Here is a 57,671-nt window from a genome sequence, read left to right on the forward strand (position 1 = left end):
CGGAATACGAGTGAAGGCGGCGTAGCGTGGGCTCGGAGATGTGTATAAAGGACGGGCCGGCACCCTGGCAGCTTTAGGACACCAGGTATTGTTGTGCGATTTATCCGATGAGATGATTCAACGCGCCAAAGACGCCGCGACCGCTCAGGGTGTGATCCATAACATGCGTTTTGTACAAAGTGCAGCGCAGGATATTGCGCAATATATGGTTAAGCCCGCCGATCTGATATTGTTTCACGCGGTGCTGGAATGGGTGGCGCAACCACGGCAGGTGCTTAAGGTATTGTATGATTGTTTGTCGCCGGGGGGCGTTTTATCCCTGATGTTCTATAACCGGCATGGCCTGTTGATGCGTAACATGGTATTGGGTAACTTTGCCTATGTACAAACCGGTATGCCGAAGCGTAAACGGCGGTCGCTGTCTCCCGATCACCCACTGGATCCGCAGCAGGTTTATTGCTGGCTTAATGAGTTAGGGCTGTCCATCAGTGGTAAGACGGGTGTGCGGGTGTTTCATGACTATTTGCAGAATAAGCAACAACAAAGTGATAATTTTGCCGAGATTCTTGAGCTTGAACAGCGTTACTGTCGGCAGGAACCCTTTGTGAGTCTGGGTCGTTATATCCATGTCATGGCGCATAAACCCCATTTGAAGGATGCATTATGAGTGATTTTTCCCAGACTGTACCCGAACTGGTCGCCTGGGCACGAAAAAATGATTTTTCCCTTTCACTTCCTACGGAGCGTCTGGCTTTTTTGCTGGCGATAGCGACACTGAATGGTGAGCGCATGGATGGTGAAATGAGTGAAGGCGAACTGGTTGATGCTTTTCGTCATGTCAGTCAGGGATTTGATCAAACCAACGAAACCATTGCCGTGCGCGCCAATAATGCGATTAACGATCTGGTGCGCCAGCGGTTGCTTAATCGCTTTACCAGTGAAATGGCGGATGGCAATGCCATCTATCGCCTGACGCCGCTGGGTATCGGCATTACGGATTACTATATCCGCCAGCGCGAGTTCTCGACGCTGCGTCTTTCCATGCAGCTCTCAATCGTGGCCCAGGAACTTAAACGGGCGGCGGAAGCCGCCGAAGAGGGTGGCGACGAGTTTCACTGGCACCGCAATGTTTTTGCTCCGCTAAAATATTCCGTTGCGGAAATTTTCGACAGTATTGATTTATCCCAACGCGTGATGGATGAACAGCAGCAGGGGGTAAAAGACGATATTGCCGCATTGCTGAATCAGGATTGGCGTGCGGCGATCAGCAGTTGTGAACAACTGCTGACGGAAACGTCAGCCACCCTGCGTGAATTGCAGGATACGCTGGAAGCCGCCGGTGACAAGTTGCAGACCAGCCTGTTGAGTATTCAGGATGCTATTCTGAATAATCCGCATAACCTGGAGTTTGTCGACAAGCTAGTATTTGATCTGCAAAGCAAACTTGATCGTATTGTCAGTTGGGGTCAGCAAACTATCGATTTATGGATAGGTTACGATCGCCATGTGCATAAATTTATTCGTACCGCGATTGATATGGATAAAAATCGGGTGTTTTCACAACGGTTGCGTCAGTCGGTGCAAAGCTATTTTGAAAGTCCCTGGGCGCTAACCTTTGCTAACGCTGATCGTTTGCTGGATATGCGTGATGAGGAACTGGCATTGCGCAGTGACGAAGTGATGGGCGAATTGCCGCCAGAGCTGGAATATGAAGAGTTTAGCGAGATGCGTGAGCAGCTGATTGCACTGGTGGAGCAGGCTCTGCATAAATACAAACAGCAACAAATACCGCTTAATTTAAGCGATGTGATGCGCGAATATTTGACGCAGTATCCCCGCTCCAGGCATTTTGATGTTGCCCGAATCGTGGTCGACCAGGCAGTTCGCCTGGGTGTGGCCGAAGCAGATTTCACCGGATTGCCTGCGCTATGGCAGGTAATCAATGATTACGGAGCCAAGGTACAGGCCCATGTCATCGACAAATATTGAACAAATCATGCCAGCCAGACTGGCAACCGCGCTGTCGAATATGTTATTTCCCGCGTTGGATAGTCAGTTACGCGCTGGCCGTCATATCGGGATGGAAGAGCTGGAAAACCATGCTTTTCTGATGGATTTTCAGGAAGAGCTGGAAGAGTTTTATGGCCGTTATAATGTGGAGCTGATTCGGGCGCCGGAAGGCTTTTTCTACCTGCGTCCGCGTTCAACCACGCTGATTCCCCGTTCGGTTTTGTCTGAGCTGGATATGATGGTGGGGAAAATCCTCTGTTATCTGTATCTCAGCCCGGAGCGTTTGGCTCATGAAGGCATTTTCAGCCAGCAGGAACTGTACGAAGAGTTGCTCAGTCTGGCGGATGAAAACAAATTACTGAAGCTGGTTAACCAGCGTTCGACGGGTTCTGACCTGGACAGGCAGAAACTACAGGAAAAAGTGCGCACGTCTCTTAACCGGCTTCGCCGGCTGGGGATGATTTACTTCATGGGAAGTGATAGCAGCAAATTTCGTATTACCGAATCCGTGTTTCGGTTCGGCGCCGATGTCCGCAGCGGTGACGATGCCCGTGAAGCACAATTGCGGATGATTCGTGACGGCGAAGCGATGCCTGTTGAGGCCAGCCTGTCGCTGAAAGATGAAAGCGAAGACAACGATCGTACAGATGATACCCCGCCAGAGAGTGCTGAGGATGAACAGGAATGATTGAACGCGGTAAATTTCGCTCACTGACGCTGGTTAACTGGAATGGCTTTTTCGCCCGTACATTTGATCTGGATGAGCTGGTTACCACGCTATCCGGCGGCAATGGGGCGGGTAAATCGACCACTATGGCGGCGTTTATTACGGCGCTGATCCCTGACCTGACGTTATTGCATTTCCGTAACACCACCGAGGCCGGCGCAACCAGTGGTTCACGGGACAAAGGCCTGCACGGTAAGCTGCGTGCCGGGGTGTGTTATTCCACTCTTGAGGTGATCAATTCACGGCACCAGCGGGTGCTGGTGGGTGTTCGCCTGCAACAGGTGGCAGGGCGCGATCGTAAGGTGGATATCAAACCCTTCACCATACAAGGGTTGCCGACGGCAATACAGCCGACGCAACTTCTGACCCAGATAGTCGGCGATCGTCAGGCCCGGGTTCTCTCTTTACAGGAGTTGAAAGAGCGGGTTGAAGAGATGGAAGGGGTTCAGTTCAAACAGTTTAACTCCATCACTGATTACCATTCACTGATGTTTGACTTGGGCGTTGTTCCGCGCCGATTACGTTCGGCGGCCGATCGCAGCAAGTTCTATCGGCTGATTGAAGCGTCGTTGTATGGCGGTATCTCCAGTGCTATTACACGTTCGCTGCGTGATTATTTACTGCCTGAAAACAGCGGCGTGCGCAAAGCATTCCAGGATATGGAAGCGGCATTGCGAGAGAACCGCATGACGCTGGAAGCGATTCGCGTTACCCAATCCGATCGTGATTTGTTTAAGCATTTGATTTCTGAAGCGACGTCGTATGTCGCCGCAGACTATATGCGCCATGCCAATGAGCGGCGTATACATTTGGATAGCGCACTGGAGCTGCGCCGCGACCTGTTCGGCAGCCGTAAGCAACTGTCCAGCGAACAGTACCGCCATGTGGAAATGGCGCGTGAGCTGGAAGAACAAAGCGGCGCCGAAAGCGATCTGGAGACGGATTATCAGGCCGCCAGCGATCACCTGAGTCTGGTACAGACGGCCATGCGCCAGCAGGAAAAAATCGAGCGTTATAACGCGGATTTGGAAGAACTACGCTACCGGCTGGAAGAGCAGAATGAAGTTGTTGAAGAAGCGCGTGAGCAACAGGACGAAAATGAAGCGCGGGCCGATGCCGCAGAGCGGGAAGTCGATGAACTGAAAAGCCAGCTTGCCGATTATCAGCAGGCGCTCGACGTGCAGCAAACCCGCGCCATTCAATATCAACAGGCACAGCAAGCGTTGGAACGCGCCCGGACGTTATGTCAGTTGCCGGATCTTACCGCAAACAACGCGGATGAGTGGCTGGAAAGCTATCAGGCGAAAGAGCGGGAGGCGACAGAAGTGCTGTTGCTGCTGGAGCAGAAACTGAGTGTTGCCGATGCGGCACACAGCCAGTTTGAGCAAGCCTATCAGTTGGTGACCCGTATTGCTGGCGCGGTCAGCCGCAGCGACGCCTGGCAGGTGGCGCGTGATCTGTTGCGCGACGGCTCATCGCAGCGTTATCAGGCTGATCGGGTGCAGCCGCTACGGATGCGTTTATCGGAACTGGAACAACGTCGGCGTGAACAGCAGGACGCCGAGCGCTTATTGCAGGATTTCTGTAAACGAAACGGGCAGGATTACCAGCCGGAAGACCTTGAGTCGCTCCAACAGGAGCTGGAAGCGCGTATTGAAAGCCTTTCGTCGCTGGTCGCTGAGGCCGGGGAACGCCGTATGGCGCTGCGTCAGGAACTGGAGCAGGTGCAGCAGCGTATTCAGCAATTGACTTCCCGCGCCCCGGTCTGGCTGGCGGCGCAGGAAACGCTGACGCAGTTGAGCGAGCAAAGCGGTGAGACGTTTGCAGACAGCCGTCAGGTGACGGAATATATGCAGCAATTGCTGGAACGTGAGCGTGAAACAACGGTTGAACGCGATGAAATCGCCACCCGCAAACGAAATATTGAAGCGCAGATTGAGCGGCTCAGTCAGCCTGGCGGTTCGGAAGACCCTAGACTGAATGCACTGGCGGAACGTTTTGGCGGCGTACTGCTGTCGGAAATCTATGATGACGTGACGCTGGATGATGCGCCTTATTTCTCGGCGCTTTATGGCCCTTCCCGTCATGGGATTGTGGTGGCGGATCTCTCGTTGGTGCGGGAACAACTGGCGGGCCTCGAAGACTGTCCTGAAGACCTGTATCTGATTGAAGGCGACCCACAGTCATTTGATGATAGCGTTTTTGCCGTTGAGGAGCTGGAAAGGGCGGTGGTGGTTAAAGTTGCCGATCGTCAGTGGCGCTACTCCCGCTTCCCGGACGTGCCGCTATTTGGTCGGGCGGCGCGGGAAATGCGTCTTGAAAGCCTGCGTGACGAACGTGAAACCCTGGCGGAGCAATATGCCACGCTGTCATTTGATGTACAGAAAACACAGCGGTTGCATCAATCCTTTAGCCGTTTTATCGGCACGCATCTGGCGGTGGTGTTCGATGACGATCCTGAAGCGGAAATTCGGACATTACATTCACGCCGCAGCGAACTTGAGCGCGCTATTGCGAATTTTGATAGTGAAAATCAGCAGCAGCGTCAGCAATACGAACAGGCAAAAGAGGGCAGTTCCCAGCTTAACAAACTGATCCCGCGTATCAGCCTGTTATGTGATGACGGTTTGCAGGACCGGGTTGAAGAAGTTCGGGCGGAGTTGGAAGAAACCGAGGAATCCGTTCGTTTTATCCAGCAACATGGCGATACGCTGGCGAAACTGGAGCCGCTGGTATCAGTGCTGCAAAATGATCCGCAGCAGCATGAGCAGCTTCAGGAAGATTACGCGCAGGCGCAGAACGCGCAGCGCCAGGCCAAACAGCAGGCGTTTGCTTTAATGGAAGTGGTGCAACGCCGTGCGCACTTCAGCTATACCGATGCGGCTGGCATGTTGGGCGAAAATGCTGATCTTAATGACAAACTGCGTCATCGTCTGGATCAGGCTGAAGCGGAGCGGACGAAAGCGCGTGATCAACTGCGCCAGCATCAGGCGCAATTCAGCCAGTATAGTCAGGTTCAGGCGTCGTTAAAAAGTTCTTATGACGCCAAATGCGACATGCTGAAAGAGCTGACGCAAGAGCTTCAGGATATTGGCGTTCGCGCCGATATGGATGCTGAATTCCGCGCCCGCCAGCGTCGGGACGAATTACATGCGGCTTTAAGCACCAATCGTTCGCGCCGCAACCAGTTGGAAAAACAGATTACCTTCTGTGAAGCGGAAATGGATAGTTTGCAGAAAAAATTACGCAAACTTGAACGTGATTATCATCAGATGCGCGAGCAGGTAGTTATCGCCAAAGCAGGCTGGTGTGCCGTTATGCGGCTGGTTAAGGATAACGGCGTTGAGCGGCGTTTGCACCGGCGTGAACTGGCCTATATGGATGGCGATGAACTTCGCTCCATGTCGGATAAGGCGCTGGGAGCATTGCGTCTGGCGGTTGCGGATAACGAACATCTGCGGGATGTCTTGCGTCTTTCAGAAGATCCTAAACGCCCGGAGCGTAAAATTCAGTTCTATATCGCGGTGTACCAGCATCTGCGTGAGCGTATCCGGCAGGATATTATTCGTACCGACGATCCGGTCGAAGCTATCGAACAGATGGAGATCGAGTTAAATCGTCTGACGGAAGAACTGACCGCCCGTGAGCAGACGCTGGCCATCAGTTCACGCAGCGTGGCAAATATTATCCGCAAGACGATCCAGCGTGAGCAAAACCGTATCCGTATGTTGAATCAGGGGTTGCAATCCGTCGCTTTCGGCCAGGTGAAAAGTGTGCGTCTGAACGTGAATGTGCGTGAAACGCACACCACGTTGTTGAACGTGTTGTCCGAACAGCAGGAGATGCATCAGGATCTGTTTAACAGTAACCGGCTGACATTCTCTGAAGCGTTGGCAAAATTGTATCAGCGGCTGAATCCTGAAATTGATATGGGCCAGCGGACACCGCAAACTATCGGCGAAGAGTTGCTTGATTACCGCAACTACCTTGAGATGGAAGTTGAAGTCAATCGCGGGGCAGATGGCTGGTTACGGGCCGAAAGTGGCGCGTTGTCGACAGGGGAGGCGATCGGTACCGGTATGTCAATTCTGGTTATGGTTGTTCAGAGCTGGGAAGAGGAATCGAAGCGCCTGCGGGGTAAAGATATATCACCCTGCCGCTTATTGTTTCTTGATGAAGCCGCCCGCTTGGATGCTAAATCCATTGCTACGCTATTTGAACTCTGCGACCGTCTGGAAATGCAATTGATCATTGCCGCGCCGGAAAATATCAGCCCTGAAAAAGGGACGACCTATAAATTGGTTCGTAAGGTTTATCAGAACAACGAGCACGTTCATGTGGTCGGGCTGCGCGGCTTTGCGGGTGAAGTAACAGAGATTCAGGAACAGGCCTCCTAGCGTGGAATAATGGTTTTTTTATGTTTAAAGCCGCTTTTTTGAGCGGCTTTATTTTTTATCACAAGCACTATCAGTGCTAGTGATTATTTGGTAACTCGCCAGACCAGTAAAATAATTTTGTGACGAGAGAAGCAAAAATATTTTTCTCTTTATATACTGACTGTAAGACAGACGAAATATTTCAGTCTGGCAAGGCAATATTCGCCGCACATAATTACCGGCAAATATTGCTGCTTAAAAACACAATCATTTTTCTCTGCAATATTTGAGCTGGGTTGTTTTATTTTTGCCATCAACATGGTTTGTCGTGGAAGGCATTGTGATTAATGTGTACAGGGGATAAATGAATGCTGTTGTATAAGCGAAAAACGCAGAGGTTGTTGTGGAGTGCGGGTTGTATTTGGGTGTGTAGCCTGTCTCCTTCGTTTTCGGTGCTGGCAGCGTCACCCGTGGTGTTATCTGGCCTATCTCAAAATACGGATTCTATTTCGGTGGAGAATAGCCGGACAGCTTTGTTGGCTGCGTTGCCTGTCGGCATTACGCCTCACTATCTTGCCGATTTGTCGTCATTATATGCACAACATCAAATGCAACCGATGTGGGGGGACAGCCGGGCTGTTCAGTACCTTCAAAAGCAACTGGCGGAATTGGCGATTTCTGGCATACAACCACAGTTTACGACATGGGTGAGCTGGCTTACCGATCCACAGATAACCGGATTTGCGCGTGATATTGTCTTATCCGATGCAATGCTGGGTTATTTGCAGTTTGTTTCTGGTATAGAACGCAATGGCAATAATTGGTTATACAGCAATGTACCTTATCGTTTGCAGTCACCTCCTGCAAACGTGGTGAGCCAGTGGCAACTGGCGGTGAAGTCAGGCGATAGCGCCGCGTATATCATTTCATTGGCGCCACAGCATTCGCAGTATGCCAAAATGCACCAGGCATTACAGGATATGCTGGTGGATAACCTTCCCTGGCCAAAATTAAATCTGTCTGAAAGTTTACGTCCGGGGCAGGCCAGTCAGGCGCTTCCGGCGCTGCGTGAAATCCTACAGAGAGCAGGAATGTTGGCGTCTGATGCAAATATCACGCTGCTCAATGAAAATATAGCGACGAGCCAACCTATGGATAATCCGCCAGCAGACGGTATGACTGCGTCTGAAAATCTCTACAATGGCGAGTTAGTGGAAGCGGTAAAGCGCTTCCAGCGTGGGAAGGGGCTGGATGATGATGGTGTTATTGGTAAGCGAACCCGCGACTGGCTAAATGTGCCGCCGCAAATGCGCGCCACACTTTTGGCGCTGAATATCCAGCGTTTGCGTTTACTGCCGGATAACGTTAATACCGGAATTATGGTTAATATCCCTAACTACTCACTGATTTATTATCAGGACGGCTCAGAGCGGCTGTCGTCCAGGGTTATTGTCGGTCAGCCGAAGCGCAAAACGCCGCTGATGAGCAGTTCACTTTATAATGTGGTGGTCAATCCACCGTGGAATGTACCCACGACGCTAACGCGTCAGGATATTATCCCTAAGGTCATTCAGGATCCAGGTTACTTACAGCGGCATGGTTACACCGTCCTGGCTGACTGGAGTCAGGATGCGGAAGTGATCGATCCGGCAATGATTGACTGGTCGATGGTATCGCCAGGGCGTTTCCCCTATCGCCTGCGCCAGGCGCCGGGGGCAAATAACTCGCTGGGGCGTTATAAGTTCAATATGCCCAATTCTGAAGCAATCTATCTGCACGATACGCCGAATCATAATTTGTTTAAGCGGGATATCCGGGCGTTGAGCTCTGGCTGTGTTCGCGTAAATAAAGCCTCTGAACTTGCTGGTATGTTATTGCAGGATGCCGGCTGGAATAATGACCGTATTTCTTTAACGTTGAATCAAGGTAAAACAACCTATGTCCCGATGAAACATCGGATCCCGGTAAGCCTCTATTATTTAACCGCATGGGTTGAAGATGACGGTAAGCCACAGTTTCGAACAGATATTTACAATTATGACGATATTGCTAGATTAGGGATGCAAATTCTGCCTAAAGCCAGGTCGTTTTTGCAGTAAGTATCGAAAATTTCGGGGTTTAGCAAAACAAATACATAATTTGCTATGCGGGGAATCATTGCGATCCCCCGCAAACCCTCGAGCAAAGCGGGTTGACTCACTTTTCATAGGCGGTTAAGGTTCAAGACGGTGCGTTTTGTGTGCCCTCACTAACACCTTTTTAGTCAGGAAAATCCTATCTATGGAAGACATTGACAATCATCGCCGCAAATGGCTTGCGCTGGGTGGTGCAGCATTAGGTATTGCACTGCTTCCCGGTCAGGCAATGGCTACGTTATCTACACCCCGACCGCGTATTTTGTTGCTCAATAACCTTAATACGGGAGAACGCCTCAAGGCCGAGTTTTTTGACGGCAGGCGTTACATTAAAGAAGAATTATCGCGGCTAAATCATTTTTTCCGCGATTATCGGGCGAACAAGATCAAAACTATCGACCCACAACTCTTTGATCAACTTTTCCGATTACAGGTTATGTTGGGTACGAACAAACCGGTACAACTGATCTCTGGCTACCGTGCGATTGATACCAATAATCAACTGCGAGCTCACCGTAAAGGCGTAGCCAAACAAAGCTATCACACCAAAGGACAGGCTATGGACTTCCATATCGAAGGCGTCCAGCTTGCCAACCTGCGTAAAGCCGCGATAAAAATGCGGGCAGGTGGCGTCGGTTATTACCCCCGCAGTAATTTTGTTCATATTGATACAGGCCCTGTTCGCACCTGGTAAACTGATCGGCGGTATTTATTTTGTTAGTTCTGGAGCAGTATGAAATATCAAATTATCCCCGTTACGGCATTCAGCCAGAACTGCACATTATTATGGTGCGAGAAAACGAACGAAGCCGCAATAGTCGACCCTGGTGGTGATGCGGGCAAAATAAAACAGGTGGTTGCTCAGGCGGGTGTTAGCGTTAAGCAAATCCTGCTGACTCACGGGCATTTGGATCATGTCGGCGCGGCGGCGGAGCTGGCTGAATACTATCAGGTGCTAATTATCGGCCCGCAGATAGAAGATGCATTCTGGCTGGAAGGGTTGCCCGCGCAGAGTCGAATGTTTGGGCTGGGTGAATGTAAAGCGTTAACGCCTTCCCGTTGGTTAAAAGAAGGTGATGAGATTCATATCGGTGATGTTACCCTCGCGGTATTCCATTGTCCCGGCCACACGCCCGGACATATCGTCTTCTTTGACGCGGTATCGCGTCTGGCGCAAGTGGGTGATGTTATTTTTAATGGTGGCGTGGGGCGCAGTGATTTTCCCCAGGGGGATCATCAGGCACTGATATCCTCAATTCGCAATAAATTACTCCCGCTTGGGGATGATATTACCTTTATTCCGGGACATGGGCCGATATCAACGTTTGGTCAGGAACGCAAAACCAACCCGTTTATTCGCGATGAACCTGCAGTTTGGTAGTTATCTGATTACTATTCAAATGCAGCGGGAATAAAAAACCGCCGGGAGCGATTTTAAACGCTGCTTCCGGCGGTTCGCTATAAAAAAGCCGGTTTGTTACCGGCTTTACTTTTATAGATTATCTGATTAAAGCACGGCAACAATGGCTTCACATAGCGGAGCCATATTTTCTGGTGTCATACCTGCCACGTTAATACGACCGGAGTTAACGGCATAAACGCCAAATTCATTACGTAACCGCAAAACCTGATCTTTATTCAAGCCGCTGAATGAGAACATGCCGTTTTGCTCAATAATGAAAGAGAAATCCTGTTTAGCCCCTTTTTCCTGCAACGTATTAACAAACAGTTGACGCATCCGCTGAATACGTTCGCGCATCGCCGTCAGTTCCTGTTCCCAGATGGCCCGTAAAGCATCGTTAGCCAGAATGGTTGCAACAACCGTTGCGCCATGAGCTGGTGGGTTAGAATAATTGGCGCGAATAGCCGCTTTCATCTGGCTGAAGGCTTTATCCGCGGTGGCGGCATCGGCGGCAACCAGTGTGCAGGCACCTACGCGCTCGTTGTACAGACCGAAGTTTTTGGAATACGAGCTGCAAACGATCAGTTCTTTATGTTTCTCTACAAAAATACGCAGCCCTTCAGCATCCTCTTCCAGACCACGGGCAAAACCCTGATAGGCAAAATCGAACAGCGGCAACCAGCCTTTTTCTACAGAAAGCTCGGCCAGCATAGTCCACTGTTCAGTCGTAGGATCAATCCCGGTAGGATTGTGGCAGCATCCGTGGAACAGCACCACATCGCCAGCCTGAGCGGCGTTAAGGCTGCTTAACAGGCCATCAAAGTTCAATGTATGGTTGACGGCATCGTAGTAATCATATTCACGAACTTCCAGACCGACGGCGGAAAAGACGTTTTTATGGTTCGGCCAGCTTGGATTACTGATCCAGATGCGTTTGGCGCTGGTCTGATTGGCAATAAAATCAGCGGCAACGCGCAAACCACCTGTACCGCCTGGCGTTTGCGCAGTACGTGCGCGCTTATCAGTAATAATGCTGCTTTGTTTACCAAACAGCAGTGCCTGAGTGCACTGACCGAATGCAGGCAGGCCATCAATACCCAGATAGTTTTTGGTGGTTTCGTTTTCCAGCAGAAATTGTTCTGCTTTTTTGACGCTGGTTAATACCGGCGTTTTACCGGTTTCATCTTTATAAACACCGATGCCCAGATTAATTTTGTGCGCACGTTCATCAGCGCGGAAAAGATCGATCAGCCCAAGAATGGGGTCAGCGGGTGCCGCAGAGATAGTTTCAAACATTGGTAGGGTATTCCATAGCAGAAATTAAGCAAGGAACCCCAGATTACCGCCAGCAAAAGGCTTTGCCAACCACCGGGCTAAAAAAGAAAGGGAAATAATTAAGGGAGTACGAGATACAAAATAAAAGACTGTATAAGAGGATATTACGGAGGTTTAAAAGCAAAAAGTAAAAATAAAAAGACAGAGCCGAAACTCTGTCTTTTTTATGTCTTGCGAACGGTTAAACCGTCACGCGCTACGCTATCAACTTAGAACTGATAAGTCAGGCCAACTGCAACGGTATCGTCATCATTGACGCCGTATGCGTTGTCGTCTTTAATCAGGTTGATTTGGTATTCAACAAAGGTAGACATGTTTTTGTTGAACGCATATTTAGCACCCACGCCGACATATTTGGTCAGATAGTCATTAGTACCAGTTTCGGCAACTTTACCTTTGGACTGAATATAGGCCAGAGATGGAGTCAGACCAAAGTCTAACTGATACTGTGCAACAACTTCAAAGAACTTGGTTTTATCGGCGAAACCAGCGGTATCATTAATATAAGACAGATTACGATATTCACCGTAAGTAGCAGCTAAATAGAGGTTGTTCGCATCATATTTAACCGCTGTACCCCAAGCTTCAGCTGTTTTACCACGACCATCTACGGATTGCTCATTAGTGCGGTCAGACGCTGAATAAGAACCTACGATACCCAGACCAATGTCGGATTCGTAGGAGCTTGAAATACCCCATCCATCACCATTCTGTTCATCAATATTACCGCGCTTATTGAGCGTATCACCGCTGTTTTTGCCCTGATACTGAACAGCGAAGTTCCAGCCATCAACCAGACCAAAGAAGTCGGTGTTACGGTAAGTGGCCACGCCAGTGGTACGCTGAGTCATAAAGAGGTCGGTGTAAGCAGAGTCACCGCCGAATTCAAACAGTACGTCGGTCCATGCCAGCGCATCATAGAATACGCCATAGTTACGGCCATAGTCGAAAGAGCCGTAGTCACCAAATTTCAGACCGGCAAATGCCAGACGGGTCTTATCACCTTCAGCTCCACCTTCGCCTTCTGATTGGCGGGCACGGAATTCGTATTCAAACCGACCGTAACCAGTCAGTTCGTTAGTAATCTGTGTTTCACCTTTAACACCCAGACGAGCGTAGGTTTTATCACCGTTACTACCATTGTTATCAGAGAAGTAATGCATACCTTGCACTTTACCGTACAAGTCCAGCTTGTTGCCGTCTTTGTTATAAACCTCTGCTGCGTTTGCTGCGCCTGCAGCTAACAGAGCTGGGATTACCACTGCAAGAATATTGCGCTTCATCATTATTACCCTCATTGGTGTTGTGTAGGACACCTGCCACTGCCATAAATAATTTCTTACGGAACTATTCCTGAAAGTTTGGTGTCTTCCTGTGTCTGAACGCAGTTTTCCATTCACTCGTCCGTTAATCCACCTCGAAAATGATACTAACTTCGTAATCGAGTAACAAATAGAAAATATGTATTACAAAATGTAAATTTCAGGGAACTTTGTGAGGCATAGCTAAAATTTAAAAAAAAGAGCCGGACAGCCCGGCTCTTCTTTTCTACATATTTGTTTTACTTACATTAAATTTTTATTTAGAAACTGGCGTTTCTCGGTGTGCGCGGAAAAGGGATAACATCGCGTACATTTTGTACGCCGGTAACATAAGCTATCAGGCGTTCAAATCCTAAACCGAAACCAGAATGCGGGATGGTGCCGTAACGACGCAGGTCGCGATACCACCAGTAGTCTTCTTTACTCAGACCCATCTCTTCCAGCCGCTGGTCTAACTGCGCCAGACGCTCTTCGCGCTGAGAACCACCGATGATTTCACCGATGCCCGGCGCCAATACGTCCATTGCGGCGACAGTCTTACCATCACTGTTCATCCGCATATAGAACGCTTTGATGTCTTTCGGGTAGTTTTTAACCACAACCGGCGCCTTGAAATGCTTTTCTGCCAGATAGCGCTCATGTTCGGATGAGAGATCGACACCCCAGAAAACCGGATTTTCAAATGTCTGACCGCAATTCAGCAGAATCTCGACGGCATCGGTGTAATCAACCTGGGCGAAATCAGCGTTGATAAAGTTTTCCAGGCGGCTGATCGCCTCTTTATCTACGCGCTGTGCGAAAAATGCCATGTCATCCGCACGTTCATCAAGCACTGCTTTGAATACGTATTTCAACAGTTTTTCCGCCAACCCGGCGATATCATCCAGTGAAGCAAAGGCCACTTCCGGCTCGATCATCCAGAATTCAGCCAGATGCCGACTGGTATTGGAGTTCTCTGCACGGAAAGTCGGGCCAAAGGTATAAACCTTGGAAAGTGCGCAGGCGTAGGTTTCGCCATTCAACTGGCCTGAAACAGTAAGAAAGGCTTCCTTACCGAAAAAATCTTCGCTGAAGTCGACGTTACCTTGTTCCGTCCGCGGCAGGTTTTCCAGGTCAAGCGTGGATACTCTGAACATCTCGCCGGCGCCTTCCGTATCGGAAGCGGTAATCAGCGGGGTTGAAACCCAGAAGTAGCCATTTTCATGGAAGAAACGGTGAATAGCCTGTGCGAGTGTATGGCGAACGCGTGCTACAGCGCCAATGAGATTGGTGCGGGGACGTAAATGCGCGACTTCACGCAGATATTCGATGCTATGGCGTTTGGCCGCCATCGGATAGGTATCGGGATCATCAACCCAGCCGATCACGTTGACTTCAGATGCCTGTAATTCAAAACTCTGCCCTTCGCCCGGCGAAGCGACGACAGTGCCAGTCACCTCAACGGAGCAACCGGTGGTCAGACGCAGGACATCATTCTGGTAATTAGAGAGGTTATTATTAACTACAGCCTGTAATGGATCAAAGCAGGAGCCGTCATAAACGGCAACAAAGGAGATACCGGCTTTAGAATCTCTCCGGGTACGCACCCAGCCGCGCACGGTGACTTCGCTGTCAACGGCAACACGGCCTTGCAGCACGTCGACTACAGGCACTACACTCATAAAATTCTCTCTTCAATTAATATTGTTTAGAAACAGTGAATGGCCCCTCTGTGGGCGTTTCGCTATGTTACTTGCCGTCAGACAGGACACAAGCAGAAATCGCCGGAATGCAATAAGTTTTGTGCATTCCGGCATGGCTGGGTTAAAGATTAGGCAATCATTTAGATTCAGTGCGGCGTTCAGCTGGCTTTTCTAACGCGGGGTAAGTCGAAGGCTTTGCGTAATTCAGTCACGAAGGCCTGATCCTGACAAATCGTTTTACCGGGGCTGTCAGAAAGTTTCGCTACCGGTTTACCGTTGCACTCCACCAGTTTAATAACGATATTCAACGGATTGACCCCGGGAATATCACACGTCAGGCGCGTCCCGATACCAAACACCAGATTGATTCGCTGCCAGAAATGGCGGTAGAGATTCAGCGCTTTATCAAGATTCAAATTATCAGAGAACACCAGTGTTTTGCTTAATGGGTCGATGTTTAAGCGCTGATAATGCGCGATGGCTTTTTCACCCCAGTCAACGGGATCGCCAGAGTCGTGCCTCAGTCCCTGATAAGATGCGGCGAACGGGTGATCGAAGTCACGCAGGAAAGCATCCATGGTAATGCAGTCTGTCAGCGCAATGCCTAACTGGTCAGGGTATTCTTGCAACCACATCTGCAATGCCACACGCTGGCTATTGGCAAGCACCGGGCTGATTTGTTGATGAGCCTGGAACCATTCATGAGCCTGAGTGCCAACCGGCGTCAACTGCAAACGGCGGGCTAAATCATAATTACTGGTGCCGATTAAATAAGGAAATTCGGCCTGTAACGTACTGACGATCGCCTGTTGCACATCACGTGAGAAGCGGCGACGGGTGCCGAAATCCATCAGTTTGAACTGGCCCATATCCACATCTGCGCTGGTTTTACGCAAGTGTTCAAGTGTTTTATTTAGCTGATTGACTGCCTGAGTCAATTCTATCTGGGGCGAGCGGTTGCGGTGGACGACTTCACTGATCACCGCCAGCAGCGGGACTTCCCATAAAATGACTTCTCGCCACGGCCCGGCAATACGGATATCCAGCTTGCCGCGGTGATTTTTAATACTGACTTGCTGTGGATTAAAACGGAATTTCCGCAACCAACTGAGATAATCCTGCTTAAAGAAAGGCAGAGAAGAGAGATAGTCAAACTCTTCGGCACTCAAAACCAAGCGCTGCATAAGATCAACCTGCCCGGCTATCTCTTCAGCATAGATCCCTAACAGCTCATCACCCCGGCAGCGGAATTCAGCCGCGACATCGACATGATAATAATGGTGATACACCGCCTGTTGCATGTGAAGCTTATAGGCATCGGTATCCAGTAATGAGGTTAGAATCGGGGAAGTGTGTAAAGTCATAATGCGTTACAGCATCCTCGTTAGACGCATATCCATAGTAGGGACAATCGGCAAGGTTCAATCAGTATACCTTGGTTGTCCATTTATTACCTTATCACAACATAATGGGGCGCCGGATACGAGATTCAAACGTGCTCTGGCATGATTATTATTCTCATTATTTGTCATGGTAACATTGACGTAACAGGCATAGACTTGAACCATAAAGCTTATAACGAGGTGGAAACTTTATATGAATCAACAGCCGCAGGTGAAATATCGCCATGACTACCGGGCGCCGGATTACACTATTACCGACATTGCATTGGATTTCGAACTGAATGCAGAGAAAACCCGCGTCAAAGCGGTGAGCCAGGTGGTGTTACAAGGCGAGCAGGGGGCTGCGCTAAAGCTGGATGGGGAAGGTTTGAACCTGGTGAGCCTGAGCGTTGATGGTACGCCGTGGCCGCATTATCAGGTACAGGATGATGGGTTGATACTGACGCAATTACCGGCTGAGTTTACGCTTGGCATTGAAACTGAAATCAACCCGGCGGCCAATAGTGCGCTGGAAGGGCTGTACCAATCTGGCGACGCGCTGTGTACACAGTGTGAAGCGGAAGGTTTCCGCCACATTACCTATTACCTTGACCGACCGGACGTACTGGCGAAATTCACTACGCGGATTACTGCCGACAAGTCGCGTTATCCTTATCTGCTTTCCAATGGTAATCGCATTGCCCAGGGCGATCTCGATGATGGCCGACATTGGATCGAATGGCAGGATCCCTTCCCGAAACCGTGCTATCTGTTCGCGCTGGTGGCGGGGGATTTTGATGTCTTGCAGGATCGTTTTACCACTCGATCCGGTCGTGATGTTGCGCTCGAACTGTACGTCGATCGCGGCAATCTGGATCGTGCCGGCTGGGCTATGGCGTCATTGAAAAATGCCATGAAGTGGGATGAAACCCGCTTTGGGCTGGAGTATGACCTCGACATTTATATGATTGTTGCGGTGGACTTCTTCAACATGGGAGCGATGGAAAATAAAGGGTTGAATGTATTCAACGCCAAATATGTACTGGCAAAGGCTGAAACCGCTACCGATAAAGATTACCTGAATATTGAGGCGGTGATTGGTCATGAGTATTTCCATAACTGGACTGGTAACCGCGTTACCTGTCGTGACTGGTTTCAACTGAGCCTGAAAGAAGGCCTGACGGTGTTCCGCGATCAGGAGTTCAGCTCTGACCTGGGTTCCCGTGCGGTTAACCGGATTGATAATGTACGGGTGATGAGAGGGGCGCAGTTTGCAGAAGATGCCAGTCCGATGTCACACCCGATTCGTCCCGATCAGGTAATAGAGATGAACAATTTCTATACGCTGACCGTATACGAAAAAGGATCGGAAGTGATCCGCATGATGCATACCTTATTGGGCGAGGAAAAATTCCAGGCTGGTATGCGGCTCTATTTTGAGCGTCATGATGGCAGCGCGGCGACCTGTGATGATTTTGTCCAGGTGATGGAAGAGGCTTCCGGCGTGGATTTATCTCAATTCCGTCGCTGGTACAGCCAGTCAGGCACGCCGGTGTTGACTGTCCGTGATGATTACGATGCACAGTCCCAGCAATATTTGTTGAGCGTGAGTCAAATGACCCCGGTAGGCGCTGACAAACAGCCGAAGCAGCCACTGCATATTCCGCTGGATATTGAATTGTACGACCCGCAAGGGCAGGTGATCCCGCTGCAAAGAAACGGCCAGCCGTTGTCCTCCATCTTGAACGTCACCGAAGCAGAGCAAACTTTTATTTTTGATCAAGTACCCTGCCAGCCGATTCCTTCTTTATTACGTGAGTTTTCAGCGCCGGTAAAACTGAATTATCCCTGGAGTGACGTACAATTAACATTTTTGATGCGTCATGCCAGTAATGCGTTTTCCCGCTGGGACGCGGCACAGAGTCTGCTGGCAAATTATATTCGCCTGAATGTCTCCCGCTATCAGCAGCAACAGGCGCTTTCATTACCCATGCATGTGGTTGACGCTTTCCGCGCTATTTTGCTGGACGATAGTCTGGATCCTATGTTGGCGTCGCAGATCCTGACGCTGCCAAGCGAAAATGAAATCGCCGAGCTATTCGAGACGATCGACCCTGTGGCAATTGCGGCTGTGCGTGATGGAATGATCCGTGCAATGGCAAAGGAAATGGCGGATGAATGGTTGGCGGTTTATCGCGTTAATCTGACACCACAATATCGCATAGAACATGCAGATATTGGTAAACGGGCCTTACGTAATGTTTGCCTGTCTTATCTGGCGTTTGCCGATGAAGCCCAGGCTGACAAATGGGTGAGGGCGCAGTATCAGCAGGCTGATAACATGACGGACTCGCTGGCGGCGCTGTCGGCAGCGGTTAGCGCACAGTTGCCGGGGCGTGACGCGCTACTGACCGGCTTTGACGATCGCTGGCATCAGGATGGCCTGGTTATGGATAAATGGTTTACACTCCAGGCTACCAGCCCGGCTACGGATGTGCTTGAGCGGGTTCGTGAGCTTATGCAACACCGATCGTTCAGCCTGAACAATCCGAACCGCCTGCGTGCGCTGATAGGGGCGTTTACGGCATCCAATCCTTCTGCATTTCATGCGGAAGATGGCAGTGGTTATCGTTTCCTGACAGACGTTCTTATCGATCTCAATACCCGTAACCCGCAGGTCGCGGCCCGGTTAATCGAGCCTTTAATCCGGTTAAAACGTTATGATGCCAAACGCCAGGCATTGATGCGTCAGGCGCTGGAGCAGTTAAAAACGCTGGAAAATTTGTCAGGCGATCTGTTTGAGAAGATCAGCAAAGCGTTACAGGACTGAGGCTTTTTCCGTAATATCATTTTATTTTCCCCTTACTCTAATGCCCGCGAAATGCGGGCATCTCATACCGCTTACCGGTTGGCGGCAAAAAGGAGAACGGAAAGCTCGGTGCCGGACAAACGTTTTACTTTCCGCGTTGATGGAACTACCATCTTGCCGTATTCCGACTTTGTTTATTTGCGATTGGGATCTCAGGAGACGATATGTTCTATCCCGTTATCAGGAAAACTTTATTCCAGCTCGATCCAGAACGAGCACATGAACTGACCTTCCAGCAATTACGCCGTATCACTAATACCCCTTTTGAATTTCTCGTTCGTCAGTCTGTACCCACCAAACCTGTTACCTGTATGGGGCTGTCATTTAAAAATCCACTCGGCCTGGCCGCAGGGCTTGATAAAGACGGTGACTGTATTGATGCGCTGGGCGCTATGGGGTTTGGGTTTATTGAAGTTGGCACCGTAACGCCGCGTCCGCAACCCGGAAATGATAAACCGAGATTGTTCCGTATTATTGAAGCGGAAGGACTGATTAATCGAATGGGGTTTAATAATCAAGGCGTCGATTATCTGGTTGAGAATGTAAAAAAATCACGTTTTGGCGGGGTATTGGGGATTAATATCGGTAAAAATAAAGATACGCCGGTAGAGCAGGGAAAAGAGGATTATCTGATCTGTATGGATAAGATCTATTCTCATGCTGGTTATATTGCCATAAATATCTCTTCGCCCAATACGCCAGGGTTGCGTAGCCTGCAATATGGTGAAGCGTTAGACGATCTTTTACTGTCGATAAAGAATAGGCAGGCAGAATTAAATGAGAAATATCAGAAATATGTTCCGGTGGCAGTAAAGATCGCGCCGGATCTATCTGAAGAAGAATTGATCCAAATAGCGGATAGTTTGGTTCGTCATAACATTGACGGGGTTATTGCCACCAATACTACACTCGATAGAAAACTGATCCAGGGATTAAATCACTGTGGTCAGACAGGGGGATTAAGCGGTCGTCCTTTACAATTACGTAGTACAGAAATTATCCGTCGGTTATCTCAGGAATTAGCCGGGCGCTTGCCGATTATCGGTGTAGGCGGTATTGATTCTTTGATTGCCGCACGTGAAAAGCTGGATGCAGGAGCGACGTTGATTCAGATATATTCAGGCTTTATTTTCCGTGGTCCGCCTCTGATTAAAGATATCGTTACACATATTTAATCATTTCGTTCATTCATTTATCTCCGGGGGGTTTATTTATTCCCCCGGCTAGTCTATATTTTATCCGTTATTGGCAAGTAAATTTATCAACATCATCCGGGTTTTTTATTGCAGCATTTTGCAATCAGCCATTTCTTATAATAGTGTAACAAAGGCGAAGGGTAAATAATATGAAGTTAAAACCTGACGACAACTGGCGCTGGTATTTTGATACCGAGCACGATCGGCTGATGTTGGATCTTGCCAATGGCATGTTATTTCGTTCACGTTTCCCATCTAAAATGCTAACCCCAGATGCTTTTAATGAATGTGCATTCTGTGTTGAAGATGCGGCTTTATTTTTTACCTATAGCGAAAAATGTCAGAAGATGGCATTGAGCCGTGATCTTCAGGGTGAATTAATATTGAATGCGCTGGTTGCCAGCCGTTTTCTTAAACCGCTGATGCCAAAAAGCTGGCATTTTGTGCAGCAGTATGCGGCTGATATGCTCTCTCCTCAAACGGGGGATATTGTTCAGGTACAGTTAACCGAAAATAATGACACCGCGTATTTTTTGATAGCGGAAGCCGGTGACAAAGCCAGCTTATGTCTGCTGGCACAGGAACAATTAATGCTGAATGCCAAAATGATGGTATTGGGGGATGCGATAAAAATCATGCATGACAGGTTACTGCCCGTGGTCACCGAAAGTGTGGCAGACCAGCAGTCATCTCCCTATCAGTATGCCAAAGTTGTTTAACGATAGGCATAGTCTATTGCAAGCTGATATCGCTTTGTGGAACACAACTACAGGCGAGGATAGCGCCATTTTCTCCGATTGCGCTTTTTTTGAGCGCTAAAACGTCGCCACTGATTAACGTCAACTTACAGCAGCCGCATATCCCGGCACGACAAGAGTAGGGGATACGGATCCCCTGTTGTTCCAACTGTTCCAGCAATATTTGCTGATTATTCCCCTTTAGGCTTTTTCCCTGATAATGAATGGTTACCGTTTGCTCGTTTTGCCGAGGGGCAGCAATATTTTCAACCACTTTCCCTGAACCATAAGCACGAGAAGGCCTGGTCGCCAGCACTTCCAGTGCATCACCGAGGCGAATAATGCCAGTATTGCGGGCAATGAGATTCTGACCAAAATCGACGTCGCCATTTTCGGCGGTACGGAAGGACTGCAAGGTTGCCAGCGGCTCTGACGTAGGGTGTTTTCTGCCGTGCTCAATACTGACGGTGGTCAAGACACAGCGGCTACAGGGTTTGGCAACATCGAAAATCACGTCGCCGATCCGAATGGTCTGCCAGCTATCTTCAGCAAAGGCGCAAGCGCCTGTCACCACCAGATTAGGGCGAAACTGTTCCAGTTTGATACCGGCCGGACAGCGTTGGCGCAGTGCCTGAAAAGAGGCTTCATTGATCAGTAAGAAAGGATAGCCATCGGCGAAAGACAGCGGGATGTCAGGATGTTGGTTAACGCGGCGTGACGGTTCGCTGCCCAGCCAACGCAGTTGAACCTGGCGCTGAAAATATTGACTCAGCCAATCATTGATGGCATCGGGGGCGATTTGCGCAGTAAAGTGATTACCCCACACTTCCGTGGGCTGCGGCGTACTGATGAAATCCGCAAAGCGGACGCTGGCGGTTTGCCCATCGGGTGCTGAAATAAACAGACCATCCGGTAACAGGGCTGGGGTAAACAGCACCATTTGCGGATACTGGCGGGCGGTAATAAAGGTTCCATCGGGTTGCGTTACCATAAAGGTGCGATCGTGCGCCAAACCGCTTGCAGACACCACGGCATGGGACAACTGTAAACCACGCATGGATTTTACCGGATGGATATAAAGTCGCGTTACGCCGATCACTGCTGATTCCTTGCTGAAGTAAAACGGCAACTTTATGACAAGAGTCACGGATTAGCTATAATGCGCCTCAATTTTCTTTATTAGTGATATCGACGATATGAATGCTCTGTTTGCCAGCACGGCCCGTGGTCTGGAAGAACTGTTAAAAAGTGAGCTTGAAGCGCTGGGCGCTCAGGCCTGTGCCGTGGTGCAAGGAGGGGTGCATTTTCAGGGCGATAACCGCCTGCTTTATCAGAGCTTGCTGTGGAGTCGTCTGGCATCACGCATTTTGTTGCCGTTGAATGAATTCAAGGTGCACAGCGATCTGGATCTGTATCTGGGGGTGCAGGCAATTGACTGGTCAACGATTTTCGGTATCGATAAGACCTTTGCCGTGCATTTTACCGGCACCAATGACGATATCCGCAACAGCCAGTATGGTGCGTTAAAAGTAAAAGATGCGATTGTGGACAGCTTTAACCGCAAGACCGGTCAGCGTCCCGACGTGGCTAAACAGCAGCCGGATATTCGCATCAATGTTTTTTTACAGCGCGACACGGCAAGTGTGGCGCTGGATCTCAGCGGTGAGGGTTTGCATCAGCGTGGTTATCGTGATTTGGCGGGTTTGGCTCCTTTGAAAGAGAATCTGGCCGCCGCGATTGTGTTGCGTTCAGGTTGGCAAAAGGGGACGCCGATGGTCGATCCAATGTGCGGTTCCGGCACGTTGCTAATTGAAGCCGCGATGATTGCCGCCGATCGCGCGCCTGGCTTGCATCGTACACATTGGGGATTTACCGCCTGGTTGCAGCATGATGCGGACGTGTGGCATGACGTCACTACTGAAGCACAGCGCCGCGCCCGTCAGGGATTGCAGGCAACCACTTCCCGTTTTTTCGGCTCGGACAACGATCGCCGGGTGATCGACATTGCCCGTACCAATGCCCGCCGTGCGGGCGTGGGTGATTTAATTACCTTCAGCGTGAAAGATGCTGCGCAGTTACAGAATCCGCAACCCGAAGGGCCGAAAGGTACGGTAGTCAGTAACCCACCGTATGGCGAACGTCTGGAAAGTGAACCGGCACTGATTGCGCTGCACAATATGTTAGGGCGTAAGATGAAAAGTGATTTTGGCGGCTGGCAACTGTCGTTATTCAGCGCCTCACCGGAATTGCTCAGTTGCCTGCAACTGCGTGCGGAACGTCAATTCAAGGCTAAAAACGGCCCACTGGACTGTGTGCAGAAAAATTATCAACTGGCAGAGAGTCAAGGGGCGGGCGCCGGGCAGATAGCGGAGGATTTCGCCAACCGCCTGCGTAAAAATCTGCGCAAGCTGGATAAATGGGCGCGTCAGCAGGGGATTGAATGCTACCGGCTGTATGATGCTGATCTGCCTGAGTACAATGTGGCGGTCGATCGTTACGGCAGTTGGGTGGTGGTGCAAGAGTATGCGCCGCCTAAAACCATTGATGCGCAGAAAGCCCGTCAGCGCCTGTTTGATGTGATCAACGCCACGTTGAGTGTGCTGGAGCTGCCGTCCAACCGCCTGATTCTGAAGACCCGTGAACGCCAGAAAGGAAAAAACCAGTATGAAAAACTGGCGCAAAAGGGCGAATTTTTGCTGGTGGAAGAGTATAACGCCAGGCTGTGGGTCAATCTGACGGATTATCTGGATACCGGCTTGTTTCTCGATCATCGCATTGCCCGTAAAACGTTGGGTGCAATGAGCCGGGGCAAAGACTTTCTCAATCTGTTCGCCTATACCGGCACCGCCAGCGTACACGCCGGGCTGGGCGGGGCGCGCAGTACCACCACGGTGGATATGTCTCGTACCTATTTGGAATGGGCGGAGAAAAATCTGCGGGCTAACGGCCTGACCGGGCGTCAGCACCGTCTGATTCATGCTGACTGCCTGTCGTGGCTGCGCGAGGCGAATGAACAGTTTGACGTTATTTTTATTGATCCCCCAACCTTTTCTAATTCCAAACGTATGGAAGATACTTTTGACGTACAGCGCGATCATCTGGCATTGATGAAAGATCTCAAACGGCTGTTGCGTCGTGGCGGAACGATCATGTTTTCCAACAATAAACGCGGGTTCCAGATGGATATTCCGGGATTAACCGCGTTAGGTCTGGCGGCGAAAGAGATTACCGCACAGACGCAATCACAGGATTTTGCCCGCAACCGTCAGATTCATAACTGCTGGCTGCTGACCCATGCCAGCGAGGAAAAGTAATAGCGATGTCATTAATCAGTGTATCGGGCGCATGGCTGTCATTCAGTGATGCCCCACTGTTAGATAACACAGAACTTCATATTGAAGAAAACGAACGCGTTTGTCTGGTAGGCCGCAATGGTGCCGGCAAGTCAACGCTGCTGAAAATACTGGCAAAAGAAATTCCGCTGGATGACGGAAGGATCACCTATGAGCAGGATTTGATCGTGGCGCGGTTGCAACAGGATCCGCCGCGGGATGTCGCCGGAACCGTATTTGATTTTGTCGCCGAAGGGGTTGCCGCTCAGGCGGATTATCTGAAAAATTATCACGCCATCCTACGTCTGGTCGAAACCGATCCCAGCGAAAAGAACCTTAATCAGCTAGCCAAACTGCAAGATATTCTTGAGCATCAAGGGCTGTGGCAGTTGGAAAGCCGCATTCACGAGGTGCTGGAACAGCTTGGACTAACCGCCGAGGCGCCGCTGGCGTCATTGTCCGGTGGTTGGTTGCGCAAAGCGGCGCTGGGGCGGGCGCTGGTCAGCTCGCCACGGATTCTGCTGCTGGATGAGCCTACCAACCATCTTGATATCGAAACCATTGACTGGCTGGAAACCTTTCTGAAAACCTTCCAGGGCAGCATTGTATTTATTTCCCATGACCGTTCCTTTATTCGCAACATGGCGACCCGAATTGTCGATTTGGATCGCGGTAAGCTGGTTTCCTGGCCGGGAAATTACGATAAGTACCTGGCAGGGAAAGAAGAAGCGCTGCGAGTGGAAGATCTGCAAAATGCCGAGTTCGATCGCAAACTGGCACAGGAAGAAGTGTGGATCCGTCAGGGGATCAAAGCCCGCCGTACGCGTAATGAGGGGCGGGTTCGTGCCCTGAAAGCCATGCGTAATGAACGTTCGCAGCGCCGCGAGGTGATGGGATCTGCCAGGATGCAGGTTGAGGAAGCTGCACGCTCCGGCAAAATTGTTTTTGAACTGGAAGAGGTTAATTACCAGATCGACAATAAAATCCTGACGTGTAATTTCTCTGCGCAGGTACAGCGCGGCGATAAAATTGCGCTGGTCGGGCCGAATGGCTGCGGTAAAACCACGCTGTTGAAGCTGATGCTGGGCGAGCTGGCCCCAAATAGCGGTCGGGTGCATTGCGGAACCAAGCTGGAAGTGGCTTATTTCGATCAGCACCGTGCAGAGCTGGATCCTGAACGCACCGTGATGGATAACCTGGCGGAAGGTAAACAGGAAGTGATGGTCAATGGCCGTCCGCGTCATGTGCTGGGCTATTTACAGGACTTTCTGTTCCATCCCAAACGTGCGATGACGCCGGTTAAGGCCCTGTCCGGGGGCGAGCGCAACCGTCTGTTATTGGCCCGTCTGTTCCTGAAGCCCAGTAACCTGCTGATTCTTGATGAACCGACCAACGATCTGGATGTGGAAACGCTGGAACTGCTCGAAGAGCTGATCGACAGCTATCAGGGAACCGTGTTACTGGTTAGCCACGATCGTCAGTTTGTCGATAATTCGGTGACAGAGTGCTGGATCTTTGAAGGCAACGGCACGATCGCCCGCTATGTCGGCGGTTATTATGATGCCCAGCAGCAGCGCAGCGAGTCAACGCCGTTGCGTACCGCTTCTGCGTCATCTGCGCCGGCATTATCAGCCGCTGGCAACAGTTCCGCACAGCCCGCTAAACGCAGTGTGGCTAAACTAAGCTATAACCAGCAACGGGAACTGGATCAGTTGCCGTTGCAAATTGAGCAACTGGAACAGCAAATTGATGCGCTGCAAACGCAAATGAGCGACGCCGGGTTCTATAGCCGTCCGCATGTGGAAATGCAGCCGGTGCTGACGGCATTAGCCGAAACGGAAAAAGCGCTGGAGTCCTGCTTTGAACGGTGGGAAGAGCTTGAAGCGCGAAGGAACGGTTAATATTTCATATACCCAATAGAGTTATGGCGGGCTATCCTGTTCGCCCCTGGGTCAACGGTATCAATAGAGGATACTGCGTGGCTGTAATGGCGACGTCAGGCGCATTCCTGAGGAGACGGCTAGCAGTGTGTTCCCACGACCATCACCATGATGACTACATGCTATGCCCACAGTGCGATTTATTGGTTAACCTGCCAGTGTTGTCGTATGGGCAAAAAGCGGTTTGTCCACGCTGTAAAACGGTATTGACCAGCCATCAGACAGAATCTTGTAAACGACTCGTTGGTTATGCATTCAGTGCATTATTTATGTTGCTGCTGGCCAATGTTTTTCCATTTGTAAACATGCGAGTGGCGGGAATTACCAATGAAATCAGCCTGAGTAAAATTCCTGAAGTAATGGTGGCAGAAGATTATGCCAGCGTTGCAACGCTCTTTATGCTGTTTGTTCAGCTTGTTCCTGCCTTTTGCATGATAACGGTGATTCTGCTTTGTCTGCATTCCTCGCTGCCGTTGCCGTTGAAAAAAGTAATGGGGAAGATTCTGTTTCAGTTAAAAAACTGGGGGATGGCCGAAATTTTTCTGGCGGGGGTACTGGTCAGCTTTGTCAAGCTGATGGCCTATGGGGATATTGGTATCGGCACCAGTTTTATCCCTTTTGTACTGTTCTGTGTACTGCAACTGCTGGTGTTTCAACGTTTGGATCGCCGCTGGTTATGGAACGAAATTGCGCCTCCCCCCGATCTCCCCGCAGTGCCTCAGTCGGGAGTGAGCGGGCTATCACAAGGGCTGCGCGCCTGCCTGTGTTGTACGGCGATATTGCCTGCGGGCCAGCTAGTCTGCCCGCGATGTCACAGCCACGGACAAGCGCGCAGGAAGCACAGCTTACAATGGACGATAGCACTGCTGATTACCTCGATAATGCTTTATATCCCATCAAATCTTATGCCGATCATGATAACGGAATCTTTAGGAAACCGAATGGGATCGACCATTATGTCTGGCGTCATCCTTTTGTGGAGCACGGGCTCCTATCCGGTAGCGATGGTCATTTTCGTCGCCAGTATCATGGTGCCTTCACTGAAAATGCTGGCGCTGGGGTGGCTATGCTGGAGCGCCAATGGAAAGGGAAAACAGGATCGTGAACGTCTGCATGTGGTGTATGAAGTAGTGGAGTTTGTAGGGCGCTGGTCAATGATCGATGTGTTTGTTATTGCGGTGTTGTCAGCTATGGTGCGTATCGGGCGTCTGATGAGCATTTATCCTGCGATTGCCGCCGTCTTGTTTGCTTCTGTCGTGATCCTGACTATGTTTGCTGCTATGACATTTGATCCCCGGTTACTGTGGGATCGCCGTGATGATGTTTTTCATAAGGAGTCTTCCGTTGACGAAAGATAAATACGCCGTTGCGGATATAGAAACGATTAAACGCTGGTCGCCGGTTTGGATTGTCCCGATCGTTACGGTACTGATTGGGGCATGGATATTATTTTATCATTTCAGCCACCAGGGGCCGCAAATTACCCTGTTGACCAAAGATGCCGAGGGCATTGAGGCAGGTAAAACCACGATCAAGAGCCGCAGTGTTGATGTTGGCGTAGTGGAAAGCGTCATACTGAGCGACAATCTTCATCAGGTGGAAATTAAGGCACGCCTGCATGATGGTATGGATAAGTTGCTCAGAGAAGATTCGGCGTTCTGGGTGGTGAAGCCACAGGTCGGGCGTGCGGGGATCTCCGGGCTGGGCACCCTGTTATCCGGGGCTTATATCGAGCTTCAGCCGGGTGTACGCGGTGATGAAAAAAATGAATTCACCCTGCTTGATGCCCCGCCACTGGCATCTCCCGATGCCAAGGGCATTCGTATTATCCTTGATAGCGAGCAGTCCGGCCAGTTGAATGTCGGCGACCCGGTGTTGTTCCGTGGTTACCGTGTCGGTTCGGTTGAAACCAGTGAGTTTGATCCTAAGGCGCGGAAAATGCGCTATCAGCTTTTTATCTCATCCCCTTATGACAGCCTGGTAACCACTAATGTCCGTTTCTGGAAAGACAGCGGTGTTGCCTTTGATATGTCCGCTCAGGGAATGCGGGTGGAAATGGGCTCGTTAGCGACGCTGTTCAGCGGCGGCGTTAGCTTTGACGTGCCGTCTGGCTGGGATTTGGGCAGTGCCGCCACGTCGCAGGCTGAATATAAGCTCTTTGACGACCAGCGCAGCATTCAGGATTCCCTGTATACCGAATACAAGGAGTACTTAATGTTCTTCAACGAGTCGATTCGTGGTTTGCAGCCAGGCGCACCGGTTGAATTCCGGGGTATCCGTCTGGGGACGGTGACTAAGGTGCCGTTTTTCACTAAAGATTTGAAACAGGATATTGATAACGATTACCGCATCCCGGTACTCATTCGTATCGAGTCAGACCGTTTTGATAAGGATTTGGGCGGAGAATTCGACTTTGAACAGCACCTGTCCAATTCCCAATCGTTGGGATTGCGTGCGGCATTAAAAAGCGCCAACCTTCTGACTGGCGCACTGTTTATCGATCTTGATTTCTATCCGCAGGAGAAAGTTAACAAGAAGCTGATGACCATAGACGGTTATCCAGTATTGCCGACCGTTAGCGGCGGCTTGTCGCAAATTCAGCAAAAACTGATGTCTGTATTGGATAAAATCAATGGCTTACCATTGAATCCAATGATTAACGAGGCCACTCAAACGCTGGCGGAAAGCCAGGCCACGCTGCGTGAAATGCAAAAAACGCTGGCCTCACTGAATAAGATCACCGCCAGCAAAGCAATGCAGGATTTGCCGCAGGATATGCAGCAAACCCTGCGCGAACTGAATCGCAGCATGAAGGGTTTCCAGCCTGGCTCACCGGCTTATAACAAGATGCTGGGCGATATGCAGCGGCTGGATCAGGTTCTGCGCGAGCTACAGCCCGTCCTGCGTACCTTAAATGAGAAGAGCAATGCCCTGGTGTTTGAGGCATCGGGCAGTGAAGATCCTCAACCGAAGAAGGCAAAACAATGATGAAAGGATGGACTCTGGCGTTGGTGTTGCTGCTGACTGCCTGTGGCAGCAACACGCAAAAAACCTACTATCAGTTACCGGCAATGCAGGATGCTACGACGCCAGTCGAAAAAACGGTAAACGATCGGCAATTGTGGCTGGAACACGTCAGCGTGGCAGACTATCTGGCTAATGTGGGCTTGGTTTACCAAACCAATGATGTGCAATATGTCATTGCCAGTAATAATGTGTGGGCTAGCCCTTTGGAGCAACAACTTCAGCAATCGCTGGTGGCAAATCTGGGTCACGCAATGCCAGGATGGCTGGTGACGACACAGCCGCAGGGGAGCGAGCAGTCGGTGCTGAACATTTCAGTGACCGCTTTTCACGGGCGTTATGATGGCAAGGCGGTGATTAGCGGTGAGTGGGTGCTGAATCATCATGGCCGGGTGCTCAAGCAGCCGTTTAATGTCGTATTGCCGCAGTCCGAAGATGGTTATGATGCGCTGGTCAGAACTCTGGCGATAGGGTGGCGTCAGGTCGCTCAATCTATCGCCCGGCAGGCTGTCTTGGCTGATTAACATCTGTAGTTGACGGCGTCTCTGAGGGGGATAGGCCAACAGGCGTATCACTCTCAGAGGCTTTGTTCTCCATTTCCCCATTGGCAATCTGCGTCTGTCTTTTCCCTCTGGGAAAAATTCTTATTTTTACTCAAAAATGTGACATTGGCGTGAATTTTGCGCCTTGATTTTTGGCGGCATAATCGTTATTCATAGTCTGTGGTTGCCTATAAAGTAATCACTGTTTTCTTTCCACCAGATTAATAATGAGGGAAATAAGGCATGAAGAGACAGAAACGCGATCGCCTCGAAAGGGCTCATTCACGTGGTTATCAAGCGGGTATTGCCGGCAGACCGAGGGAGCTTTGTCCTTATCAATCAATAAACGCCCGGTCTTACTGGTTGGGAGGTTGGCGACAGGCCATGGAGGACAGGGCGGTTACCGCTTAACGTGCCTTGTCATTAATGAGGGAGCAGCCTCCGCATTTTGCGGGGGCTTTTTTGTTCAGTACACTCTCCCTAATGAGGACTGTTGTTAATGGTCTGAGTTAAGGTTGGTGTTCAGTTTTTGTTAATTTAAGGCTTGGTTCGTTGACTGCGGGGGAAGCGCAAAAATGTTATGATGCTGACTAAAAGCTGACTCAGGAGAAATCATGTATCCCGTCGATTTACATATGCATATTGTTGCCAGCACTCACGCATACAGCTATCGCTGAATTTTCCAATTTGTGACAATGTCACTGAATAATAACAAGCAGGTTATTGAATGAATGAGTTTTCTATTGTGTGCCGCATATTGGGTACGCTGTTTTATCGTCAGCCTCAGGATCCGGTGGTAGCACCGCTGTTTATGCTGATCAAAGAGGGCAAGCTACAGCAGAACTGGCCACTGGAACAGGATGCATTACTGGAGCGTATGCGCACGGAATATGATATTTCCGCCATAGCGGCAGATTATCAGGCCTTGTTTGTTGGCGAGGATTGTGCGGTATCACCCTGGCGTTCATCGTATGACACGGCGTCTGAATCAGCGGATGTTCGGACCTTTTTACAACAGCGCGGGATGCCGCTGAACGACGGGGCAATCGACCATTTTGGCGGATTACTTCTGGCGGCATCATGGCTGGAAGATCAGGCGCAGGAAGACGAAACTGCCGCACAGATCGCGCTATTTGATGAGTACCTGTTGCCCTGGAGCAGCCGCTTTTTAGGGCAAGTGGAAAGCCATGCCACCACGGCATTTTACCGTACATTGGCGGTTCTCTGCCGTGAAGCGCTTGATGTAATGCGAGATGAACTGGATGAAGCCGGCGAATTGCCGGATGACGCTGAGTAGATAATTTCTGGCGTGGATCGGGTGACAGCCGCGCTGTCACCTGAAAAGAACGTCAGTCAGTGAACAGAATGGCAATTTGCCCCGGCTTAACCTCAATGCCTTTCGCCATTTTTTTCGCCAGCGCCTCCGTTGTGCTGTTATCCGCATTCAGAATATAGGCTGGTTTCTGATTGAAATAGCTTTTCAGCGACTGACTCAGATAGGGACTTAGTGTCGCCACCACCGTTTGCATTTTTTCCGGTTGCACCGTGTAATCAACCAATTCCATGTCTTTCAGGTAAACCGCGCCCTGCGCTTTATTGAATACCGGTTGGGCTTTAAGGGTGAGCATCATATCCGCTTTCTGATCGCCCAACAGGGACGTGATATCGACTTTTGCGTTGCCTGAGAGGGTAACTTTACCCGGCTCGGCTCTGCCGATTTGGCTGGACAGATCGGTTAACACAATATTGGCATCCACCACGCCGGGCACCCCCAACTGTTTCTGGTAGTCGTTATGCTTTTGCAGATACTCGTTTATTTCTTGCTCATTGAGTGTGTACTGCGTCAGTTTGTTGCAACCGCTCAACGTAAAGGCAAGCAGCAATGCCGTGGCGGCGAATCCCAACTTCTTCATTATCTGACCTCAATTATTATTTCTATGCATGTAATCAGGCGGTTAATACCGTAATTTCAGCGTGCCCCATCAGGGGATTTTCACCAATCGGATAGCACTGAAAGTGGATAACGCTAACGAGCCGCTTCACTGTGAAGCGGCTGATAATACGTTTCTTATTGTGCAAGGCTGCTCAACAAAGTGACCTGCGTCTGCTTGGCCATATTATCTCGGTAGGCTGAAACCCGTGACGGTGGCGTTACGCCAGCAACAATCGACAGGGAACGCAGCAGGGGGAACAGATTAATATCATCTGTGGATAATTCCCCGTTGCAGGCATTTGGCTGAACAATCAGGGGATCCAGATCCAACAAATCATTATTCAGTTTTTTAATCAGCCCTTTTGAATGGCTGAGGTGATCTTTGAAACTGCCGAATTGCGCTTCTTTTTTATTGATGAAGTATTGCCGGGCCGAAGCGGAGGCGAACTCCTCAAACGCCGCGTGGGCAAAGCGCGGAATAATCAGACGTGGCGTATAGTCGGATACTTTACGCAACCAGGCATCTATCGCTGGATTTGTCGAACCGGTCAGCAGCGGTTTTTTGTCATAATTATCAATAAAGTGAACAATATCCATGCTTTCTGGCATAGAGCTGCCGTCATCTTTTTGCAGAATCGGCACCATTTTTTGTCCGATCAGCCTTTTGGGCGTCTCTTCATCATCATTGGCTAAAATTTGCAGTTCGACAGGGATATTTTTCAGGCCGAAAATCATGCGTGCTTTTACGCAATAAGGGCAGTGGTCGTAAACATACAATTTCATACTCGGTATCCTCTCCTCTGGTCCACAGGTAAGAAACTGGCCACAAGCGCGACCGCTCATGGAGTTTGTCATCAACCGACGACGTAACAATCGGTTGAATGTATTAGGAAAGTATGGAGTGCTTTATCAGGGAGATCAAATACGTTGGTAAAACCGGTAACTCAGTTACCGCCCAGCATGGCGGGTTCAATACGGCGCTGATGGAACTGCCAATAGAACGCGGCCAGCGTCAACAACCCGATGACGCCTAATATGAACCAGGGGAGTTCAGGCTGCTCCAGAGCATGTCCGGTATCGAACAGCCAACCGCCCCCGCTATAGCCGATGGCTGCCCCCAACGCCAGCCCCAGGCGGCTGAATCCCATGTAGCTGCCCCTTGCCCGTGCATCCGCCAGCGAGGCGCTCAACGTCTCGCGCGCCGGTTCGGCAATAATCGCACCGACGTAAAACAGGCTGATTAACATCAGCAAGGATTGCAGGCTACTCGTCAAACCGATGGGGAACAGGCTGATGGTCATAATCAGCAATCCGGCCATCAGCCGTTGTTCGAGGCGGTAATATTTCTCGCTCCAGCGGGCGATGGGATAAAGCAGTGTTAACGACAGCGTTGCTTCAATGGCATACATCCATTTTACTGCCGTTGGCGTGCCGGCAATTTCATTCACCATAATCGGCAACATCAGTAATACCTGAACGGATAACATGTAATACCCGGTCAGCGTTAACACATATATTACGAAACGGCGATCGCGGATAGCGCGAGTCATTCCTTCAAAGATCGGTGTTCTGACCGTTGAAATACGATAGGCAGGTAAGAGCCATCCGTTCAGAGCCGCCGCCAGCACGAAAATAACGGCGCCAACCCAGCAAACCACGTTGAAGTCATACTGAAGCAACCAACTGCCGATAAGTGCGCCGATCACTGCTCCGGCGCTGTCCTGCATCATCAGCAGGGAATAAAAGCGACCGCGCTCCTGTGGGCGAACCAGCTTAATCACCAGTGCGGTTCTTGGCGGATCGAAGAGCGTACCGCCCAGCCCGGAAAGCGCGCAGGACAGCCACAAAAGCCAGGGTTCGTCAGCGATAGCCATAAAAGCGAAACCGGCGGCGCGTAATAGCATCCCGGTAACAATCATCGGTTTTGCACCGAACCGGTCAGCAATGGCGCCAGCGAAAATACCTAACCCTTGTTGAATAAGCTGACGTAAGCCCAAAGCAATACCGACTAATAATGCGGCCCAGCCCAATTGATCGACAAAGCGAATGGAAATAAGAGGGAAGACCACAAAGAACCCCAGAACCACCAACATATTATCCAGTAATAGAAAATATTTACCTGAGATCCGAGCTTGCGACATCAGAGGCATGTTTCACCATGAGGAAAAAGAAAGAAAAATAACAGACTTGGCTATTTTGTACTCTATTTTGCGTTTGGGATAGCCTGTTGCTGGATAATATTTTTTTATCGTCTGAACGTTATCTGAGTAACGTTTTTAGTAGAAAAGAGAGTTTTATCGATCTGATTGAACAATAACTCAGCGAAGGGGATTTTACGCCGAAGAATTTATCCGGTTATAGTGAGCATTGTCGGCGACGAACAATATTTTCTGCTGGCGAAAAGGAAAATAGTTATCAATCTATATCCGATAAATTTTACTTATCAAACAACTCGGAATTCAGGGGGGGGAGATGTTTGGCTATCGTTCTACGCCATCAAAAGTTCATTTAATGACCGATCGGCTGGTGGTGCGTTTGGCTCATGAGTGTGATGCCTGGCGTCTTGCGGAATACTATTCGGAAAATAGAGATTTTCTTAAGCCCTGGGAGCCGGTTCGTGATGTCAGTCATTGCTACCCTTCTGGCTGGCAGGCGCGGTTGAGTGTGATTAATGATATGCACAAACAGGGCATTGCCTATCATTTTCTGCTACTTGATCCGAATGAAAATGAGGTATGTGGCGTGGCGAATTTCAGCAATGTCCTGCGTGGAGCTTTCCATGCCTGCTATCTGGGGTACTCTCTTGGTCAAAAATGGCAAGGGCAGGGATTGATGTACGAAGCGCTTCAGCCCGCTTTACGCTACATGCAGCGTCAGCAAAACATGCACCGGATTATGGCTAACTATATGCCACATAACCGTCGCAGCGGGAATTTGCTCGCCCGATTGGGATTTGAGCGTGAAGGTTATGCGAAAGATTATCTGCTTATTGATGGAAAATGGCAGGACCATGTTCTGACCGTCCTGACTAACAATGTCTGGAAGCCACAGCGCTAAGGGGGCGTGATGAAGTATCAGCTAAGTGCCCGGGAGGCCAGAGTGATTGGTTGTATGTTGGAAAAGCAGATTACCACGCCAGAGCAGTATCCGATGTCGCTAAATGGTGTGACAACGGCCTGCAATCGGAAAATCACATTAGCCGGTAGCTATTGAGCGCGCAATGCGTAGACTAGTTGCACCGCGCAATCAGGATGGCCGCAGAATGGTCAATAATAGTCCCCGAACATTTCAGAATAGAATCGGATGAATTTACTTAAATCACTGGCCGCCGTCAGTTCAATGACCATGCTTTCACGTGTGTTAGGTTTCGTGCGTGACGCGATTGTGGCGCGGGTTTTCGGAGCAGGCGTGGCGACGGATGCCTTCTTTGTCGCATTTAAACTGCCGAATCTGCTGCGTCGTATTTTTGCGGAGGGGGCGTTCTCTCAGGCCTTTGTTCCTATCCTGGCCGAATATAAAAGTCAGCAGGGTGATGAAGCAACCCGGACATTCCTCGCTTACATTTCAGGTATGTTGACGCTGATACTGGCGTTGGTAACGGTTGCGGGCATGGTGGCGGCGCCGTGGGTTATTATGGTGACGGCCCCTGGTTTTGCGGCCACGCCCGATCGGTTTGAACTGACATCGGCACTGTTACGGGTGACTTTCCCTTATATCTTGCTGATTTCTCTGACCTCGATGGTGGGATCGGTGCTGAATACCTGGAACCGGTTCTCGGTTCCGGCATTTGCACCGACGCTTTTGAATGTCAGCATGATCGGTTTTGCTCTGTTTGCTACACCGTATTTTGATCCGCCGGTGATGGCATTGGCCTGGGCGGTGCTGGTCGGCGGGCTGCTTCAACTCGGCTATCAGTTACCGCATCTGAAAAAGATCGGTATGCTGGTATTGCCACGCATCAAATGGCGCGAACCCAGCGTCTGGCGGGTGATGAAGCTGATGGGGCCTGCCGTTCTGGGCGTTTCCGTTAGTCAAATTTCGTTAATTATTAATACCATTTTCGCCTCGTTTCTTAGTGAAGGCGCGGTGTCGTGGATGTACTACGCCGATCGGTTGATGGAGTTCCCTTCGGGGGTACTGGGCGTGGCATTGGGCACCATTCTTCTGCCTTCGCTGGCGAAAAGCTTCGCCAGTGGTAACCATGATGAATATTCCCGCCTCATGGACTGGGGATTACGCCTGTGCTTTCTACTGGCGCTTCCCAGCGCGGTCGCATTGGGTATTCTGGCGAAACCATTAACGGTTTCGTTGTTTCAATACGGAAAATTCAGTGCCTTTGACGCGGCCATGACACAACGTGCGTTAATTGCGTATTCCGTGGGGTTAATGGGGCTTATTGTCGTAAAGGTGCTGGTTCCCGGTTTTTATTCCCGGCAGGACATCAAGACACCGGTGAAAATCGCGGTAGTCACGCTGGTGCTTACGCAGGTCATGAACCTGATCTTTATTGGCCCGCTGCAACATGCGGGGCTGGCGCTTTCCATTGGGCTGGCATCCTGCCTGAATGCCGGATTACTGTTCTGGCAATTACGTAAGCAGGATATTTTCCATCCCCAGCCAGGATGGAGCCATTTTCTGCTGAGGCTTGCTGCTGCTGTCATTGTTATGTCACTGGTGTTGCTCGGTATATTGTGGTGGATGCCGGACTGGGATGTGGGCGGTATGGCTTTGCGGATCATGCGTTTAATGGCGGTGGTGGCTGCTGGGGCGGGGGCGTATTTCGCGACACTGGCCTTGTTGGGTTTCCGGCCACGGGATTTTGCCCGTCGTAGCATCTGAATAACAAAACGCCATTGGCAAGCTTAAACCAATGGCGTTTATTTTTCGTTCGACGCGACGATTTACATCTTCTCTACCGTGTCGATGCCCAGTGTATCCAAACCTTGTTTCAGCGTTTTGGCCGTTAACAGCGCCAGTTTCAGGCGACTTTGGCGAATCGCCTCATTTTCGGCATTCAAAATTGGGCAGTGTTCGTAAAATCTTGAGAATAAACCTGCTAAATCATATAGATAGGTGCACATGATATGTGGCGTCCCGTCGCGAGCAACGGTAGTGATGGTTTCCTCAAATTGCAGCAGACGGGTCGCCAGGGCAATTTCATGCTCTTCACTCAGCATAACGGGTTGAGTCAGGCTTTCTTCCTGAATGCCGGCGCGTTTAAAGATCGACGCAACGCGGGTGTAGGCATATTGCATATAAGGCGCAGTATTGCCTTCGAATGCCAGCATATTATCCCAGTCAAAGATGTAATCGGTGGTGCGGCTCTTGGACAGATCGGCATATTTTACCGCACCGATAGAAACAACTTTCGCCAGTTCATGCAGTTCATCGCCGTCCATTTGTGGGTTTTTTTCGGCGATGAGCTTACGGGCGCGCTCATAAGCCTCATCCAGTAAATCGGAAAGTTTAATGGTGCCCCCGGCACGGGTCTTAAACGGCTTGCCATCTTTGCCCAACATCATGCCGAACATGTGATGTTCCAGACTGACGGAGTCCGGGACATAACCCGCCTTACGCACAATGGTCCAGGCCTGCATCAGATGCTGGTGCTGACGCGAATCGATGTAGTAAAGCACCCGGTCGGCCTTTAGCGTCTCATAACGATACTTGGCGCAAGCAATATCAGTGGTGGTATAGAGGTAGCCGCCATCTTTTTTCTGAATGATGACGCCCATAGGTTCGCCTTCCTTGTTTTTAAATTCATCAAGGAAAACAACAGTTGCCCCGTCACTCTCAACCGCCAGACCTTTCGCTTTCAGATCGGTGACGATACCGGGCAACATGCTGTTGTACAGGCTCTCACCCATAACATCATCTTTCGTTAGCGTGACGTTAAGACGCTCATAGGAAATCTGATTTTGTGTCATGGTGATGTCAACGAGTTTGCGCCACATCTGGCGGCAATATTCGTCCCCACCCTGTAGTTTCACGACATAGCTACGGGCTCGTTCAGCGAACACGGCATCTTCGTCATAATGTTTCTTTGCTTCACGGTAGAACGCTTCAAGGTCAGACAGTACCATCTCTTCAGCGTGATCATTTTGCACTTTTTCGAGATAGGCGATCAGCATTCCAAATTGCGTGCCCCAGTCACCGACATGGTTGGCGCGAATGACATGGTGGCCCAGGAACGCCTGCGTACGCACCGCCGCATCGCCAATGATGGTGGATCGCAGGTGGCCAACGTGCATTTCTTTAGCCACATTGGGTGCGGAATAATCAATAACAATCGTCTGTGGTTCTACCGGTGTTACGCCCAATTTGGGGGCGCTCAGAGCATTCTCTACCTGACTGGCAACCCACTGTTTATCGAGGAAGATGTTGATAAAGCCAGGGCCTGCAATGTCTGTTTTGGCGGCGATGCCATCCAGAGCTAAAAGCTGAACGACCTTTTCTGCCAGTTGACGCGGCGGTATGCCGAGTTTTTTGGCAACGGCCATTACGCCGTTGGCTTGATAATCGCCAAACTGTACTTTTGCCGACTGGCGGACTTGTGCTTCGCTACCCACAGGCGCGCCCGCTGCGGCCAATGCCTGGCTGACTTTTTCGGAGAGAAGAGCCTGAATATTCACCGGTTTACCTTAAATAAAAAATCAAGCCCTGCTTATACCATATTTGCCTTTACGAGTCAGCAGATGGGGGGCTGGTCGTTGCTGTGGAGAGTAATGTGCTCACATTAAGGGGGGATGAGATGAAGTAAAAAAATGTGATATTCAGGCGATGTATAGAATTTTTTATATGGCGCAGGGGAACTGCGGTTATGACGTTTTTAGCGTTTCCTGGTTCTGGAATTTACACCGATTTTTTGTTCATTCCTGGTTTTAAAATGGCGAAAAATAGCATATGCCGCGATGATAATCAGCAGTAATGAGATAATTAATAGCATCATAGTGATGACTCTACATTATTATTTGGATGTCCAAATTATCCTTTTTCTTTTCTTCATTCAATGGACAAGTTTTTATTTAAGATAACTCTCAACAGAACTTGCGGGGGAATATCCTATGCTGACGACCAACAGAGTGTATTTTTGTTTGTTAATCAATCTTGTTGGTTTTTGCTAATTTTATGTCGCCCTCTGTGCTGACAGCACGAATAACTAAAAGCAGCGTGAAAATATAACTTCATTATTAATAAAAATTATAGATACAGATATTACTACCATGTAAATTAGTTTCTGATGGTTTACGTGACGAGTGAGGAGTTCATACCCTGTATGTTACCTGAAGATTTGGCGGTGGATTTGATTCGTTTTGAGCAGGAGTTAAATAAGTTTGCTGAGGGACTTAAGTTGGATTTGACGCAGTTCAACGCTGATCATATTTCGTTGCGTTGCCACCAAAATGCCACCGCTGAACGCTGGAAAAAACAGATGTTAAACCGCGGAAGCCTGTTTTCCGAAAACATGATTAATGGGCGAGTTATCAGTTTGTTTATCTTAGAATCGGCAATCAACATTGGCCCCTGGCGTGTTGATTGTATTGAGTTGCCCTGGCCGGGAAAGAAACATTACCCTCATGAGGGATGGGAGCATGTAGAACTGGTATTGCCGGGTGCGCCTGAGACATTGCATCAAAGAGCGCTAGCATGTTTATCTGATGAAGCATTGCGTACGCCTGGCGTAAAACTTAACTTCAGTTCGCCACAGGGCGAAAAGGAACGAATGCCTAATCCGACGCTGGCAGTAACCAATGGAAAGGTAACCATAAAATTTCACCCGTTTGATATTAGGGATATTATCGCAAGTGAAAATGGTAACAGATGAAGTAGCGATAAGTGAAAATTGTCGTGACTGATTGTTTACCTGCTTCAGGATTTATCATTCGGTTAAACACATTAATAAAATTGTGGTTTATGTCATATTTATTTCATGTGTTTATCGTATTCATTGTGACCATCATCTCCTCACGATATGCGTTTGAATGCCATAGTTAGTTGTTCTCGTAATTAAGAATGATCAAGCGATTTTCGTATAATTAAGAGAGATGAAATTTAGTGGTATTTAGCAGCGTTAAACGGAGGTGGATATGCCAAAACTGGAGGTCTGTTGCTATAGCATTGAGTGCGCCATCACCGCAGAGCAGGCGGGCGCAGATCGGGTTGAACTGTGTTCCGGGCTACGGGATGGGGGGTTAACGCCAGGATACGGATTGTTGCGTCTTGCCGGTGAAAAAATAGCGATTCCCGTTCATCCTATTGTGCGCCCCCGCGGTGGTGACTTTTGCTATAACGCAACCGAATTCGCGGCGATTAAATATGATATTGAGCAAATCCGGGAGATGGGGTTTCCTGGCGTTGTTGTGGGAATTCTTGATGCTGAAGGACATATTGATTTACCGCGTATGAAAGAAATCATGTCGTTGTCTCAGGGTATGGCGGTGACCTTTCACCGTGCGTTCGATCTGTGTCTGAACCCATACCTTGCGCTGGAACAGCTTACCGATTTGGGTGTTACCCGTATTCTCACCTCCGGGCAACAGCAGACGGCGGAAAATGGGTTGGTATTATTGCGTGAACTAACTCATGCCAGCCGTGGTCCAATCATTATGGCAGGATCCGGTGTGCGATTGACCAATCTCCATAAATTCCAGCAAAGCGGTATTCAGGAGTTACACAGCTCTGCCGGACTGTGGACTTCATCTGTTATGCGGTATCGCAAAATTGGCGTTTCCATGTGTTCTGATACCGATATGGATGAATTCAGCCAATATTGTGTTGATGGCGATGTGGTGGCTGAGATGAAACGGGCATTGAGTCCAGACCGTGAAATATCATCGGTTTCCTATGCCCACTAGGTTTCAAGATGAGGGTATACATTTTCAGGTTGAGCACTTTATCAGCCTGCCAGAGCACCCTTTGCCGCGCAGCATACCGTCAGGTTGCTTGCGAGTACCAAGCCCCGGCGTGTTGCCGGGGCTTTTTTTCTGCGCTAACGTCAGGGCTTTCGGGCGACCAACACGGCGCGTACTGGCGCAGGGTAGCCTTCAACGGTTTTACTTTGATCGTCGGGATCAAGGAAGTCAGCCAGCGATTCGCTGATCATCCAGTCTGTTCTGCGCTGTTCCTCCGGCGTTGTGGTGCAGATATCCACGACCCGGACGTCCACAAATCCGCATTTTTGCAGCCATTGGATCAGCGCTGCCGCAGAGGGGATAAAGTAGACATTACGCATCTGAGCATAGCGTTCGCCTGGCACCAGCACCTGATTTTCATCGCCTTCGATCACCAGCGTCTCCAGCACCAACTCGCCATCTGATACCAACTGATTTTTCAACTGCCACAGATGATCGAGCGGAGAGCGGCGGTGATACAACACGCCCATGGAAAAAACCGTGTCGAACGCGGCCAGTTCCGGCAACTGTTCGATACCTAGCGGCAATACATGAGCGCGCTGATCGTCACCCAGCAGTTTACGTACCGCTTCAAACTGGCATAAGAACAACTGCATGGGGTCAATACCGACCGCCATGCGTGCGCCTTCACCCACCATGCGCCACAGGTGGTAACCGCTGCCACAGCCGACATCCAGAATCAGACGGTCCCGCAACGGACGGATATGCGGAAGAACGCGCTGCCATTTCCAGTCAGATCGCCATTCGGTATTAATATTTACCCCGTAAAGCGAAAATGGGCCTTTGCGCCACGGCATCAGGTTGCGCAGCAGCATTTCTATTCCTTCCCGTTGTCCGGCGGTGATATCCGGCGCTATGCTGGCCGTCACGCCGTCGGTCAGATCAATATGCGTGGGCGTCAGGGCAGGAAGATGTTCCAGCGTGTTGAACCACAGCCTGAATTTACCGTGCAGTGATGCCTGTTGCCAGCAACTCAACTGTGAGGGCAGGGTATTAAGCCAGTGACTGAGGGGGCCTTTGGCGATTTGCTGATAAAAGTTGCCGAAGTCGATCACGCCTTATCCCCTGTTTTGAGCGCCAGCAATGAACCGAAGTTAAAGCATTGGAACCAAAGATCCGCGTGCTCAAAGCCCGCCAATTTCAAGCGACGCTTGTGGGTGTCCACGGAGTCCGTCAGCATAACGTTTTCCAACATGCTGCGTTTCTGGCTTATTTCTAATTCGCTGTAGCCGTTTGCGCGTTTGAAATCATGATGCATGTTGAATAACAGCTCGTCCACATTGGTATCGGCAAAACTGAGTTTCTCGGACAACACCAGTGCGCCACCTGGTTTTAACCCCCGATAGATTCGGTCAATCAATAGTTGGCGGTTGGCGGCCTCCAGAAACTGAAGGGTGAAATTCAGTACCACCATAGAGGCATTTTCTATTTCAATATTAAGAATATCGGCTTCGAGGATATCTACCGGCGTGTCAGAGCGAAAAGCATCAATATGATTTCGGCAGCGTTTTACCATTGCCGGTGAATTATCCACTGCGATAATTTTACAGCCAGGTACGTGAACATTGCGACGCATCGATAAGGTTGCGGCACCCAACGCGCAGCCCAGATCATAGACCTGACTATCCGGTTGCACGAAGCGTTTAGCCAACATCCCAATCATTGAAATAATGTTGGAATAGCCGGGAACAGATCGCTGAATCATATCGGGAAAGACTTCAGCAACGCGTTCGTCGAATGTCCAGTCACCCAGATTGGCAATCGGGGCGGAAAAAAGCAGGTCGCGGTTTGGCATGGTAAAAATAATGGCTGAGAGTAGTAATCGAGGGGGAGCATTCTAGCAGAATGACGTATACCCTTCACCTTTCAGGTTGCCGGTATGTTGGCTTCTTCTCTGTATAGAACGAATGAAGCAGGGGTAATCATCCGTTCTATCGCCTCACTCATGGCGCACAGGTTGTTTTAATACAGGGTAAAAACCATTTCCCACGGAAGATAATAGAGATTGGTCACAGACATCAGGATCAGCGAAACATAGGTTGCCGCCATTCCTGAGCGCCTCCAGCGGAATTCACGCTGACGCAAACCGTAGTAATGAAACAGACGCCCGACAATCAACAGTATGCCGCACAGGTGGATCAACGCCACAATGGCGCCATTCATTTCCATCAAAACCAGTAGAATAGCGCCGATAGGAATATATTCCACCGCATTGCCATGAACCCGAATGGCCGTCTGTAGCTCATAAAATCCACCGTCGCCATAGGCTATGCGGTACTGCATTCTGAGTTTTACAACGTCGATAGACAACTTTATCAACAACAATGCGCCAAGCACTACGTAGAGAGCGCTTACCATTTTTAACTCCATGACCTGACCGAAAACGGCTGGCGGAATAATAGCTTTCCGAAACAGAACTGTCGCCTGTAAAGTCAACTTTTTTTATTTGATATGAACGAAGTTATGGTTCCATTTATTAAGGAAAAGAGCTAACACATTAGCAGGCATAATAGTTATCAATGTTATCCGGCTACCAGCGCATCGACATTAAAACAGTGACTCTTGCTGAGGCCAGTCTGGCTGTCGCGGCAATGCGGGAATAATACCGGACAGTAACGGCCAGAGCTGTTGCGCCAGCGGTGGCGCATCGCCAATATCAGGCGTATGAATAAACAGAAAAGGCCGAGTGTGCGGCCACTGCGGCAGTTTATTCAGCCACGACTGAAACCAATGCAGGTTTTCCTGCAAGTTTTCACTGCCAATAAAGCGAATTAAAGGTTGCGTGGCCGTTAACACGGCATGAACCGGTAAGCGTGGTTTTTTGCGTTGCGCTTCCCGCATCGCCACACTGTCTGGTGCGGCATGATGAACCGGGCGGCTGTCCAGAATAACGCGGTTAATCCCGCGCTGCTGCAACCCCTGATTCAAGGCGCGTTCCTCATCGCCTTTAGCGAAAAATAGAGTATGACGAACTTCAACGCCATAGCTGAACCCTTGCGGCAGCGCATCAAGGAATTGCCACAGAATAGGAAGCTGGGCCGGGCCGAAGGCGGCAGGCAGTTGCACCCAGAGTTGTCCAATGCGTGATGCCAGGGGAGCCAGACATTGATAAAAGTTCAGTACCTCTTGCTCACATTGACGCAAACCCGCCCGATGAGTGATTACAGATGGAAATTTAAAACAGAAACGGAAATCATTGGTGGTCATATCACGCCAGCGCATAACCAGCTCACGGCTGGGTAATGCGTAAAAAGTGGTATTTCCTTCAACACAGTTAAAGTAGCGGGAATAATCAGCCAGATCGTGCAATCCTAAACGACTCCAGGCAGGATGTTGCCATTGAGGTAATCCGATATACATTATTCTGTTCCGGTAACAAATTAACGTTATATTAGCGATCATTTCATTAACCGATAGTGAAAATTGTCAAAAAGAGTGTGCGGGCGAGCCGCAGAGCATTACCTTCATACTTATCGTCTGGGTGAATTTCCTTTATAATAACCGCCTTTTTTCACCGGACAGTAATCCAGAAAAACCATGCCGTTCAGCTAAGATACCACGGCTTTTCGATTGCCATGAGCAGCGAAAAGGGTGAGTTGTGCGGCTGAGTAAAAGGACATAGCGATGCGTACTGAATATTGCGGGCAGTTGAATTTGTCCCATGTGGGCCAGGAAGTGACATTGTGCGGTTGGGTTAACCGCCGCCGCGATCTGGGTGGTTTGATTTTTATCGATATGCGTGACCGCGAAGGCTTGGTTCAAGTATTCTTTGATCCGGATCGTCAGGACGTACTGAAACAGGCAGCCGAGCTGCGCAACGAATTCTGTATTCAGCTTAAAGGCGTAGTACGTGCCCGTCCAGATAGCCAAATCAATAAAGACATGGCCACCGGTGAAGTTGAAGTGCTGGCTACGGCGCTGACCATCATTAACCGCGCCGAGCCGCTGCCGCTGGACTCTAACCAGACCAACAGCGAAGAAGCGCGTCTCAAATACCGTTATCTGGATCTGCGCCGCCCCGAAATGGCCCAGCGCCTGAAAGCGCGTGCGCGCATTACCAGCTTTGTCCGTCGCTTTATGGATGAGCACGGTTTTCTGGATATTGAAACCCCGATGCTGACCAAAGCCACGCCGGAAGGGGCCCGCGACTATCTGGTGCCGAGCCGGGTACATAAAGGCAAGTTCTATGCGTTGCCTCAGTCACCTCAGTTGTTTAAACAGTTGCTGATGATGTCCGGTTTTGATCGCTATTATCAAATCGTCAAATGCTTCCGCGACGAAGATTTACGCGCCGACCGCCAGCCGGAATTTACCCAGATCGATGTGGAAACCTCGTTCATGACCGCCCCGCAGGTGCGTGAAGTGATGGAAAAACTGGTGCGTGAACTGTGGCTGGAAATCAAAGGCGTGGATCTTGGGGATTTCCCGGTCATGACTTTTGCCGATGCCATGCGCCGTTTTGGGTCGGACAAACCGGATCTGCGCAACCCGCTGGAACTGGTGGATGTGGCCGATCTGGTAAAAAATATCGAATTCAAGGTGTTCTCCGGCCCGGCAAACGACGCAAAGGGGCGTGTTGCGGTGATCCGTGTACCGGGCGGCGCGCAACTGAGCCGTAAGCAGATTGATGAATACGGCAAATTTATCGAAATTTATGGCGCGAAAGGGTTGGCCTATATCAAGGTCAATGAGCGGGCCAAAGGTCTTGAAGGGGTGCAAAGCCCGGTCGCAAAATTCCTCAGTGAAGATGTCTTGTCTGCGCTGCTGGAGCGTACCGGCGCTGCCGACGGCGATATTCTGTTCTTTGGCGCCGACAGCGCCAAAGTGGTGACGGACGCGCTGGGGGCGTTGCGTCTGAAACTGGGCCGCGATCTGAAGTTGACCAGAGAAGGGAGTTGGGAGCCGTTGTGGGTTATTGATTTCCCAATGTTTGAAGAAGACGGCGAGGGCGGGTTGGCGGCCATGCACCATCCGTTTACTGCGCCGTGCGATATGACGCCCGACGCGTTGGCGGCGAACCCGGTAGCGGCGATTGCCAACGCCTATGACATGGTATTGAACGGTTATGAAGTGGGCGGCGGTTCGGTGCGTATTCATAACGGGGATATGCAGCAAACGGTGTTTGGTATCCTCGGTATCAATGAACACGAACAGCGTGAAAAATTCGGTTTCCTGTTGGATGCGCTCAAATTTGGCACACCACCACATGCCGGACTGGCATTCGGCCTGGATCGTCTGGTGATGCTACTGACCGGCACCGATAATATTCGTGATGTTATTGCTTTCCCGAAAACCACGGCTGCCGCTTGTCTGATGACGGAAGCGCCAAGCTTTGCCAACCCAACCGCGCTGGACGAATTGTCGATTGCGGTGGTGGGCAAAGGGAAAGCGGCGCAGGACAGTAAACTCGAGAACCAATGATATGGCATACAAGCGACCTGTGTCGGTTCTGGTGGTGATTTATGCACGTGATACCGGACGGGTGCTGATGCTGCAACGGCGTGACGATCCTGATTTCTGGCAATCCGTGACCGGTAGCCTTGAAGAGGGGGAAAGCACGGTGTATGCCGCACAGCGTGAGGTCAAAGAAGAAGTTAATATTGATATAGCCGCAGAGGCATTATCACTCTTTGACTGTCAGCGCTGTATTGAGTTTGAGCTTTTTGCTCATTTGAGACGTCGCTATGCGCCGGGCGTGACGCGCAATACGGAACATTGGTTCTGTCTGGCGTTACCCGTGGAACGCGAGGTGGTCATTACCGAACATCTCGCTTACCGGTGGCTTGATGCGCCAAATGCGGCGCAGCTTACCAAGTCGTGGAGTAACCGGCAGGCGATTGAGGAATTTGTTATTTATCCGGCCTGAACAGGCTTTTTTCGGAGATTTTTATGGCAGGTCATAGTAAGTGGGCCAACACAAAGCATCGTAAAGCAGCACAAGACGCCAAACGCGGCAAAATTTTCACCAAGATTATCCGCGAATTGGTCACCGCCGCCAGACTGGGGGGCGGCGATCCGGGGTCAAACCCGCGCCTGCGTGCCGCCATCGATAAAGCCCTGTCCAACAATATGACGCGCGATACGCTGAACCGTGCCATTGCCCGCGGTGTGGGCGGTGACGAAGACAATAACATGGAAACCATCATTTACGAAGGTTACGGCCCCGGCGGTACGGCAGTCATGGTTGAATGCCTGAGTGACAACCGCAACCGTACGGTTTCTGAAGTTCGCCATGCTTTCACCAAGAGCGGCGGTAATCTTGGTACGGACGGCTCTGTTGCTTATCTGTTCACTAAAAAAGGCGTTATCTCCTACGCGCCTGGTCTGGACGAAGATACGGTGATGGATGCCGCGTTGGAAGCGGGTGCGGACGACGTGGTGACTTATGACGACGGCGCTATTGATGTCTTCACTCCGTGGGAAACGTTCGGTGAAGTCAAAGATGCTCTGGATGCGGCGGGGCTGGTGGCTGAGGCGGCTGAAGTTTCCATGATCCCCTCGACCAAAGCGGATATGGATGCAGAAACCGCACCGAAGTTAATGCGCCTGATCGACATGCTGGAAGATTGCGATGATGTGCAGGAGGTTTACCACAACGGTGAGATCTCCGATGAGGTGGCCGAATTACTATAATGGCGACACGATGATGGAAAGAGGGCGTCTCTCTGTCTGGCGAACCGGCGGAGCGTTACAATGACAATCATCCTCGGTATCGATCCCGGTTCGCGTGTGACGGGGTATGGCATTATCCGCCAGCATGGGCGTCGGCTTACTTATCTCGGCAGCGGGTGTATTCGTACCGTTGTCGATGATTTGCCCACGCGTCTCAAGCTGATTTATTCTGGCGTAAGTGAAATTATTACGCAGTTTCACCCGGATTGTTTTGCCATTGAGCAGGTCTTTATGGCGAAGAATCCCGATTCAGCCCTCAAACTGGGGCAGGCGCGCGGTGCGGCGATTGTGGCGGCGGTGAATCGTGATTTACCGGTGTTTGAGTACGCCGCCCGACTGGTGAAGCAAACCGTGGTGGGCACGGGCGCGGCCGATAAAAAGCAGGTGCAGCACATGGTTCGCTCGTTGCTCAAGCTATCCGCCAGCCCGCAGGCAGATGCCGCCGATGCGCTGGCTATTGCCATCACCCACTGTCACTTTAACCAGAACCTGATCCGTCTTGGCATCGAGAAACGTCATCCGGCACATGGGCGGTGACGCTGAAACGCAAGCTGGATATTCATCCAGCTTTTTTTATGTTATAAGCTATAAACATTCTTGGTTGATAATAGATAAAGGAAGAGAGCGTGATAGGTCGTCTCAGAGGCATTATTCTGGAAAAGCAACCGCCGCAGGTACTGATAGAAACCAATGGCGTTGGCTATGAAGTTCACATGCCGATGACGTGCTTTTACGAGCTCCCGGCGCTTTCTCAGGAAGCCGTCATTTTTACCCATTTTGTAGTACGTGAAGATGCTCAACTGCTGTTTGGTTTTAATGATAAACAGGAGAGGGCATTGTTCCGTGAGCTGATTAAAGTGAATGGCGTGGGGCCGAAACTGGCATTGGCCATCCTTTCCGGTATGTCAGCCACGCAATTTGTCAGTGCGGTTGAGCGGGAGGAGATCGGCGCACTGATTAAGCTGCCCGGCGTCGGTAAAAAAACCGCTGAACGCCTGGTGGTTGAAATGAAAGATCGCCTTAAAGGTCTGAGTGGCGATCTGTTTAATCCAGTCGGAGATATCCCATTAACCTCGCCGCCCTCCGCAAATAATATGATTGGCGATCCGGAAAGTGAGGCTGCTTCTGCGCTGATTGCCCTGGGCTATAAGCCCCAGGAAGCCAGTCGGTTAATCGCCAGGGTTGTCCGCCCTGATTCAGACTGCGAAACCCTGATCAGGGACGCGCTACGCGCTGCGCTGTGAGGTATTCATGATTGAAGCAGATCGCTTGATTTCCGCAGAGGCCATCCCCGAAGAGGAATTTATTGACCGCGCTATTCGTCCGAAACTTTTGGCGGAATATGTCGGTCAGCCTCAGGTCTGCGAACAGATGGAGATTTTCATTGAGGCGGCGCGTAAGCGTGGTGATGCCTTGGATCATCTGCTGATTTTCGGCCCTCCCGGTCTGGGGAAAACCACGCTGGCAAACATCGTGGCCAACGAGATGGGGGTTAATCTGCGAACCACCTCTGGCCCGATACTGGAAAAAGCCGGGGATTTGGCAGCGTTGCTGACCAACCTCGAACCGCATGATGTCCTATTTATCGATGAAATCCATCGCTTATCGCCAGTGATTGAAGAAGTCCTGTATCCGGCAATGGAAGATTATCAACTGGATATCATGATTGGCGAGGGGCCTGCCGCCCGTTCGATTAAACTGGATTTGCCGCCCTTTACACTTATTGGCGCGACCACTCGCGCAGGCTCGCTAACGGCGCCGTTGCGCGACCGTTTTGGTATTGTCCAACGACTGGAATATTACAAAGTTGCCGATCTGCAATATATCGTCAGCCGCAGTGCACAATGTTTGGGGCTTGATCTCACCTATGACGGTTCGCTGGAAGTTGCCCGGCGCTCGCGCGGTACGCCGCGTATTGCGAATCGACTACTGCGCCGCGTGCGTGATTTCTCAGAGGTTAAATCTGAAGGCGCCATCACCGGAGAAGTCGCAACGCTGGCACTGGATATGCTGGCCGTGGATAGCGAAGGTTTCGATTATATGGATCGCAAACTGCTGTTGGCGATTATTGATAAATTCATGGGCGGCCCGGTGGGGTTGGATAACCTGGCAGCGGCAATCGGCGAAGAGCGGGAAACCATTGAGGATGTGCTGGAACCTTATCTGATCCAGCAGGGTTTTATCCAACGTACCCCGCGGGGGAGAATGGCGACGCAACATGCGTATCGCCATTTTGGCCTGGCGCGTGAGGAATAATCTCCTCACGCGCCTCAATGCTCCACTCACGGCTTAATCGGAATCAGGTTGGTTGTTTCTTAATTAAGCTGGCAATAAACAGCAGTGACGCGCAGAGCACCACCGACGGCCCGGCAGGCGTGTTGTAGCCAGCGGAAAACGCCAGACCCCCGGTGATCGCCACCATACCGGCGCCCACCGCGAAGCCAGCCATCTGTTCCGGTGTGTGGGCAAAGCGGCGGGCGCTGGCGGCGGGAATAATCAGCAACGACGTAATGATTAATGCCCCGACAAACTTCATGGCGATACCAATAGTCAGCGCGGTGATCAGCATCAGAATCAGCTTGGTGCGCGCCAGGTTGACGCCATCAACATGCGCCAGTTCCGGGCTGATTGTCATGGATAATAGCGCCTGCCATTGCCAACTCAGCACCGCAATTACTACGGCTACGCCACAGCCGATGATACATAGATCGTTGGTGGTGACAGAGAGTAAATCCCCGAACAGATACGCCATCAAATCCACACGGACGTTATCCATCAGGCTGACCACCACCAGACCGAGCGAAAGTGCGCTGTGCGCCATAATTCCCAACAGAGTGTCAATCGCCAGATAGGGACGACGCTCCAGCCAGACCAGACCAAGCGCCAGCGCCAGCGTAACGGCAATAACGGCATAGAACAGATTAATGTCCAGCAGTAAGCCAAAGGCAACCCCTAACAAGGATGCATGAGCCAGCGTATCGCCGAAGTAGGACATACGTCGCCAGACAACAAACGAACCCAGCGGGCCTGCCGCAATGGCTAAAAAGATCCCAGCCAGCCAACCGGGAAAAAGAAGTTCAATCATGCGTCGCTTCCACCTCGTTTTTTCAGAATGATGCGCCCGTTTAAGTCGTGACGATGATTATGATGATGCCGGTAAATGGCTAACTGCTCAGTACCGTGATGGCCGAACATAGCTAAAAATTCGGGATGCAGAGACACCACTTCCGGCGTACCCGAACAACAGACATGCTGGTTAAGGCATAGAACTTCATCGGTTTTGGCCATCACCAGATGCAGATCATGGGAAACCATCAATACTCCACAATTAAATTCCTGACGAAGTTGATTGATCAAGTCATAAAGCGCGATCTGGCCGTTGACGTCTACGCCCTGTGTCGGCTCATCCAATACCAGTAACTGTGGATTGTTTATCAACGCACGGGCCAGCAGAACTCGCTGGTTTTCCCCACCGGACAGTTTTTGCATCGGCTGTTGTAGCAGGTGGGCGGCATGAACGCGTTTCAGCGCGGGTAAAATATCCTGTTGTTTAACGCCGGAGCGCAGGCGCATAAAACGGCTGACGGTCAATGGTAGTGTGGTGTCGAGATGCAGCTTTTGCGGGACGTAGCCAATGCGCAATCCTGGCGTTTTTTGCAACCTGCCCGAGGTGGGCGGCAGCAGGCCCAACACAACGCGGACCAGCGTTGATTTCCCGGCACCATTAGGTCCCAGGAGCGTAAGAATGCGTCCCGGCTGTAAAGATAATGAGATGTCTGACAACACTTTTCTGCTGCCAAATGACACTGAAATATTATGGAGTGATACCAATGTGGACATAAAATTTGGTTTGCAGAGATTCTGTAATGTTATAATATAACAAATCACATATTAAATCGATGGGACAAGATACGATGCACGTGCATTTTCAGCAAAATAAATGGTTAAAAAGTGTGTATGTCGCCAGCGCACTGATGATTTCTTACTCGTCTATTAACGCTGCTTCCGCCGAAGTTCTAACATCTATCCGTCCGCTGGGGTTTATCGCCTCAGCGATAACGGAAGGCATTACGCCAACTGACGTTCTGTTGCCCACAGGCGCTTCACCTCACGATTATGCCTTGCGTCCCTCCGATGTACAGCGTTTACAATCTGCCGATCTGGTTATCTGGGTCGGGCCTGAAATGGAAGCCTTTTTAGGAAAACCGATGTCACAGATTGCGCCTGCAAAGCAGATTACGTTATCTGAATTACCGGCAATAAAAGCACAACTGATAAAAGAAGCAAAACATCAGCACGCTGATGACGACAATGAGCACGAAAATGAACACCATGATAGTGGGCACCATGAAGGTGAAGACCACGCAGGTGAACATGATCATGCCGCTGGCTCAACACCGGCAGAAGAGGACGATGGACATCACCACGGCGAGTACAATATGCACATTTGGCTGTCACCAGAGATGTCAAAACAGGCGGCAAATGCTATACATGCAAAATTATTGGAACTTATGCCTCAAAATAAAGACAAACTAAACGCGAATCTGCTTTATTTCACAGATAAAATTGCGCAAACAGATAAAAAAATTGCTAACATGCTAGCGCCTGTGCGGGGTAAAGGTTATTTCGTATTTCATGATGCCTATGGTTACTTTGAGCAACGCTATGGTTTAAGCCCATTAGGTTATTTTACGATCAATCCGGCGATTCAACCCGGAGCACAGCGCTTACACGAGATTCGAACACAGTTGGTTGAGCATAAAGCCGTATGTGTTTTTGCTGAACCACAATTCAGGCCAGCCGTTATTAATGCTGTCGCCAAGGGAACTGACGTACGCTCGGGCGTGCTGGACCCATTGGGAAGCGATATCGCACTGGGTAAAGATAGCTATGTGAATTTCTTATCACAGTTGTCGAACCAGTATCTGAGCTGCCTGGAGGAAAAATCATGAGGATACGAATAAGTGCAGCAGGTAGTCCGAACTATCGCTCTGGCGTATAACAGTTTACCAAGACCCCACCGTGTCATGTTGGGGTCTCTTACCGTTGTCACATTGGCCGTTGCTGTTTGGCGGCCATTTGTTTATCCCCCCGTTAATGATGCCCCGGTGATAGTGAAAGATATCGCTCTGGAAGCCAGCCAGCAGTTGCGTGCGCTTACGCCAGAGGCCAGCGAACCTATCGATCAACCCACGCCGGATGATGAAATCCCGCAGGATGAGCTGGATGATAAAGTCGCTGATGATGGCGGTGTGCATGAATATGTGGTTTCAACCGGTGATACGTTAAGCAGCATTCTCACGCAGTACGGCATAGATATCGCGGAAGTCACCAAGCTTGCCGAGCAAAATCGGGCTTTGCGTAATCTTAAAATTGGTCAGCAACTATCCTGGGTGTTGGGTGATAATGGTGAATTGCAGAATCTGACCTGGCAAATGTCCCGCCGGGAAACCCGGATTTATGAACGCGTCGGTTCCGATTTCAAAGAGCGGATCGAAATGTTGAAGGGGGAATGGCGCAATAGCGTGTTAAATGGTCGGCTGAACGGCAGTTTTGTCAGCAGCGCCAAAAATGCAGGCTTAACCAATAGTGAAGTCAGTGCAGTAATCAAAGCGTTGCAATGGCAACTTGATTTTCGCAAGCTGCGTAAAGATGACACTTTCTCCGTGCTAATGTCCCGTGAGATACTGGATGGCCGTAGCGAACAAAGCGAATTATTGGGTGTTCGCCTGAACACTGGCGGTAAGGATTATTTTGCGATCCGTGCCGAAGACGGTAAATTTTATGATCGTGAAGGTTCCGGCTTGGCGCGTGGGTTTATGCGTTTTCCTACCATGAAACAGTTCCGTATCTCTTCTAACTTCAGTCCCCGCCGTCTTAATCCTGTTACTGGCCGTGTCGCGCCGCATAAAGGTGTTGATTTTGCCATGCCGGTGGGTTCTCCAGTGCTGGCAGTCGGTGATGGAGAAGTGATAATTGCCAAACGCAGCGGTGCTGCGGGTAACTATATTGCGATACGACACGGTCGGCAGTATACCACGCGCTACATGCACCTGAATCGCATACTGGTAAAACCAGGTCAAAAGATTAAGCGTGGCGATCGCATTGCTTTATCGGGTAATACCGGGCGTTCTACTGGGCCGCATTTGCATTATGAGTTCTGGGTAAACCAACAGGCGGTAAATCCCTTGACGGTCAAGCTGCCACGATCTGAAGGCCTGACAGGCAAAGAACGCCGCGATTATCTGGCGCAGGTGAAAGAGGTTGTTCCACAGCTTCAGTTCGATTGATTTTTGGGTAGTGTTTTTTCAGCCGGTAGCTTGCTGCCGGCGTTTTTATTTATAGGTTCCTGATATTATTGCTTTTTGGTGGACTATGGCGACGATAATTGCAAAACGGCGGTTGGCAATTATTATTACCTCATAATTTATTTGAAGAGTTTACGCATGGAAAAAGAGAAAAAAACGGGCGCTGAGTTTGTTCCTCAGTTCCAGCGAGCCTTTTATCATCCGCGATATTGGGGAACCTGGCTGGGTGTCGGGGCTATGGCCGTCGCTGCCTATATCCCTGCTCGTTTGAGAAATCCTTTCCTGGGGGGGCTAGGCCGCGTCGTTGGGCGGTTTTCCAAGGGTGCGCGTCGGCGTGCGCGTATTAATCTGCTGTACTGTATGCCGGAGTTAACGGAAGCCCAGCGTGAAACCATCATCGACAATATGTTCGCTACCGCACCGCAGGCAATGGTCATGATGGCGGATGTGGGGATCCGTGACCCTGAAAGTGTGGAAAAATATGTCCGCTGGCATGGTGAAGAGATACTGCATAAGTTAAAGGAGCAGCAGAGAAATGTGATTTTTTTGGTGCCACATGGCTGGGCCGTGGATATCCCAGCCATGCTAATGACCGCACGCGGGCAACGCATGGCTGCTTTGGTTCACAACCAGAAAAATGCGCTGATAGACTTTTGGTGGAATACGCTGCGTCGTCGCTTTGGTGGCCGGATACATGCGCGTAATGATGGCATAAAGCCTTTCATCAGTTCTGTACGGCAAGGGTGTTGGGGATATTATCTTCCCGATCAGGATCATGGCGTGGAACACAGCGAGTTTGTGGATTTTTTTGCCACCTATAAGGCAACTTTACCCGCAATAGGCCGTTTGATGAAGGTGTGTAATGCGGATATTGTTCCTCTATTCCCCGTGTATAACGCGAAAACCGGTTGTCTGGATGTGTTTATCCGTCCGCCGATGGATGATCTGACCAACGCTGACAATGAATATATTGCCCGCCGCATGAATGAGGAAGTTGAGATCCTGGTCAGACCCAATCCAGAGCAATATACCTGGATCTTGAAATTACTGAAAACCCGTAAACCGGGAGAAGTAGAGCCTTATTGCCGGGACGATCTTTACCGCAATTAGTATGTTCCAGCTTCACTCAGTACATTACGGGATGAGTAGCCGTTATGCAGACACCATAAATACGCAGGGCGGATTTTTAACGTCACGCGGTGGCGACACGGAGAGATGGGGGAGTAAAAGAGCCGGACGATAGGGGCGAGTCGTCCGGCTTCTTATCTAAACGCGTTATAGCGCCAGCCTGTTTTGCCGATTACTCCACCCGCAGTATACGGATTGTATTGGTGGTGCCAACCGTACCCATAACATCACCCTGAGTCACGATGACCAGATCTCCGGACATCAGGAACCCCTTATCGCGCAGCAGAATGACGGCATCATTGGCAGCGGCCACGCCATCGGTATAGCTGTCAAAATGTACTGGCGTAACACCACGATAAAGTGCGGCCAGATTTAGTGTGCGTTCATGGCGCGACATGGCGAAAATGGGCAGACCGGAACTGATACGGGACATCATCAGCGCGGTGCGTCCTGATTCTGTCATGGCAATCAGAGCGGTCACCCCTTTCAGATGGTTAGCGGCATACATTGAAGACATCGCGATTGATTCTTCAATATTATCGAACTGCACATCAAGGCGGTGTTTGGAGACATTGATGCTGGGGATTTTTTCCGCCCCAAGACAAACTTTCGCCATTGCGGATACCGTTTCGGCCGGGTACTGTCCTGCTGCGGTTTCAGCAGAGAGCATAACCGCATCCGTACCATCCAGCACGGCATTTGCCACGTCCATCACTTCAGCCCGGGTTGGCATCGGATTAGTGATCATCGATTCCATCATTTGCGTCGCGGTAATCACTGCACGATTAAGTTTACGCGCACGGCGAATGAGCTTTTTCTGAATGCCGACTAATTCAGGGTCGCCAATTTCGACGCCCAAATCACCCCGTGCAACCATCACGACGTCAGACGCCAGGATGATATCGTCCATCGCTTCATCGGAGCTAACTGCTTCTGCCCGCTCGACTTTAGAAACGATTTTTGCGTGGCAGCCCGCGTCGCGAGCAAGGCGTCGGGCATAATTCAGATCTTCGCCGGTGCGAGGGAAGGAAACAGCCAGATAATCAACATTGATTTTTGCGGCAATGATAATGTCTTCTTTATCTTTTTCCGTTAGCGCTTGTGCAGAAAGACCGCCGCCGAGCTTGTTAATCCCTTTGTTGTTAGATAGTGGACCGCCGACAGTGACTTCGGTGTAAACTTTCATGCCTTCAACCTGAAGGACTTTCAATTGTACACGGCCATCATCCAATAACAGAATGTCGCCAGGGATAACGTCACCAGGCAGGCCTTTATAATCAATACCGACTTTTTCTTTATCGCCTTCACCTTTGGACATATTTGCGTCCAACAGGAATTTATCACCGATGTTCAGAAAAATTTTACCTTCCTTGAAGGTGGAAACTCGGATTTTTGGCCCCTGTAGATCACCAAGAATGGCAACATGGCGGCCTAATTTTGCCGCAATTTCACGAACTTTATTGGCACGTAATTGATGGTCTTCTGCTGTGCCATGAGAAAAATTCAGGCGTACTACGTTAGCGCCTGCAGCAATAATCTTTTCCAGATTATTGTCGCGATCCGTAGCTGGCCCCAGGGTTGTGACAATTTTGGTTCTTCTGAGCCGTCTGGACATGTATAACTCCGTTGACTTGTGAAGCAGTAGTGTTGCGATTAATGTCGGATAACCATGTAAAGTGTAACTTTACGACGAAACTATTTCAGCCTCGTTACCCGAATTCCGTGTTGAGTCTAATTTGTTGTTATTATATCTCTTATTTCAATTAGTTATAACAAAATAAAAACAAAACACTTTAAGTATTAAAAATCAACTAAGAGGGTTAATAAAACCTTCTTCTTTATCAAAGCGCGATTCTCGTAATGCTTCCTTGACTCGCTTCAAGTTATCTCTGAATTTTGCACCACGGCGTAGTGTGAAACCGGTAGCCAGCACGTCAATAAGGGTGAGTTGCGCCGTACGGGATACCATCGGCATGTAAACATCCGTATCTTCCGGGACATCAACACGCAGTGTGAGGGATGCTTCACGCGCCAGAGGCGTTCCATCGGAAGTGATGGCGATCACTGTAGCGTCATTCTCACGGGCCAAACGTGCCATCTCAACCAGACTTTTCGTCCTTCCGGTGTGTGAAATAAGCACGACAACGTCCCCCTCGCTGGAGTTCATACAGCTCATCCGTTGCATCACAATGTCGTCAAAGTACACAACGGGAATATTAAAACGAAAGAACTTGTTCATGGCATCATGCGCTACCGCCGACGATGCGCCAAAACCAAAGAAGGAGATCTTTTTCGCCTGCGTCAGCAAATCCACCGCCCGGTTAATCGCAGCAATATCCAGACAGGATTTCACATGTTCCAGCCCGGCCATCGTAGATTCAAAGATTTTGCTGGTATAGGAATCAACACTATCATCTTCTTCTACGTTGCGATTCACATAAGGTGTTCCATTCGCCAGACTTTGCGCCAGATGTAGTTTAAAATCAGGAAACCCTTTCGTTTCAAGACGACGGCAGAAACGGTTGACTGTGGGTTCACTAACGACAGCCATCCTGGCCAGGGTTGCAATACTTGAATGGATTGCCGTTTGCGGAGCGCTCAGGATCACTTCAGCGACCTTTCTTTCCGATTTACTCAGAAGCTCCAGGTGACTCTGAATTTTTTCCAATATATTCATATGACAAGGGCCATGTAAGTTTTCCCCGAT

The 57,671-nt window shown here is 50.1% G+C and carries 46 protein-coding genes and 2 pseudogenes; 31 read left to right on the top strand and 17 right to left on the bottom strand.

The window, feature by feature from the left end; all coding sequences use genetic code 11:
- Positions 1-64: 64 nt before the first annotated feature.
- The 7 genes and pseudogenes from BIY29_RS11375 to BIY29_RS11405 all read left to right on the top strand — a co-directional run.
- Positions 65-667 (top strand): annotated as a pseudogene (locus BIY29_RS11375) (methyltransferase domain-containing protein); the annotation flags it as partial.
- A complete protein-coding gene (gene mukF, locus BIY29_RS11380) occupies positions 664-1,989 on the top strand; it encodes a chromosome partition protein MukF (protein ID WP_121575239.1) in 1,326 nt (441 codons plus the stop codon). The pseudogene BIY29_RS11375 and the gene mukF, both read left to right, overlap by 4 nt.
- Entirely contained in the window at positions 1,970-2,698 is a 729-nt protein-coding gene (mukE, locus tag BIY29_RS11385) for a chromosome partition protein MukE (RefSeq protein WP_121575240.1), read from the top strand. The genes mukF and mukE overlap by 20 nt, the downstream gene beginning before the upstream one ends.
- Positions 2,695-7,134 (top strand): chromosome partition protein MukB, encoded by a 4,440-nt coding sequence (mukB, locus tag BIY29_RS11390; RefSeq protein WP_121575241.1) that lies wholly within the window; start codon positions 2,695-2,697, stop codon positions 7,132-7,134. The genes mukE and mukB overlap by 4 nt, the downstream gene beginning before the upstream one ends.
- Before the next feature lie 347 nt (positions 7,135-7,481).
- Positions 7,482-9,212: a L,D-transpeptidase gene (ldtD, locus tag BIY29_RS11395; RefSeq protein WP_121575242.1), complete on the top strand. Its 1,731-nt coding sequence runs from the start codon at positions 7,482-7,484 to the stop codon at positions 9,210-9,212.
- Between the two features lie 181 nt (positions 9,213-9,393).
- On the top strand, positions 9,394-9,942 hold the full coding sequence (gene mepK, locus BIY29_RS11400; protein ID WP_121575243.1) for a peptidoglycan L,D-endopeptidase MepK: 549 nt from the start codon (positions 9,394-9,396) through the stop codon (positions 9,940-9,942).
- Positions 9,943-9,981: 39 nt separating this feature from the next.
- Positions 9,982-10,629, top strand: a complete 648-nt coding sequence (locus BIY29_RS11405; protein WP_121575244.1) for an MBL fold metallo-hydrolase — start codon at positions 9,982-9,984, stop codon at positions 10,627-10,629.
- A gap of 126 nt (positions 10,630-10,755) precedes the next feature.
- Here the strand turns inward: BIY29_RS11405 and BIY29_RS11410 are convergent, their stop codons facing one another.
- The 4 genes from BIY29_RS11410 to pncB form a co-directional block, all read right to left on the bottom strand.
- Entirely contained in the window at positions 10,756-11,946 is a 1,191-nt protein-coding gene (locus tag BIY29_RS11410) for an amino acid aminotransferase (RefSeq protein ID WP_121575245.1), read from the bottom strand.
- 248 nt (positions 11,947-12,194) lie between these two features.
- A complete protein-coding gene (locus tag BIY29_RS11415) occupies positions 12,195-13,271 on the bottom strand; it encodes a porin (RefSeq protein WP_276310289.1) in 1,077 nt (358 codons plus the stop codon).
- Positions 13,272-13,567: 296 nt separating this feature from the next.
- Entirely contained in the window at positions 13,568-14,968 is a 1,401-nt protein-coding gene (gene asnS, locus BIY29_RS11420) for an asparagine--tRNA ligase (protein ID WP_121575247.1), read from the bottom strand.
- A gap of 179 nt (positions 14,969-15,147) precedes the next feature.
- A complete protein-coding gene (pncB, locus tag BIY29_RS11425; protein WP_121575248.1) occupies positions 15,148-16,353 on the bottom strand; it encodes a nicotinate phosphoribosyltransferase in 1,206 nt (401 codons plus the stop codon).
- A 232-nt stretch (positions 16,354-16,585) separates the two neighbouring features.
- Between pncB and pepN the strand changes: the two genes are divergently transcribed.
- The 3 genes from pepN to BIY29_RS11440 all read left to right on the top strand — a co-directional run bounded on the left by pepN (position 16,586) and on the right by BIY29_RS11440 (position 21,155).
- The gene (pepN, locus tag BIY29_RS11430; RefSeq protein ID WP_121575249.1) at positions 16,586-19,201 is read left to right on the top strand and encodes an aminopeptidase N; all 2,616 of its coding nucleotides are present in this window, start codon (positions 16,586-16,588) and stop codon (positions 19,199-19,201) included.
- 203 nt (positions 19,202-19,404) lie between these two features.
- Positions 19,405-20,415 (top strand): quinone-dependent dihydroorotate dehydrogenase, encoded by a 1,011-nt coding sequence (gene pyrD / locus BIY29_RS11435; protein ID WP_121575250.1) that lies wholly within the window; start codon positions 19,405-19,407, stop codon positions 20,413-20,415.
- A 170-nt stretch (positions 20,416-20,585) separates the two neighbouring features.
- On the top strand, positions 20,586-21,155 hold the full coding sequence (locus BIY29_RS11440) for a cell division protein ZapC (protein WP_121575251.1): 570 nt from the start codon (positions 20,586-20,588) through the stop codon (positions 21,153-21,155).
- A 13-nt stretch (positions 21,156-21,168) separates the two neighbouring features.
- On the opposite strand, the gene BIY29_RS11445 is transcribed toward BIY29_RS11440, so the two are convergent.
- A complete protein-coding gene (locus BIY29_RS11445; protein WP_121575252.1) occupies positions 21,169-22,272 on the bottom strand; it encodes a YcbX family protein in 1,104 nt (367 codons plus the stop codon).
- Between the two features lie 97 nt (positions 22,273-22,369).
- Between BIY29_RS11445 and rlmKL the strand changes: the two genes are divergently transcribed.
- The 7 genes from rlmKL to BIY29_RS11480 all read left to right on the top strand — a co-directional run bounded on the left by rlmKL (position 22,370) and on the right by BIY29_RS11480 (position 31,308).
- Entirely contained in the window at positions 22,370-24,487 is a 2,118-nt protein-coding gene (rlmKL, locus tag BIY29_RS11450; protein ID WP_121575253.1) for a bifunctional 23S rRNA (guanine(2069)-N(7))-methyltransferase RlmK/23S rRNA (guanine(2445)-N(2))-methyltransferase RlmL, read from the top strand.
- A gap of 5 nt (positions 24,488-24,492) precedes the next feature.
- Positions 24,493-26,406: an ABC transporter ATP-binding protein gene (locus BIY29_RS11455; protein WP_121575254.1), complete on the top strand. Its 1,914-nt coding sequence runs from the start codon at positions 24,493-24,495 to the stop codon at positions 26,404-26,406.
- Between the two features lie 86 nt (positions 26,407-26,492).
- Complete coding sequence (gene pqiA, locus BIY29_RS11460; protein ID WP_121575287.1) at positions 26,493-27,803, top strand: membrane integrity-associated transporter subunit PqiA; 1,311 nt, start codon at positions 26,493-26,495, stop codon at positions 27,801-27,803.
- Positions 27,763-29,433 carry an intermembrane transport protein PqiB gene (gene pqiB / locus BIY29_RS11465; protein ID WP_420808417.1) on the top strand — a complete coding sequence of 557 codons (1,671 nt, stop codon included), beginning with the start codon at positions 27,763-27,765 and terminating at the stop codon, positions 29,431-29,433. The genes pqiA and pqiB overlap by 41 nt, the downstream gene beginning before the upstream one ends.
- Positions 29,430-29,993: a membrane integrity-associated transporter subunit PqiC gene (gene pqiC, locus BIY29_RS11470; protein ID WP_121575256.1), complete on the top strand. Its 564-nt coding sequence runs from the start codon at positions 29,430-29,432 to the stop codon at positions 29,991-29,993. Before pqiB ends, pqiC begins: the two co-directional genes overlap by 4 nt.
- 261 nt (positions 29,994-30,254) lie before the next feature.
- On the top strand, positions 30,255-30,422 hold the full coding sequence (gene rmf / locus BIY29_RS11475) for a ribosome modulation factor (protein ID WP_121575257.1): 168 nt from the start codon (positions 30,255-30,257) through the stop codon (positions 30,420-30,422).
- A 316-nt stretch (positions 30,423-30,738) separates the two neighbouring features.
- Positions 30,739-31,308 (top strand): TorD/DmsD family molecular chaperone, encoded by a 570-nt coding sequence (locus BIY29_RS11480; protein WP_121575258.1) that lies wholly within the window; start codon positions 30,739-30,741, stop codon positions 31,306-31,308.
- 52 nt (positions 31,309-31,360) lie between these two features.
- Here the strand turns inward: BIY29_RS11480 and BIY29_RS11485 are convergent, their stop codons facing one another.
- From BIY29_RS11485 to mdtH, 3 genes are all read right to left on the bottom strand, one after another.
- Positions 31,361-31,924: a lipoprotein gene (locus BIY29_RS11485; protein WP_121575259.1), complete on the bottom strand. Its 564-nt coding sequence runs from the start codon at positions 31,922-31,924 to the stop codon at positions 31,361-31,363.
- A gap of 155 nt (positions 31,925-32,079) precedes the next feature.
- Entirely contained in the window at positions 32,080-32,727 is a 648-nt protein-coding gene (grxB, locus tag BIY29_RS11490; RefSeq protein ID WP_121575260.1) for a glutaredoxin 2, read from the bottom strand.
- Positions 32,728-32,888: 161 nt separating this feature from the next.
- Positions 32,889-34,094 (bottom strand): multidrug efflux MFS transporter MdtH, encoded by a 1,206-nt coding sequence (gene mdtH, locus BIY29_RS11495; protein ID WP_121575261.1) that lies wholly within the window; start codon positions 34,092-34,094, stop codon positions 32,889-32,891.
- 322 nt (positions 34,095-34,416) lie between these two features.
- On the opposite strand from mdtH, the gene rimJ reads away from it, so the two are divergent.
- From rimJ to murJ, 3 genes and pseudogenes are all read left to right on the top strand, one after another.
- Positions 34,417-35,001, top strand: coding sequence for a ribosomal protein S5-alanine N-acetyltransferase (rimJ, locus tag BIY29_RS11500; protein WP_121575262.1), 585 nt, complete (start codon positions 34,417-34,419; stop codon positions 34,999-35,001).
- Between the two features lie 9 nt (positions 35,002-35,010).
- Positions 35,011-35,133, top strand: a pseudogene (locus BIY29_RS11505) (DUF480 domain-containing protein); the annotation flags it as partial.
- Between the two features lie 114 nt (positions 35,134-35,247).
- Positions 35,248-36,783, top strand: coding sequence for a murein biosynthesis integral membrane protein MurJ (murJ, locus tag BIY29_RS11510; RefSeq protein ID WP_121575263.1), 1,536 nt, complete (start codon positions 35,248-35,250; stop codon positions 36,781-36,783).
- A gap of 62 nt (positions 36,784-36,845) precedes the next feature.
- On the opposite strand, the gene argS is transcribed toward murJ, so the two are convergent.
- Positions 36,846-38,576 (bottom strand): arginine--tRNA ligase, encoded by a 1,731-nt coding sequence (gene argS / locus BIY29_RS11515; RefSeq protein WP_121575264.1) that lies wholly within the window; start codon positions 38,574-38,576, stop codon positions 36,846-36,848.
- Between the two features lie 644 nt (positions 38,577-39,220).
- Between argS and BIY29_RS11520 the strand changes: the two genes are divergently transcribed.
- Together BIY29_RS11520 and cutC are read left to right on the top strand one after the other, a co-directional pair.
- Entirely contained in the window at positions 39,221-39,769 is a 549-nt protein-coding gene (locus BIY29_RS11520; protein ID WP_121575265.1) for a VOC family protein, read from the top strand.
- 262 nt (positions 39,770-40,031) lie between these two features.
- On the top strand, positions 40,032-40,799 hold the full coding sequence (gene cutC, locus BIY29_RS11525; protein WP_121575266.1) for a copper homeostasis protein CutC: 768 nt from the start codon (positions 40,032-40,034) through the stop codon (positions 40,797-40,799).
- Between the two features lie 140 nt (positions 40,800-40,939).
- Here cutC and cmoB read toward each other — a convergent pair whose 3' ends face one another.
- From cmoB to BIY29_RS11545, 4 genes are all read right to left on the bottom strand, one after another.
- Positions 40,940-41,911, bottom strand: coding sequence for a tRNA 5-methoxyuridine(34)/uridine 5-oxyacetic acid(34) synthase CmoB (cmoB, locus tag BIY29_RS11530; RefSeq protein WP_121575267.1), 972 nt, complete (start codon positions 41,909-41,911; stop codon positions 40,940-40,942).
- Entirely contained in the window at positions 41,908-42,651 is a 744-nt protein-coding gene (gene cmoA / locus BIY29_RS11535) for a carboxy-S-adenosyl-L-methionine synthase CmoA (protein ID WP_121575268.1), read from the bottom strand. Before cmoA ends, cmoB begins: the two co-directional genes overlap by 4 nt.
- A gap of 167 nt (positions 42,652-42,818) precedes the next feature.
- On the bottom strand, positions 42,819-43,214 hold the full coding sequence (locus BIY29_RS11540) for an MAPEG family protein (protein ID WP_121575288.1): 396 nt from the start codon (positions 43,212-43,214) through the stop codon (positions 42,819-42,821).
- A 189-nt stretch (positions 43,215-43,403) separates the two neighbouring features.
- On the bottom strand, positions 43,404-44,216 hold the full coding sequence (locus BIY29_RS11545; RefSeq protein ID WP_121575269.1) for a DUF72 domain-containing protein: 813 nt from the start codon (positions 44,214-44,216) through the stop codon (positions 43,404-43,406).
- 264 nt (positions 44,217-44,480) lie between these two features.
- Between BIY29_RS11545 and aspS the strand changes: the two genes are divergently transcribed.
- From aspS to ruvB, 6 genes are all read left to right on the top strand, one after another.
- Positions 44,481-46,277 carry an aspartate--tRNA ligase gene (gene aspS, locus BIY29_RS11550; RefSeq protein WP_121575270.1) on the top strand — a complete coding sequence of 599 codons (1,797 nt, stop codon included), beginning with the start codon at positions 44,481-44,483 and terminating at the stop codon, positions 46,275-46,277.
- Between the two features lies 1 nt (position 46,278).
- Positions 46,279-46,722, top strand: coding sequence for a dihydroneopterin triphosphate diphosphatase (nudB, locus tag BIY29_RS11555; RefSeq protein WP_121575271.1), 444 nt, complete (start codon positions 46,279-46,281; stop codon positions 46,720-46,722).
- Between the two features lie 23 nt (positions 46,723-46,745).
- Positions 46,746-47,489, top strand: coding sequence for a YebC/PmpR family DNA-binding transcriptional regulator (locus tag BIY29_RS11560; protein WP_121575272.1), 744 nt, complete (start codon positions 46,746-46,748; stop codon positions 47,487-47,489).
- Positions 47,490-47,549: 60 nt separating this feature from the next.
- Positions 47,550-48,065, top strand: coding sequence for a crossover junction endodeoxyribonuclease RuvC (gene ruvC, locus BIY29_RS11565; RefSeq protein WP_121575273.1), 516 nt, complete (start codon positions 47,550-47,552; stop codon positions 48,063-48,065).
- 89 nt (positions 48,066-48,154) lie between these two features.
- On the top strand, positions 48,155-48,772 hold the full coding sequence (ruvA, locus tag BIY29_RS11570; RefSeq protein ID WP_121575274.1) for a Holliday junction branch migration protein RuvA: 618 nt from the start codon (positions 48,155-48,157) through the stop codon (positions 48,770-48,772).
- Between the two features lie 7 nt (positions 48,773-48,779).
- Positions 48,780-49,784 (top strand): Holliday junction branch migration DNA helicase RuvB, encoded by a 1,005-nt coding sequence (gene ruvB / locus BIY29_RS11575; RefSeq protein WP_121575275.1) that lies wholly within the window; start codon positions 48,780-48,782, stop codon positions 49,782-49,784.
- A gap of 43 nt (positions 49,785-49,827) precedes the next feature.
- Here ruvB and znuB read toward each other — a convergent pair whose 3' ends face one another.
- Both znuB and znuC read right to left on the bottom strand, forming a co-directional pair.
- Positions 49,828-50,613 (bottom strand): zinc ABC transporter permease subunit ZnuB, encoded by a 786-nt coding sequence (gene znuB / locus BIY29_RS11580; protein ID WP_121575276.1) that lies wholly within the window; start codon positions 50,611-50,613, stop codon positions 49,828-49,830.
- A complete protein-coding gene (gene znuC / locus BIY29_RS11585; RefSeq protein ID WP_121575277.1) occupies positions 50,610-51,368 on the bottom strand; it encodes a zinc ABC transporter ATP-binding protein ZnuC in 759 nt (252 codons plus the stop codon). Before znuC ends, znuB begins: the two co-directional genes overlap by 4 nt.
- Before the next feature lie 74 nt (positions 51,369-51,442).
- Between znuC and znuA the strand changes: the two genes are divergently transcribed.
- The 3 genes from znuA to lpxM all read left to right on the top strand — a co-directional run bounded on the left by znuA (position 51,443) and on the right by lpxM (position 54,946).
- Positions 51,443-52,480, top strand: coding sequence for a zinc ABC transporter substrate-binding protein ZnuA (gene znuA / locus BIY29_RS11590; RefSeq protein WP_121575278.1), 1,038 nt, complete (start codon positions 51,443-51,445; stop codon positions 52,478-52,480).
- Positions 52,481-52,492: 12 nt separating this feature from the next.
- The gene (mepM, locus tag BIY29_RS11595; protein ID WP_121575279.1) at positions 52,493-53,818 is read left to right on the top strand and encodes a murein DD-endopeptidase MepM; all 1,326 of its coding nucleotides are present in this window, start codon (positions 52,493-52,495) and stop codon (positions 53,816-53,818) included.
- Between the two features lie 156 nt (positions 53,819-53,974).
- Positions 53,975-54,946, top strand: a complete 972-nt coding sequence (gene lpxM, locus BIY29_RS11600) for a lauroyl-Kdo(2)-lipid IV(A) myristoyltransferase (RefSeq protein ID WP_121575280.1) — start codon at positions 53,975-53,977, stop codon at positions 54,944-54,946.
- A gap of 190 nt (positions 54,947-55,136) precedes the next feature.
- Here lpxM and pyk read toward each other — a convergent pair whose 3' ends face one another.
- Together pyk and BIY29_RS11610 are read right to left on the bottom strand one after the other, a co-directional pair.
- Positions 55,137-56,579, bottom strand: coding sequence for a pyruvate kinase (gene pyk / locus BIY29_RS11605; RefSeq protein ID WP_121575281.1), 1,443 nt, complete (start codon positions 56,577-56,579; stop codon positions 55,137-55,139).
- A 192-nt stretch (positions 56,580-56,771) separates the two neighbouring features.
- Positions 56,772-57,641 carry a MurR/RpiR family transcriptional regulator gene (locus BIY29_RS11610; protein WP_121575282.1) on the bottom strand — a complete coding sequence of 290 codons (870 nt, stop codon included), beginning with the start codon at positions 57,639-57,641 and terminating at the stop codon, positions 56,772-56,774.
- Between the last annotated feature and the right edge of the window lie 30 nt (positions 57,642-57,671).

The sequence above is a fragment of the Brenneria alni genome (assembly GCF_003666245.1).
Classification (GTDB): domain Bacteria; phylum Pseudomonadota; class Gammaproteobacteria; order Enterobacterales; family Enterobacteriaceae; genus Brenneria; species Brenneria alni.

Coding starts and splice junctions, on each gene's coding strand:
- mukF (WP_121575239.1), top strand. CDS start 664: ATGAGTGATTTTTCCCAGACTGTACCCGAACTGGTCGCCTGGGCACGA.
- mukE (WP_121575240.1), top strand. CDS start 1,970: ATGTCATCGACAAATATTGAACAAATCATGCCAGCCAGACTGGCAACC.
- mukB (WP_121575241.1), top strand. CDS start 2,695: ATGATTGAACGCGGTAAATTTCGCTCACTGACGCTGGTTAACTGGAAT.
- ldtD (WP_121575242.1), top strand. CDS start 7,482: ATGCTGTTGTATAAGCGAAAAACGCAGAGGTTGTTGTGGAGTGCGGGT.
- mepK (WP_121575243.1), top strand. CDS start 9,394: ATGGAAGACATTGACAATCATCGCCGCAAATGGCTTGCGCTGGGTGGT.
- BIY29_RS11405 (WP_121575244.1), top strand. CDS start 9,982: ATGAAATATCAAATTATCCCCGTTACGGCATTCAGCCAGAACTGCACA.
- BIY29_RS11410 (WP_121575245.1), bottom strand. CDS start 11,946: ATGTTTGAAACTATCTCTGCGGCACCCGCTGACCCCATTCTTGGGCTG.
- BIY29_RS11415 (WP_276310289.1), bottom strand. CDS start 13,271: ATGATGAAGCGCAATATTCTTGCAGTGGTAATCCCAGCTCTGTTAGCT.
- asnS (WP_121575247.1), bottom strand. CDS start 14,968: ATGAGTGTAGTGCCTGTAGTCGACGTGCTGCAAGGCCGTGTTGCCGTT.
- pncB (WP_121575248.1), bottom strand. CDS start 16,353: ATGACTTTACACACTTCCCCGATTCTAACCTCATTACTGGATACCGAT.
- pepN (WP_121575249.1), top strand. CDS start 16,586: ATGAATCAACAGCCGCAGGTGAAATATCGCCATGACTACCGGGCGCCG.
- pyrD (WP_121575250.1), top strand. CDS start 19,405: ATGTTCTATCCCGTTATCAGGAAAACTTTATTCCAGCTCGATCCAGAA.
- BIY29_RS11440 (WP_121575251.1), top strand. CDS start 20,586: ATGAAGTTAAAACCTGACGACAACTGGCGCTGGTATTTTGATACCGAG.
- rlmKL (WP_121575253.1), top strand. CDS start 22,370: ATGAATGCTCTGTTTGCCAGCACGGCCCGTGGTCTGGAAGAACTGTTA.
- BIY29_RS11455 (WP_121575254.1), top strand. CDS start 24,493: ATGTCATTAATCAGTGTATCGGGCGCATGGCTGTCATTCAGTGATGCC.
- pqiA (WP_121575287.1), top strand. CDS start 26,493: ATGGCGACGTCAGGCGCATTCCTGAGGAGACGGCTAGCAGTGTGTTCC.
- pqiB (WP_420808417.1), top strand. CDS start 27,763: ATGATGTTTTTCATAAGGAGTCTTCCGTTGACGAAAGATAAATACGCC.
- pqiC (WP_121575256.1), top strand. CDS start 29,430: ATGATGAAAGGATGGACTCTGGCGTTGGTGTTGCTGCTGACTGCCTGT.
- rmf (WP_121575257.1), top strand. CDS start 30,255: ATGAAGAGACAGAAACGCGATCGCCTCGAAAGGGCTCATTCACGTGGT.
- BIY29_RS11480 (WP_121575258.1), top strand. CDS start 30,739: ATGAATGAGTTTTCTATTGTGTGCCGCATATTGGGTACGCTGTTTTAT.
- BIY29_RS11485 (WP_121575259.1), bottom strand. CDS start 31,924: ATGAAGAAGTTGGGATTCGCCGCCACGGCATTGCTGCTTGCCTTTACG.
- grxB (WP_121575260.1), bottom strand. CDS start 32,727: ATGAAATTGTATGTTTACGACCACTGCCCTTATTGCGTAAAAGCACGC.
- mdtH (WP_121575261.1), bottom strand. CDS start 34,094: ATGCCTCTGATGTCGCAAGCTCGGATCTCAGGTAAATATTTTCTATTA.
- rimJ (WP_121575262.1), top strand. CDS start 34,417: ATGTTTGGCTATCGTTCTACGCCATCAAAAGTTCATTTAATGACCGAT.
- murJ (WP_121575263.1), top strand. CDS start 35,248: ATGAATTTACTTAAATCACTGGCCGCCGTCAGTTCAATGACCATGCTT.
- BIY29_RS11520 (WP_121575265.1), top strand. CDS start 39,221: ATGTTACCTGAAGATTTGGCGGTGGATTTGATTCGTTTTGAGCAGGAG.
- cutC (WP_121575266.1), top strand. CDS start 40,032: ATGCCAAAACTGGAGGTCTGTTGCTATAGCATTGAGTGCGCCATCACC.
- cmoA (WP_121575268.1), bottom strand. CDS start 42,651: ATGCCAAACCGCGACCTGCTTTTTTCCGCCCCGATTGCCAATCTGGGT.
- BIY29_RS11540 (WP_121575288.1), bottom strand. CDS start 43,214: ATGGTAAGCGCTCTCTACGTAGTGCTTGGCGCATTGTTGTTGATAAAG.
- BIY29_RS11545 (WP_121575269.1), bottom strand. CDS start 44,216: ATGTATATCGGATTACCTCAATGGCAACATCCTGCCTGGAGTCGTTTA.
- aspS (WP_121575270.1), top strand. CDS start 44,481: ATGCGTACTGAATATTGCGGGCAGTTGAATTTGTCCCATGTGGGCCAG.
- nudB (WP_121575271.1), top strand. CDS start 46,279: ATGGCATACAAGCGACCTGTGTCGGTTCTGGTGGTGATTTATGCACGT.
- BIY29_RS11560 (WP_121575272.1), top strand. CDS start 46,746: ATGGCAGGTCATAGTAAGTGGGCCAACACAAAGCATCGTAAAGCAGCA.
- ruvC (WP_121575273.1), top strand. CDS start 47,550: ATGACAATCATCCTCGGTATCGATCCCGGTTCGCGTGTGACGGGGTAT.
- ruvB (WP_121575275.1), top strand. CDS start 48,780: ATGATTGAAGCAGATCGCTTGATTTCCGCAGAGGCCATCCCCGAAGAG.
- znuB (WP_121575276.1), bottom strand. CDS start 50,613: ATGATTGAACTTCTTTTTCCCGGTTGGCTGGCTGGGATCTTTTTAGCC.
- znuC (WP_121575277.1), bottom strand. CDS start 51,368: ATGTCCACATTGGTATCACTCCATAATATTTCAGTGTCATTTGGCAGC.
- znuA (WP_121575278.1), top strand. CDS start 51,443: ATGCACGTGCATTTTCAGCAAAATAAATGGTTAAAAAGTGTGTATGTC.
- lpxM (WP_121575280.1), top strand. CDS start 53,975: ATGGAAAAAGAGAAAAAAACGGGCGCTGAGTTTGTTCCTCAGTTCCAG.
- pyk (WP_121575281.1), bottom strand. CDS start 56,579: ATGTCCAGACGGCTCAGAAGAACCAAAATTGTCACAACCCTGGGGCCA.
- BIY29_RS11610 (WP_121575282.1), bottom strand. CDS start 57,641: ATGAATATATTGGAAAAAATTCAGAGTCACCTGGAGCTTCTGAGTAAA.